The sequence below is a fragment of the Streptomyces griseochromogenes genome (assembly GCF_001542625.1).
Taxonomy (GTDB): domain Bacteria; phylum Actinomycetota; class Actinomycetes; order Streptomycetales; family Streptomycetaceae; genus Streptomyces; species Streptomyces griseochromogenes.
On record NZ_CP016279.1, the window covers coordinates 3195749 to 3250156 of the forward strand.

General features: G+C 71.1%; 59 protein-coding genes and 2 pseudogenes (2 of these 61 only partly in view). 31 read left to right on the plus strand and 30 right to left on the minus strand.

The window, feature by feature from the left end; genetic code table 11:
• Window positions 1-70, plus strand: a pseudogene (locus AVL59_RS13630) (NCS1 family nucleobase:cation symporter-1) (it extends 1468 nt beyond the left edge of the window).
• 40 nt (window positions 71-110) lie between these two features.
• Here the strand turns inward: AVL59_RS13630 and AVL59_RS13635 are convergent.
• A complete protein-coding gene (locus tag AVL59_RS13635) occupies window positions 111-587 on the minus strand; it encodes a DUF3515 family protein (protein ID WP_067303406.1) in 477 nt (158 codons plus the stop codon).
• 107 nt (window positions 588-694) lie between these two features.
• Between AVL59_RS13635 and AVL59_RS13640 the strand changes: the two genes are divergently transcribed.
• Window positions 695-1234 carry a TlpA family protein disulfide reductase gene (locus tag AVL59_RS13640; protein ID WP_079146685.1) on the plus strand — a complete coding sequence of 180 codons (540 nt, stop codon included), beginning with the start codon at window positions 695-697 and terminating at the stop codon, window positions 1232-1234.
• 20 nt (window positions 1235-1254) lie between these two features.
• Here AVL59_RS13640 and AVL59_RS13645 read toward each other — a convergent pair whose 3' ends face one another.
• From AVL59_RS13645 to AVL59_RS13675, 7 genes are all read right to left on the minus strand, one after another.
• A complete protein-coding gene (locus tag AVL59_RS13645; RefSeq protein WP_067303412.1) occupies window positions 1255-1920 on the minus strand; it encodes a hypothetical protein in 666 nt (221 codons plus the stop codon).
• A 205-nt stretch (window positions 1921-2125) separates the two neighbouring features.
• Window positions 2126-2662 (minus strand): hypothetical protein, encoded by a 537-nt coding sequence (locus AVL59_RS13650; protein ID WP_067303415.1) that lies wholly within the window; start codon window positions 2660-2662, stop codon window positions 2126-2128.
• Window positions 2640-3938 carry a WXG100 family type VII secretion target gene (locus AVL59_RS13655; protein ID WP_067303418.1) on the minus strand — a complete coding sequence of 433 codons (1299 nt, stop codon included), beginning with the start codon at window positions 3936-3938 and terminating at the stop codon, window positions 2640-2642. The genes AVL59_RS13650 and AVL59_RS13655 overlap by 23 nt, the downstream gene beginning before the upstream one ends.
• Before the next feature lie 6 nt (window positions 3939-3944).
• A complete protein-coding gene (locus AVL59_RS13660) occupies window positions 3945-4235 on the minus strand; it encodes a DUF6317 family protein (protein ID WP_067303421.1) in 291 nt (96 codons plus the stop codon).
• Window positions 4232-4732: an SAV_915 family protein gene (locus tag AVL59_RS54150; protein WP_237281500.1), complete on the minus strand. Its 501-nt coding sequence runs from the start codon at window positions 4730-4732 to the stop codon at window positions 4232-4234. Before AVL59_RS54150 ends, AVL59_RS13660 begins: the two co-directional genes overlap by 4 nt.
• A 178-nt stretch (window positions 4733-4910) precedes the next feature.
• A complete protein-coding gene (locus AVL59_RS13670) occupies window positions 4911-5975 on the minus strand; it encodes a lipoate--protein ligase family protein (protein ID WP_067303424.1) in 1065 nt (354 codons plus the stop codon).
• Window positions 5976-6078: 103 nt separating this feature from the next.
• Window positions 6079-6567 carry a hypothetical protein gene (locus tag AVL59_RS13675; RefSeq protein ID WP_208870370.1) on the minus strand — a complete coding sequence of 163 codons (489 nt, stop codon included), beginning with the start codon at window positions 6565-6567 and terminating at the stop codon, window positions 6079-6081.
• A 254-nt stretch (window positions 6568-6821) separates the two neighbouring features.
• On the opposite strand from AVL59_RS13675, the gene AVL59_RS13680 reads away from it, so the two are divergent.
• Window positions 6822-7157, plus strand: a complete 336-nt coding sequence (locus tag AVL59_RS13680) for a hypothetical protein (RefSeq protein WP_067303427.1) — start codon at window positions 6822-6824, stop codon at window positions 7155-7157.
• A 9-nt stretch (window positions 7158-7166) separates the two neighbouring features.
• Here AVL59_RS13680 and AVL59_RS13685 read toward each other — a convergent pair whose 3' ends face one another.
• Entirely contained in the window at window positions 7167-8159 is a 993-nt protein-coding gene (locus AVL59_RS13685) for a CorA family divalent cation transporter (protein ID WP_237281501.1), read from the minus strand.
• Window positions 8160-8525: 366 nt separating this feature from the next.
• Between AVL59_RS13685 and AVL59_RS13690 the strand changes: the two genes are divergently transcribed.
• The 7 genes from AVL59_RS13690 to AVL59_RS13720 all read left to right on the plus strand — a co-directional run bounded on the left by AVL59_RS13690 (window position 8526) and on the right by AVL59_RS13720 (window position 16518).
• Window positions 8526-10331: a gamma-glutamyltransferase family protein gene (locus AVL59_RS13690; RefSeq protein WP_067303429.1), complete on the plus strand. Its 1806-nt coding sequence runs from the start codon at window positions 8526-8528 to the stop codon at window positions 10329-10331.
• Window positions 10332-10904: 573 nt separating this feature from the next.
• Window positions 10905-11750: an inositol monophosphatase family protein gene (locus AVL59_RS13695; protein ID WP_067303431.1), complete on the plus strand. Its 846-nt coding sequence runs from the start codon at window positions 10905-10907 to the stop codon at window positions 11748-11750.
• 87 nt (window positions 11751-11837) lie between these two features.
• Entirely contained in the window at window positions 11838-13247 is a 1410-nt protein-coding gene (locus AVL59_RS13700; RefSeq protein WP_067303434.1) for a phytoene desaturase family protein, read from the plus strand.
• Window positions 13244-13753, plus strand: coding sequence for an O-acetyl-ADP-ribose deacetylase (locus AVL59_RS13705; protein WP_067303437.1), 510 nt, complete (start codon window positions 13244-13246; stop codon window positions 13751-13753). The genes AVL59_RS13700 and AVL59_RS13705 overlap by 4 nt, the downstream gene beginning before the upstream one ends.
• Window positions 13754-13918: 165 nt before the next feature.
• Window positions 13919-14278 carry a zinc ribbon domain-containing protein YjdM gene (locus AVL59_RS13710; RefSeq protein ID WP_067303440.1) on the plus strand — a complete coding sequence of 120 codons (360 nt, stop codon included), beginning with the start codon at window positions 13919-13921 and terminating at the stop codon, window positions 14276-14278.
• Between the two features lie 156 nt (window positions 14279-14434).
• On the plus strand, window positions 14435-14776 hold the full coding sequence (locus tag AVL59_RS13715; RefSeq protein ID WP_067303442.1) for an ArsR/SmtB family transcription factor: 342 nt from the start codon (window positions 14435-14437) through the stop codon (window positions 14774-14776).
• Window positions 14773-16518 (plus strand): SulP family inorganic anion transporter, encoded by a 1746-nt coding sequence (locus tag AVL59_RS13720; RefSeq protein ID WP_067303444.1) that lies wholly within the window; start codon window positions 14773-14775, stop codon window positions 16516-16518. The genes AVL59_RS13715 and AVL59_RS13720 overlap by 4 nt, the downstream gene beginning before the upstream one ends.
• A gap of 303 nt (window positions 16519-16821) precedes the next feature.
• On the opposite strand, the gene AVL59_RS13725 is transcribed toward AVL59_RS13720, so the two are convergent.
• Complete coding sequence (locus AVL59_RS13725) at window positions 16822-17025, minus strand: hypothetical protein (RefSeq protein WP_067303447.1); 204 nt, start codon at window positions 17023-17025, stop codon at window positions 16822-16824.
• A gap of 236 nt (window positions 17026-17261) precedes the next feature.
• On the opposite strand from AVL59_RS13725, the gene AVL59_RS13730 reads away from it, so the two are divergent.
• From AVL59_RS13730 to AVL59_RS13745, 4 genes are all read left to right on the plus strand, one after another.
• A complete protein-coding gene (locus tag AVL59_RS13730) occupies window positions 17262-17612 on the plus strand; it encodes an ArsR/SmtB family transcription factor (protein WP_067303449.1) in 351 nt (116 codons plus the stop codon).
• 29 nt (window positions 17613-17641) lie between these two features.
• The gene (locus tag AVL59_RS13735) at window positions 17642-17971 is read left to right on the plus strand and encodes a hypothetical protein (RefSeq protein ID WP_067303451.1); all 330 of its coding nucleotides are present in this window, start codon (window positions 17642-17644) and stop codon (window positions 17969-17971) included.
• A gap of 155 nt (window positions 17972-18126) precedes the next feature.
• On the plus strand, window positions 18127-18378 hold the full coding sequence (locus tag AVL59_RS13740; RefSeq protein WP_067303455.1) for a hypothetical protein: 252 nt from the start codon (window positions 18127-18129) through the stop codon (window positions 18376-18378).
• Window positions 18379-18460: 82 nt separating this feature from the next.
• A complete protein-coding gene (locus AVL59_RS13745; RefSeq protein WP_067303457.1) occupies window positions 18461-18694 on the plus strand; it encodes a hypothetical protein in 234 nt (77 codons plus the stop codon).
• Window positions 18695-18755: 61 nt separating this feature from the next.
• Here AVL59_RS13745 and AVL59_RS13750 read toward each other — a convergent pair whose 3' ends face one another.
• Together AVL59_RS13750 and AVL59_RS13755 are read right to left on the minus strand one after the other, a co-directional pair.
• On the minus strand, window positions 18756-19634 hold the full coding sequence (locus AVL59_RS13750; protein WP_237281502.1) for a hypothetical protein: 879 nt from the start codon (window positions 19632-19634) through the stop codon (window positions 18756-18758).
• 150 nt (window positions 19635-19784) lie between these two features.
• Window positions 19785-20234, minus strand: a complete 450-nt coding sequence (locus tag AVL59_RS13755; protein WP_067303461.1) for a hypothetical protein — start codon at window positions 20232-20234, stop codon at window positions 19785-19787.
• A 206-nt stretch (window positions 20235-20440) separates the two neighbouring features.
• Between AVL59_RS13755 and AVL59_RS13760 the strand changes: the two genes are divergently transcribed.
• The 5 genes from AVL59_RS13760 (at window position 20441) to AVL59_RS13780 (ending at window position 26665) form a co-directional block, all read left to right on the plus strand.
• A complete protein-coding gene (locus AVL59_RS13760) occupies window positions 20441-20860 on the plus strand; it encodes a CBS domain-containing protein (RefSeq protein ID WP_067303464.1) in 420 nt (139 codons plus the stop codon).
• 230 nt (window positions 20861-21090) lie between these two features.
• Entirely contained in the window at window positions 21091-21900 is an 810-nt protein-coding gene (locus tag AVL59_RS13765) for a methylenetetrahydrofolate reductase (RefSeq protein ID WP_067317243.1), read from the plus strand.
• Window positions 21901-22002: 102 nt separating this feature from the next.
• A complete protein-coding gene (locus AVL59_RS13770) occupies window positions 22003-23358 on the plus strand; it encodes a hypothetical protein (RefSeq protein WP_237281503.1) in 1356 nt (451 codons plus the stop codon).
• Between the two features lie 299 nt (window positions 23359-23657).
• Window positions 23658-26333: a winged helix-turn-helix domain-containing protein gene (locus AVL59_RS13775; protein WP_067303467.1), complete on the plus strand. Its 2676-nt coding sequence runs from the start codon at window positions 23658-23660 to the stop codon at window positions 26331-26333.
• 134 nt (window positions 26334-26467) lie between these two features.
• Window positions 26468-26665, plus strand: a complete 198-nt coding sequence (locus tag AVL59_RS13780; protein WP_067303468.1) for a hypothetical protein — start codon at window positions 26468-26470, stop codon at window positions 26663-26665.
• Between the two features lie 28 nt (window positions 26666-26693).
• Here the strand turns inward: AVL59_RS13780 and AVL59_RS13785 are convergent, their stop codons facing one another.
• A complete protein-coding gene (locus AVL59_RS13785) occupies window positions 26694-27365 on the minus strand; it encodes a potassium channel family protein (protein WP_308281838.1) in 672 nt (223 codons plus the stop codon).
• Window positions 27366-27705: 340 nt separating this feature from the next.
• Between AVL59_RS13785 and AVL59_RS13790 the strand changes: the two genes are divergently transcribed.
• The 9 genes from AVL59_RS13790 (at window position 27706) to AVL59_RS13830 (ending at window position 34638) form a co-directional block, all read left to right on the plus strand.
• Window positions 27706-28155, plus strand: coding sequence for an SHOCT domain-containing protein (locus tag AVL59_RS13790; protein ID WP_067303474.1), 450 nt, complete (start codon window positions 27706-27708; stop codon window positions 28153-28155).
• 33 nt (window positions 28156-28188) lie between these two features.
• Window positions 28189-28623: a DUF7144 family membrane protein gene (locus tag AVL59_RS13795; RefSeq protein WP_067303477.1), complete on the plus strand. Its 435-nt coding sequence runs from the start codon at window positions 28189-28191 to the stop codon at window positions 28621-28623.
• A gap of 164 nt (window positions 28624-28787) precedes the next feature.
• Window positions 28788-30263: an AlkA N-terminal domain-containing protein gene (locus AVL59_RS13800; RefSeq protein ID WP_067317247.1), complete on the plus strand. Its 1476-nt coding sequence runs from the start codon at window positions 28788-28790 to the stop codon at window positions 30261-30263.
• A gap of 11 nt (window positions 30264-30274) precedes the next feature.
• The gene (locus AVL59_RS13805) at window positions 30275-30787 is read left to right on the plus strand and encodes a methylated-DNA--[protein]-cysteine S-methyltransferase (RefSeq protein ID WP_067303480.1); all 513 of its coding nucleotides are present in this window, start codon (window positions 30275-30277) and stop codon (window positions 30785-30787) included.
• Window positions 30788-31375: 588 nt separating this feature from the next.
• Entirely contained in the window at window positions 31376-32098 is a 723-nt protein-coding gene (locus tag AVL59_RS13810; protein ID WP_067303481.1) for a hypothetical protein, read from the plus strand.
• A 156-nt stretch (window positions 32099-32254) separates the two neighbouring features.
• Complete coding sequence (locus AVL59_RS13815; protein ID WP_067303482.1) at window positions 32255-32461, plus strand: hypothetical protein; 207 nt, start codon at window positions 32255-32257, stop codon at window positions 32459-32461.
• 18 nt (window positions 32462-32479) lie between these two features.
• The gene (locus AVL59_RS13820) at window positions 32480-33121 is read left to right on the plus strand and encodes a nucleic acid/nucleotide deaminase domain-containing protein (RefSeq protein WP_067303485.1); all 642 of its coding nucleotides are present in this window, start codon (window positions 32480-32482) and stop codon (window positions 33119-33121) included.
• A gap of 31 nt (window positions 33122-33152) precedes the next feature.
• Complete coding sequence (locus AVL59_RS13825) at window positions 33153-33725, plus strand: SUKH-4 family immunity protein (RefSeq protein ID WP_067303488.1); 573 nt, start codon at window positions 33153-33155, stop codon at window positions 33723-33725.
• A gap of 154 nt (window positions 33726-33879) precedes the next feature.
• A complete protein-coding gene (locus AVL59_RS13830) occupies window positions 33880-34638 on the plus strand; it encodes a terminase large subunit domain-containing protein (protein WP_067303493.1) in 759 nt (252 codons plus the stop codon).
• On the opposite strand, the gene AVL59_RS47985 is transcribed toward AVL59_RS13830, so the two are convergent.
• The 4 genes from AVL59_RS47985 to AVL59_RS13850 form a co-directional block, all read right to left on the minus strand.
• Entirely contained in the window at window positions 34562-34873 is a 312-nt protein-coding gene (locus AVL59_RS47985; protein WP_079146688.1) for a hypothetical protein, read from the minus strand. The two genes, AVL59_RS13830 and AVL59_RS47985, sit on opposite strands and share 77 nt — an antisense overlap.
• A gap of 21 nt (window positions 34874-34894) precedes the next feature.
• Window positions 34895-35620, minus strand: coding sequence for an SIR2 family NAD-dependent protein deacylase (locus AVL59_RS13840; RefSeq protein WP_067303500.1), 726 nt, complete (start codon window positions 35618-35620; stop codon window positions 34895-34897).
• Window positions 35621-35698: 78 nt separating this feature from the next.
• Window positions 35699-36193: an NUDIX domain-containing protein gene (locus AVL59_RS13845; RefSeq protein WP_067303503.1), complete on the minus strand. Its 495-nt coding sequence runs from the start codon at window positions 36191-36193 to the stop codon at window positions 35699-35701.
• 28 nt (window positions 36194-36221) lie between these two features.
• Window positions 36222-37295: an ADP-ribosylglycohydrolase family protein gene (locus AVL59_RS13850; protein ID WP_067303505.1), complete on the minus strand. Its 1074-nt coding sequence runs from the start codon at window positions 37293-37295 to the stop codon at window positions 36222-36224.
• A gap of 173 nt (window positions 37296-37468) precedes the next feature.
• On the opposite strand from AVL59_RS13850, the gene AVL59_RS13855 reads away from it, so the two are divergent.
• Window positions 37469-38605, plus strand: a complete 1137-nt coding sequence (locus AVL59_RS13855) for a glycerate kinase (RefSeq protein WP_067303508.1) — start codon at window positions 37469-37471, stop codon at window positions 38603-38605.
• Window positions 38606-38676: 71 nt separating this feature from the next.
• Here AVL59_RS13855 and pssA read toward each other — a convergent pair whose 3' ends face one another.
• From pssA to ccrA, 7 genes are all read right to left on the minus strand, one after another.
• Window positions 38677-39492, minus strand: a complete 816-nt coding sequence (pssA, locus tag AVL59_RS13860; RefSeq protein WP_067303510.1) for a CDP-diacylglycerol--serine O-phosphatidyltransferase — start codon at window positions 39490-39492, stop codon at window positions 38677-38679.
• Between the two features lie 22 nt (window positions 39493-39514).
• Entirely contained in the window at window positions 39515-40171 is a 657-nt protein-coding gene (locus AVL59_RS13865) for a phosphatidylserine decarboxylase (protein ID WP_067303512.1), read from the minus strand.
• Window positions 40172-40341: 170 nt separating this feature from the next.
• Window positions 40342-41547, minus strand: coding sequence for an acyl-CoA dehydrogenase family protein (locus tag AVL59_RS13870; protein WP_067303514.1), 1206 nt, complete (start codon window positions 41545-41547; stop codon window positions 40342-40344).
• Window positions 41547-42074, minus strand: coding sequence for a MaoC family dehydratase (locus AVL59_RS13875; RefSeq protein WP_067303517.1), 528 nt, complete (start codon window positions 42072-42074; stop codon window positions 41547-41549). Before AVL59_RS13875 ends, AVL59_RS13870 begins: the two co-directional genes overlap by 1 nt.
• A gap of 5 nt (window positions 42075-42079) precedes the next feature.
• Window positions 42080-43045 carry an HpcH/HpaI aldolase/citrate lyase family protein gene (locus AVL59_RS13880; protein WP_067303519.1) on the minus strand — a complete coding sequence of 322 codons (966 nt, stop codon included), beginning with the start codon at window positions 43043-43045 and terminating at the stop codon, window positions 42080-42082.
• Window positions 43042-45069 (minus strand): protein meaA, encoded by a 2028-nt coding sequence (locus AVL59_RS13885; RefSeq protein ID WP_067303521.1) that lies wholly within the window; start codon window positions 45067-45069, stop codon window positions 43042-43044. Before AVL59_RS13885 ends, AVL59_RS13880 begins: the two co-directional genes overlap by 4 nt.
• A 10-nt stretch (window positions 45070-45079) precedes the next feature.
• A complete protein-coding gene (ccrA, locus tag AVL59_RS13890; protein WP_067317248.1) occupies window positions 45080-46417 on the minus strand; it encodes a crotonyl-CoA carboxylase/reductase in 1338 nt (445 codons plus the stop codon).
• Window positions 46418-46858: 441 nt separating this feature from the next.
• On the opposite strand from ccrA, the pseudogene AVL59_RS56365 reads away from it, so the two are divergent.
• A pseudogene (locus tag AVL59_RS56365) lies at window positions 46859-47350 on the plus strand (NAD(P)/FAD-dependent oxidoreductase); the annotation flags it as partial.
• Window positions 47351-47446: 96 nt separating this feature from the next.
• Here AVL59_RS56365 and AVL59_RS13895 read toward each other — a convergent pair.
• Both AVL59_RS13895 and AVL59_RS13900 read right to left on the minus strand, forming a co-directional pair.
• On the minus strand, window positions 47447-48262 hold the full coding sequence (locus tag AVL59_RS13895; RefSeq protein ID WP_237281504.1) for a TetR family transcriptional regulator: 816 nt from the start codon (window positions 48260-48262) through the stop codon (window positions 47447-47449).
• A gap of 145 nt (window positions 48263-48407) precedes the next feature.
• A complete protein-coding gene (locus AVL59_RS13900; RefSeq protein ID WP_067303525.1) occupies window positions 48408-50213 on the minus strand; it encodes a 3-hydroxyacyl-CoA dehydrogenase family protein in 1806 nt (601 codons plus the stop codon).
• Between the two features lie 379 nt (window positions 50214-50592).
• Between AVL59_RS13900 and AVL59_RS13905 the strand changes: the two genes are divergently transcribed.
• The gene (locus AVL59_RS13905) at window positions 50593-51174 is read left to right on the plus strand and encodes an adenylosuccinate lyase (RefSeq protein WP_067303528.1); all 582 of its coding nucleotides are present in this window, start codon (window positions 50593-50595) and stop codon (window positions 51172-51174) included.
• Between the two features lie 7 nt (window positions 51175-51181).
• Here the strand turns inward: AVL59_RS13905 and AVL59_RS13910 are convergent, their stop codons facing one another.
• From AVL59_RS13910 to AVL59_RS13925, 4 genes are all read right to left on the minus strand, one after another.
• Window positions 51182-51700 (minus strand): GNAT family N-acetyltransferase, encoded by a 519-nt coding sequence (locus tag AVL59_RS13910; RefSeq protein WP_067303531.1) that lies wholly within the window; start codon window positions 51698-51700, stop codon window positions 51182-51184.
• Between the two features lie 40 nt (window positions 51701-51740).
• A complete protein-coding gene (locus AVL59_RS13915) occupies window positions 51741-52139 on the minus strand; it encodes a RidA family protein (protein ID WP_067303535.1) in 399 nt (132 codons plus the stop codon).
• Window positions 52140-52194: 55 nt separating this feature from the next.
• Window positions 52195-53754 carry an alpha/beta hydrolase gene (locus AVL59_RS13920; protein WP_067303537.1) on the minus strand — a complete coding sequence of 520 codons (1560 nt, stop codon included), beginning with the start codon at window positions 53752-53754 and terminating at the stop codon, window positions 52195-52197.
• 136 nt (window positions 53755-53890) lie between these two features.
• Window positions 53891-54408, minus strand: partial view of an Rv2578c family radical SAM protein gene (locus AVL59_RS13925; RefSeq protein ID WP_067303540.1) — the end only. It continues 547 nt past the right edge of the window; 518 of the gene's 1065 nt are visible here — the last part of the coding sequence; the start codon falls outside the window, past its right edge; the stop codon is at window positions 53891-53893.

The following is a 54408-nucleotide window of genomic DNA, read 5'->3' on the forward strand; positions in this document are numbered from 1 at the left end:
ACTGGTGCTCTACCTGGCGCTGACGCTGCTGACCGGGCGGAGGGAGGACGCTACGGCGCGGGCCGCCTGAGCGAGGACCGCCCCGGCGGACGGCGGCCGCCGGGGTCCCGCTACACGCAGTGCGACCGCTGCGCCATGGGCGCGACGGCCTTCGACAGGTCGAGCAGCACGGTGTCGACGGCCCGCACCCCGGGCGAGACGGTCACTTCCACGGCGGGGCTGCGCCCGTAGGACACGAGGACCTTCCGGCCCGCCTGCCGAGAGCGGGCCTGTTCGAGCAGCCAGTCCACGCCGTTCACGCTCACGCACGGATCGGCCGACGGCCCCGGCGAGGTCACGCCGCACCGGGCGGTCACGGCGCCCGCGCCCCACGCCTCGGCGCCGGTCACGTCCACCCGTTCGCGCCGGTGGCCGTCGAGCCGCCCGGGCCAGCGCCCGGCCAGGCCCGTACACGCGGGGCCGGACGCGCGCTCGGCCGCTCGCAGCCCGTACCGCGGGTCGCTGTCGTGCCGGGCCCACCAGGCCCAGCCGGACGCCGCCACCATGACCGCCAGCGCTCCGGCCCCGACCGCGTACCGCACCCGCACAAAAGCCCCCGTGTCTCGTCGGTCCGGCGCCCGCCGGTGCCGTCCCGTCGGAACCTACAGCACCCCAAGATCCGTCCCTCACCCGGCTGTTGCGATACTCGTGAACCGTGAAGACGCGACCGTTGCTGTGGACCGCGGCCTGCCTGCTGCTGGCGTCCTGCCATGCGGGGACGGGCACCGCCGGCTCCGACGAGAAGAGCGGGCCCGTTCCCGCCGCGGAGCGCCGGGCCGCACCCGACCTCGCCGGCGACAGCCTGGACGGCAAGCCCCTGCGGCTGTCCGACTACCGCGGCAAGGTCGTCGTACTCAACGCGTGGGCCTCCTATTGCGGGCCCTGCCGGGCCGAGGTGCCCGAACTCGACGCGGCCCAGAAACACCTCGCCGCCAAGGGGGTCCGGTTCCTCGGGCTCGACGCCGACTCGGACACCGCCGGCGGCCGGGCCTTCCAGCGGGACCACCGGCTGGCCTACCCCAGCTTCAGCGACCCCTCCGGCCACCAGATGCTGAAGTTCCCCAGGGGCTCGGTTCCGCGGGGCGTGCCCTTCACGGTCGTCATCGACGCCCGGGGCAGGATGGCGCACGTCCACCCCGGCCCCGTCACGGAAGAGGAACTGCGCGATCTGGTGCTGCCGCTGACTCACGCCTGACGGGCCGTCAGCCAAAACCGTCAGCCGGATCCGCCGCCCTGCAAGGCGGCGACGGCGGCCTTGGCGGCCTGGATGGCCCCCTTGTTGATCTCGTCCGTGTCCGGGGCCTTCTTCGTGTCGAAGTCGCTGCCGTTGTAGGTGACGATCACCAGGGCGTTGGAGACGCGGGCCATCACCACGCCCTCGCGGGTCTGCTGCTTGTCCTCCGTCGTCAGGTTCACGACGGAGTAACCGGCGTCCCCGAGCCCCGGGACGGCCCCGCCGCCGCTCTTCTCGGCGACGTGCTGCTCGTACTCCTTCTTCGCCTGCTCGTCCGACTCGGAGATCTCGAAGGAGACGTCGAGCCAGCGGTAGGCGTAGCCCTTCAGGGCGTTCCAGGAGCAGGTGCGGCGCACCTTGGTGTCCGTGGAAGGTATCTCCTTGCCCGTCGCCTTGGCCCCGGGCACCAAGGACTTGAGTGTCGCCGCGGGCACGCTGGTGCAGGGGGCGGGCGCGGCGGCGTACGTCTTCGAGACCTGGGTGGAGGACGGTGCGGAGGCCGACTGCGTGGGGGTCTGGCGGGCCGTCCGGTGGCCGTCGGCGGGGGACGCGGCGGGGCCCGACGACAGCGCCCAGCCGGCGCAGGCGAGCACGGCGACGGGGGTCAGGCGTGCGGTGAGGGCGAGCGGCAGAGGAAGAGAACGCACGGCGCACTTCTCGTGGGGGAGGGGGTACGGAAGGGGTCCGCATGGTGGACGGGGACGACAGTGTCACATGACTGTCTGTGGGGCGGAAGGGCGAACTCGCTGCGTGCCCGGGCGGTCACGGCAACGCGTTCACGACGTATGGATCTGCCCCTTATGTAACTCCAGCCGGCGCTGGGAGGCGGGACGACGGGCGTATCGCTCGCGGTCATGTTCCGGTGGAGTGCGCCTCGAACCAGCGGCGGGCGCCGACTTCGCTGGGGTATTCACGGACGATGATCGCGGCGGCGAACCAGCCGACGCACCACGCGGCGAACGCCGGCATGACAGGAGCGGCGAGCAGCATGAGCCCGCGACCCAGGGCGATCAGGCCCGGGACACGCCCGGTGCGGTCGCGTCTGCCCCGGAGAGTCTGGCTGGGAGTGGGCGGATCGAGAAGCGCTTCGCGCAGGCCCTTGCGCTGCGACATCCAGCCCCACACCAAGGCCACGACGGACGCGGCCACCTGCACGCCGTCCCACACGACACGCGCGGTGGACGGCAGCAGGTCCCGGAACCCCGAGTAGAAGGCCAGCGCCATGAAGCACACGATGGCGGCGGCGATGAGCATGTTGACGGCCGTCAGCACGCGGCGGAGCCAGTAGCGTCGGCCGCGCGCGTACCAGGTGGTGCCGAGGCCCGGAAGCCGGGGGATGCCGACGGGCGCCGCGCCGGCCGGTGCTTCAGAAGATGCTCGTGACGCCATGCCAGACATCCTTCACCAGTCGCTTTCCGTCATCGACCGTCTCCGTGGCGACATGCCCGGCACCGGTCAGCACACCGCCGACCACCCCGTGGTCATGGATGTCCTCGCTCCAGTGCTCGTGGAGGGTGTGGTCGATCACGGAGGTCGAGACGATCACCGCGCCGACGCCGACCGCGGCCACGGCGCCCGCGGTCAGATCGATGGGCGCCGTGGCCACGAGGCCGGCCGTGATGGCCGCTCCCGCGGCCAGACCGCCGAGGTTCGCGCCCTCGTCGACGGCGACCGAGTGCTGCCAGGACCAGCCCTTGTCGTGGTCGTCGGAAGCCTCCAGGAAGCCGCAGGCGCCGGCCGCCACGACGTCCACAACGGGCAACTCCTTGAGGACGTCCGGCAGCGCCTCCAGCCCCTTGCCCAGACGCAGCGCGTCGGCGGCGTCGGCCAGCTTGACGTTCAGGGCACGGTCGTAGGGCAGCTTGGTGCTGCCGTTGTCGGCGCGCGCGATGTCCTCCTCCAGCGAGTCGACCTTGGTGACCGCGTCGCGGTAGGCGCTCTTGGCGGGCAGGTCGTCGGGCATCTTGCGGCCCTGCTGCTGGAACACCTTGCGCTCGGCGCGCAGTTGCTTCTTGGCGTCCTGCGCCTCCGCCTTGGCCGTGTCGATGTGCTTGCGGGCCTCGATGCCCCCTGCCCGGGCGTCCTCGGCGTCATACGCGTACAGCCCGCGCAGCGCGTCGTACAGGGTGATCTTGTCGCCCGGGGACACCGAATCGTCCTTCGACGTCACCTTGTCGTACAACCCCTGCAACTGCTGCGCCGCCACCAGCCGCGCGTGCTGGGCGGTGTGCAGGACCTCGTTGCGCGCGGTGTTGTACTCGTTCATCGCGGAGATGGTCTTCTGGTCGTCCGCGCTCGGCGGATCGGCCGTCATGACCGGCAGCGGGGCGCCCTTGGGGTCCGTCGCCACGCCCTTGCCGGCCGCGATGTGCTGCGCGTTCTGCAAGGAGGTGTTGCACGTGGACAGTGCGTTGGCCAGGGTCTCCAGGATCTCGCCCGCCGCGTGCACCAGTTCGGCGAAGCCGCCGGCGGCCAGCGCGTCCTCGCTCCACTTGGCGCGGAAGTTCTCGGCCGCTTCGCCCTGCCAGCCCGCGTCGCCGACCAGTTTGTCGACGGCGCCACTGAGCGGCTTGACCACGCCGTCGAGCTTGTCCTTGGCGTTCTTGTACGTCTCGGCCATCGTGCGCAGTCCGCCGATGTCACCGCCGACCCAGCTGTCACCCATCAGCTCTCACCCCATCAAGTCTTCGAAGACACCGTGGACGTCCACGTCGTGCCGGTGGAAGGAGTCCCGCGCGTACGCGACCTTGTCCCCGTGGTCGTCCAGCCGGTCGGCCATGCCGATGTGCAGGGCGATGATGAGGTCCGCGACCTCCTTGATGGCCGAGTCCAGCCCCGCGTCGCCGCCGCTGACCACGGGCGGTGCCACGTCGGGGCGCAGCTTGCGGTAGTCGCCGGCCTGATCGTGGAAGGTCTTCGCCATGGTGGAAAGGTCGTCGTAGACCACCTTGAAGTCGCTCATCGGCGCACCTCCCGCGCATAGGCCGCCAGGTCCTCCGGCCGCCAGTTGGGTTCTCCGGGCGTCACTCGTGGGTCGAGCAGCACGGTGAGGCCCTGCTCGGCCACGCCCTCCGCCATCGGGCCGATCGAGGCGGCGACCCACGGCTGCGCCTCGCCCAGCGCCTCCACCAGCTTCCGCGGCGTGCTGAACGCGAAGGCCACGGTGCCGTGAGCGGGATGCTCGAACAGTTCGAAGACGACGAAGGGCACGCGCGCGGGGCGGCCGTCCTTGCCCGTCGACGCGACGGACCTCGGATGTGCCGGTACGCACACCGGTGTGTGGTACGCGGGCACGCCCGGCTTGGGACGGGGCCGGTCGTCCGTGGCCAGGCCGGGCGGCGGGGCCGCCTCGACGAGGTCCTGCAGATGCGAACGACGTGGTCCCTGTTCCGGGACGTCATTTCCTGGCGGATCCTGCTCGACGAAGTCGAGCAGGCGTGAACGAATCGGCGCGCCCATCGCCGTCACCTCTCCCCGTGATTCGTGTGGCCGACCGGGCGCGACCACGGTAGCCATGGGGCGGCGAGGCAAATCCCCCTATGTCGGGGTGACGTCCGGGGCGGATGCGGAACCCATACGTCTGCTTGGCCGTCGGCGGGTCAGCTCTTGACCACCTGATGAACCGGGGACGCGGCGGCTACGGTACCCGGGCCGTCCACTCGGGTGACGTGAACTTGGTGCGGGCCAACTCCTGGGCGCGCGCCAGCTCCCGGTCCGTCACCTTGCCGTCCACGAGGCCGTACCGCCGCCGGAACGACTCGATCAGCCGGTCGATGACGGTCTCGCGCGGCAGCCCCGTCTGCCGGCGCAGCGGATCGACGCGCTTCTTCGCGCTCCTGGTGCCCTTGTCGGACAGCTTCTCCCGCCCGATCCTCAGCACCTCGACCATTTTGTCGGCGTCGATGTCGTAGGACATGGTCACGTGGTGCAGAACGGCGCCGGGCCCGCCGTCGTCGCCCACGATCCGCTTCTGCGCCGCGCCCGCGATCTTGCCCTGGTCGGTGGCGATGTCGTTCAGCGGCTGGTACCAGGCACGGATCCCCATCTCGCCGAGGGCGCCGAGCACCCAGTCGTCCAGGTAGGCGTAACTGTCCTGGAAGGACAGGCCCTGGACCAGCGCCTGGGGCACCGACAGCGAGTACGTGATCGTGTTGCCGGGCTCCACGAACATGGCGCCGCCGCCGGAGATCCGCCGCACCACCTGGATGCCGTGCCGGGCGGCGCCCTCCGGGTCCACCTCGTTGCGCAGCGACTGGAAGCTGCCGATGACCACGGCGGGCGCGCCCCACTCCCACACCCGCAGGGTGGGCGGGCGCCGGCCCGCGGCGACCTCGGCCGTGAGCACCTCGTCCAGGGCCATGTGCAGGGCGGGGGACTGCGGGCCCTCGTGGATCAGCTGCCAGTCGTAGTCGGTCCAGTCCGTGGCGTGCGCGAGCGCCCGGCGCACCGCGACCCCGACGCCCTCCGGCGTCAGGCCGTACATCACGGTCCCCGCGGGCAGCGCCGCCTCGATCCGGGCGGCCAGCCCGGCCGCGTCCGTGTCCGCCGGCGCGCCCTCCAGCGCGCGGTTCACCGCGTCGAGTGCCTCGTCGGGCTCCAGGAAGAAGTCGCCCGCGACGCGCGCGTGGCGCAGCACGCCGCCCTCGGCCTCGACGTCCACGACGATCAGCTTGCCGCCGGGCACCTTGTACTCACCGTGCACCGCCCGGGCCTCCTCTCCTGCCGCACAAGATCAACGCCGCAGGCGGCCGTGGTGTTCCCGGGCGGGATGTTCCCGGGCGACCCGGAGCGGTCCGAGGCGGGTGTCAGTAGCGCAGGGCCGTGCCGACGGCCGCCTTCACCTCACCGGTCAGGTCGCGGTTGCTGCCGGCGGTGCCCTCGCCGGAGGCACCGGCGGCCACGTCCTTGAGCGTCACCACGGTCACGTCCAGCAGATTGCCGCTCTTGTCAGTGAAGTTGACCTGGACGGCGAAGGACTTGGCGGAGCCCGCGGTGTTCTTGGCGGTGACCTTGACCGTGGCTTTGGCGCCGTTGCCGGTGGCCACGGTGCCGAGTGACACGTCGTCCTTCGCGTTCACCCCACCCTTGGCCTCGTCGAGCTTGCGCTTGGCCTCCGCCGAGGCCGAGGCCAGCGCGTCGGACCCCCGGGAGGCGAGGGACGCGGCGGCGGAGGAGGCCATCGAAGCCGCCTTGCTGGCGGTGCCGGACGGACTTCCGGAGTTGTCGGAGCATCCGGCCGCCGCGACCACCGCCAGCACCACACCCGCCGCGCCCAGTGTCCAGTGCCCTTTCATACCGCGCCTCCTGTGCCCTCGGGGCGTTCTGCCCCTCTCAGTGAAAGGGGCGCGGCCACGATGCGCACACCGGGGACAGCGAGGACCGGCGGCCGTCCGGCGGCGCGTGCTCCGTCGCCCGCGCACAACTCCGGGGCGGTGGCGCACCACGTTCCCGTCCGGCTCCGTTGCGCCGAGCGGCGGGTCAGCCGGTTCTGGCGGATAGTGGAGAGGGGACCTCGTCCCCCGGCAGCCCCCGTTCCTCAGGAGGCTCGATGCTCTCTTCACGGTCGCTCGCCGCGCTCATCGGCATCACGTTGTTCGGCATCGCGCTCACCGCGTGCCAGGACCAGGCGTCCGGTCAGATCATCGCGCGGAACGATGCCAGGATCGTGGAGACTCTCTCCAACCCGCCGATCCACGGATGTCACCGTTTCCCCGCGGGCGTGACGCACATCAACAACCAGACTCAGAGCAGCCTGCTGCTCTACTCGACACCCGACTGCACCGTGCCGCGGGGCGGGCAGAGCGACTACCTCGACATCGGGGCGTCGGATTACGCCGTCCGGACCACCGGCCTGTGGCAGAGCTTCTCCTTCGCCCCCGACTGAGCCGCGGGCTCAGACGTCCTCCAGGCCGTCGTCGTCACGGAGCCTTCTCCAGATGCGCGTGCGGTGCAGGATGTAGAGAGCGGCGAACAGGGAAACCACCTGCAGACCCACGGCGAGAAGCCAGAAGACGGCCTTGCTCTCCATCTCGTCGGTGAGGTAGCTGAAGTTCATGCCGAAGTATCCGGTCAGGAACGTCAGCGGCAGGAAGATCGTCGATACGATGGCCAGCCGGTTGATCACACCGTTCTGCTCGCCCGAAACGAGGGACGAGTAGGTGGCGAAGGCCCGCCGCGTGGCCTCCTGCAGGGACTGGATGTCCGTGAGCACGAGCCGGCCGGTGCTCTGGAACTCCCCGGCCATCCGTTGGCGCTCCCTGGGGAACGCGCGGTTCATCATCCTGCGTGTGAGGATCTCGTCCATCGCCTGGAGGTAGGGCAGCAGGGAGTGGTGCAGGCGCGCGGCACGCCGCCGTAGCCGGGCCAGACGGTAGACCTGCTCGGGGCGGCGTCGCTCGAACATCTCGTCCTCGAGGTCCTCCACGGCGAGGACATCCGCCACCGTGGCCCGTCGGAACGTGTCCAGAGCCCCCTGCAGCAGCAGGAACAGCAAGGCCGCCGTGTCGGCAGGACTCTCGTGCCCGAGCCGTGCCATGAGGCGCTCCAACGGCACGGCCGGTCCCCGGTGGAGCATCAGCAGGTGCCGCTCCGTCACGAGGACATGGATGTGGACGAAGTCTTCACCTTCGACGACGGGTACGACGAGACCGATCCTGTCGCCGAGAAACTCGGCCCGCGCCGGTTCACCCGCCCTGCCGAACCAGGGCGGACTCTCGGACGCCAGACCGAGCCCGGTGACGACCGGCGTTCCCTCGGCCGCCGGATCGTCGGGCAACTGGACGTCGACGAGCAGGAAATCGGATGCGGCGAGGCGCTCGCGCGCTTCCGCCAGGCCCGTACGAGCGATGGTCCCTCCGGGCATCGACACCACCGATACGATCATCATCCCTCACTGTTGTCGGAAGCCCGTGTCCCACGGTGCGTACACTCCGACGTCCCCGGTCGCGGAGACACGCAGGCGCATCGGCGGTTGCCCCGAACGGGTGAGCGCGTCTCCGTGCGGTCGCGGGGCCAGGGTTCCGATCGTCGGCGGAGGTGCTGCCGAGCGGCGGCTCACGTATGCGTCTTTCGTGCCGGAGGCGGGGATGGCGGGGCACCAGGTGATCGATAGTCTGCCGGGGGGACGGACGCAGGAGGAGCTCGGATCGACCTCCCCGGATTCGCTTCGAGAACCGCCCTGAGAGCCGCCCTGAGAACTGTCGCGAGGACCGACGGTCCGGCCGCCGAGCGAAACAGTGAGGTGAGAGGCAGCATGTTCACCACCCGGCCCACCCTCCAGGGCACCTTCGGCATGGTGTCCTCCACCCACTGGCTGGCTTCCCAGTCGGCGATGGCGGTCCTGGAGGACGGCGGCAACGCCTTCGACGCGGCCGTGGCGGGCGCCTTCGTGCTGCATGTGGTGGAGCCGCACCTGAACGGGCCCGCCGGTGAGGTGCCCATCCTGCTCGCCCCGGCCGACGGTACGGTGCGCGTGCTGTGCGGACAGGGCGTGGCCCCGGCGGGCGCCACGATCGCGCACTACAGGGGGCTCGGTCTGGATCTCGTACCCGGCACGGGACCGCTCGCGGCCGCCGTGCCCGGCGCCTTCGACGCCTGGCTGCTGCTCCTGCGCGACCACGGCACCAAGTCCCTCGACGACGTCCTGAAGTACGCCGTCGGGTACGCCGAGCACGGGCACGCGCCCGTGGAGAACGTCGGCGCGACCGTGCAGAGCGTCCGGGAGCTGTTCGAAACCGAGTGGACCTCCTCGGCGGAGGTGTACCTGCCCGGGGGCAGGACGCCCCGGCCCGGCGCGCTGCTGCGCAATCCCGCCCTCGCCGCCACCTGGAAGCGGCTGCTGGCCGAGACCGCCCGGGCCGGCGACCGGGAGGCCCGGATCGACGCCGCGCGCGAGGTGTGGCGCTCGGGCTTCATCGCCGAGGCCCTGGTACGGCAGTCCCGGCGGCCCACCCTGGACACCAGCGGCGAACGGCACGTCGGCACCCTCACCGAGGCCGACCTGGCCGGCTGGTCGGCGGCCTACGAGCCACCGGTGACGTACGACTGGAACGGCTGGACCGTGTGCAAGGCGGGCCCCTGGAGCCAGGGCCCCGCCTTCCTCCAGCAGCTCGCCCTGCTCCCGTCCGAGCTGCCCGCCTACGGCTCGGCCGACTACGTCCACCTGCTGATCGAGGGCTGCAAGCTCGCCATGGCCGACCGTGAGGCCTGGTACGGGGACGCGGCCGAGGTGCCGCTCGCCGAGCTGCTGTCGGACGGCTACAACGCCTCCCGGCGGGCCCTGGTCGGCGCCAAAGCCTCCTACGAGCTGCGCCCCGGCAGCCCCGGCGGACGCACCCCGCGCCTTCCCCGCCAGGCGCACGCGCGCGTGGAGGCCGGTCAGGACACCGGCTTCGACCCGCTGGGCGTGGGGGAGCCCACCGTGGCCGACCTCCGAGTCGCCGCCGACGGCGGCACCCGCGGCGACACCTGCCACCTGGACGTCGTCGACCGCTGGGGCAACATGATCGCGGCCACGCCCAGCGGCGGCTGGCTCCAGTCCAACCCGGTCGTACCCGAGCTGGGCTTCCCGCTCGGCACCCGGCTGCAGATGACCTGGCTGGAAGAGGGCCTGCCGAACTCCCTCACCCCGGGCCGCCGCCCCCGCACCACCCTCACTCCGTCCGTCGCGCTGCGCGACGGCGTCCCGGTGCTGGCGTTCGGCACGCCGGGCGGCGACCAGCAGGACCAGTGGCAGCTGCACTTCTTTCTCGCCGCCACCCTGCGGGCCCCGGTCCGTGGCGGCCTCGACCTGCAGGGCGCGATCGACGCCCCGAACTGGCACAACGACGGCTTCCCCAGCTCCTTCTTCCCGCGCGGGCACCGCCCCGGCAGCGTGACGGTGGAGTCCCGCATGGACACGGAAGTGGTCGAGGAGCTGCGTCGGCGCGGCCACGACATCACGGTCGGCCCCGGCTGGTCGGAAGGCCGCCTGTGCGCGGTGGCCCGTGACCCCGAGTCGGGAATTCTGTCGGCGGCCGCGAATCCTCGCGGGATGCAGGGATACGCGGTGGGCCGCTGAGCCGCTGAGCCGCTGAGCCGCTGAGCCGCTGAGCCGCTGAGCCGCTGGGCCGCTGAGGCCTGAGGGTGCTGACGCCGCGACCACTGCGGCTGCGGCTGCGGCGGGCGTCCGGCGGCTGGCCGACCTGTGACATCCGCCAGGCCGGTGGGCTCAGTGGCCTCGGGCGGTCAGCCCTCGCCGCGAGCCTTGGGGAGCGGCCCTTGCACGTCGGGCTTGGCGATGAGCGCTTGAACATGGGCCCCGGTGCCCGAGCCACGGCCACCAGTCTCGGCGTGCGACTCACGTGCACCCGCCTCGGTGCCCGGCCCACGTCCACCGACCTCGATGGCTGGTTCTCGCCCATGTGTGACTGTGGCGGTCTCTTGCCGGCGGGTTGCGGCGACCGGCCCTTGCCCCTCGCCCTCGGTGACCGCTTCCGGCCCACCGGCCTCGGTATTCAGTCGCTTCCCACGGGCCCCGGCAATCGGCCCGTGTCCACCGACCCGACCCGCTCGCACCCGTTCTTCATCCCGATTCCACCTCACGTCCATCACTCGGGCGGGGATTGTCAGTGGCGCGTGTTCTCATAAGGGCATGATCCAAGACACGGAAACCATCGACGAGTTTCTCGCCCGCTGCTCGGCCGACGTGGAGGAAGCGGTTCGCAAGGCGGCCGAGGCCGAGATCCTGCCCCGCTTCCGCAGCCTCGCCGAGCACGAGGTGGACCAGAAGAGCGGACCGCACGACCTGGTGACCGACGCCGACCGCCTCGCCGAGCGTCGGCTCACCGAAGACCTCGGCGCTCTGCTGCCCGGTTCGGTGGTCGTCGGCGAGGAGGCCGTGCACGCCGACCCGGCGTCGTACGACGCGATCCAGGGCGACGCGCCGGTCTGGATCATCGACCCGGTCGACGGCACACGCCAGTTCGTGCACGGCGACGAAGGCTTCTGCACCCTGATCGCGCTCGTCCACCGCGGCACCGTCCTGGCCTCCTGGACCTACGCCCCCGTGCGGGACCAGTTCGCCACGGCCGTCCGCGGCCGCGGCGCCTTCCTCGACGGCGAGCGACTGTTCGCGGGCCCGCCCGCACCCGGCCGTGACCTGCGTGTCGCCACCTCTCACCCGGACTACACCACCGACGAGCAGAAGCGCGCACTGCGCGTCCTGTGGACCGAGGGCATCGCCCCGCGACCCTGCGGCTCGGCGGGCCTCGAGTATCTCGCCATAGCCAGGGGCGAGTTGGATGCCGTGGCGTTCTCCTGGGAGGCCGCCTGGGACCACGCGGCGGGCCTGCTCCTGGTCGAGGAGGCGGGCGGTGCCCACCTGACCCGCGGCGGCGAGCCGTTCCGCGTGACCGGAGCGAACGCGTTGCCGTTCACCGCCGCGAGGGACGCCGCGACGGCACACCGGATCGCGGAGCTGCTGCGCACGCCCGCCTGAGGCACCCTGCCCGGGGAGTGTCAGTCCTCCGGCATATCCTGACCTTGAGTGGCCATCGGCTGACGAAGGGGTCCGAAGGTGCCGTCGATGCTCGATGCGGTTGTGGTGGGTGCGGGACCGAACGGTCTGACCGCGGCCGTGGAGCTGGCCCGCCGGGGCTTCTCCGTCGCCCTCTTCGAGGCGAAGTCCACCGTGGGCGGCGGTGCCCGCACCGAGGAGCTGACCCTGCCCGGCTTCCGGCACGACCCGTGCTCGGCAGCCCACCCCCTCGGTATCAACTCGCCCGCGTTCCGCGCGCTGCCCCTCGACCGCTACGGCCTTCAGTGGCTGCACGCCAAACTGCCCATGGCGCATCCGTTCACGGACGGCACCGCGGCCGTGCTGTCCCGGTCCGTCGCCGAGACGGCCGCCTCGTTCGGACCGCGCGACGCGGGCGCGTACCGCAGGCTGGTCGGGCCGTTCCTGCCCCATTGGGACACGCTCGCCCGGGACTTCATGTCCCTGCCCCTGACCTCGCTGCCCCGCGACCCGGTCACCCTCGCCCGCTTCGGCCTGGCCGGGCTGCCACCGTCCACCTGGCTGATGCGCCGCTTCCACGACGAGCGGTTCAAGGCCCTCTTCTCCGGCCTCGTCGCCCATGTCATCGCGCCGCTGGGCGGCCTGGCCACCGGCGCCGTCGGCCTCGTCTTCGCGCTGGCCGCGCACGCCCGCGGCTGGCCGGTCGCCCGAGGCGGCTCCCAGGCGATCTCCGACGCCCTCGCCGCCTACCTCAAGGACCTCGGCGGCCAGATTCACACGGACTACGAGGTCAAGCGTCTGGACGACCTGCCGCCCGCGCGCGCGTACGTCTTCGACACCTCGCCCACCGCCCTCGCCCGCATCGCCGGCTTCGGCGGCTACTACGACCGCTACCGCTACGGCGCCAGCGTCTTCAAGATCGACTATGCCCTGGACGGCCCCGTCCCCTGGACGGCTCCCGAGGCCCGCGTCGCCGGCACCGTGCAGATCGGCGCGAGCCGGGCCGAGATCGACACCGCCCTGCGCGCCGCGTCCACCGAGGGCCGGGCACCCGACAAGCCGTTCCTGATCACCGTGCAGCCCAGCGTGTCCGACCCCACCCGCGCCCCCGAGGGCAAGCACGTCTTCTGGGCGTACGGCCATGTCCCCAACGGCTGGCAGGGCGACCTCACGGACGCGATAGAACGCCAGCTTGAGCGCTTCGCGCCGGGCTTCCGCGACCGCGTCCTGGCCCGCGCCACCGCGGGCCCGGCCGAGCTGGCGACCCGTAACGCCAACTACGTGGGCGGCGACATCGCCTGCGGCGCCGCTTCCGGACTCCAGCTGATGCTGCGCCCCAAACTGTCCCTGTTCCCGTATCGCACCCCCCACCCGGCCGTCTTCATCTGTTCCTCGGCCACCCCGCCGGGACCCGGCGTGCACGGCATGTCGGGGCACAACGCGGCCAAGGCCGTGTGGAGGAGGCTGAGGCAGACATGACCACCATTACGTTCGTCCAGGGCGACATCACCCGGCAGAGCGCCGACGCGATCGTCAACGCGGCCAACTCCTCCCTGCTGGGCGGCGGAGGGGTCGACGGCGCGATCCACCGCCGTGGCGGCCCCGCGATCCTCGCGGACTGCCGCAAACTGCGTGCCTCCCACTACGGCAGGGGCCTGTCCACCGGCAAGGCCGTCGCCACCACGGCCGGCGATCTGGACGCCCGCTGGGTCATCCACACCGTCGGCCCGCGTTTCACCCGCGAGGAGGACCGGTCGGAGCTGCTGGCCTCCTGTTATCGGGAGTCGCTGCGGGTCGCGGATGAGCTCGGTGCTCGTACGGTCGCGTTTCCCGCCGTCTCCGCCGGTATCTACGGCTGGCCGATGGAGGACGCCGCCCGGATCGCGGTGGAGACGGTGCGAGCCACGGACACGGCGGTCGAGGAGGTCCGGTTCGTGCTCTTCGACGAGCGGGCGTACGAGGCGTTCGCCGCGCAGCTTCGCTGAGGCAACCACGGTTCGGTTTCCCGTTGTCGCCCGAGTCCCCGAGGCAATGGCGCCCGGCGTGACGAAGTCGTACCGGTTCTCGCCGGTCGTGACGAGACCGGTCGGGAGGCCGTCCGCACCCGGCTGAGGGATCGCCCGAGGTGCAAGGCCGGATACGCTGACAGCATGATCGAGAATCCTCCTCCCTGTCCGAAGTGCTCCTGTGAGTACACCTACGAGATGAACGCCCTGGTGGTGTGCCCCGAGTGCGGCCATGAATGGGCTCCCGCCGAGGCCGGTGCCGAGGGCGGTGCGGTCGCCGGGGAGCGCGTCGTCAAGGACTCCGTCGGCAACGTCCTGCGGGACGGCGACACCGTGGTGGTCGTGAAGGCGCTCAAGGTCAAGGGCAGCCCGTCGGGGATCAAGGCCGGCACCAAGGTGCGCAACATCCGACTGGTCGACGGTGTCGACGGCCACGACATCGACTGCAAGATCGAGGGTTTCGGGGCGATGCAGCTCAAGTCCGGCGTGGTCAAGAAGGCCTGAACCACCCGCTCCCCAAGGGGGCACTGGGCAGTAGCAGGATGCTGAATTGCAAAATTTCGCAATTGCTTAGATGCTATGTCTGCTGTGCCTGCAAGTAGCCGCGGGCACAGCCTTTCGCGTCCCCCGGCGGGGGCGCTGCAGGGAAGCCGAGGGGTCGTGTCCGTACCGCTGTACCAGGCCAAGGCCGAGTTCTTCCGGATGCTCGGGCATCCCGTACGGATACGCGTACTGGAGCTGTTGCAGGACGGGCCGATGCCGGTGCGGGAGCTGCTGGCCGCCATCGAGGTGGAGCCCTCCGGCTTGTCGCAGCAGCTGGCCGTCCTGCGCCGCTCGGGGATCGTGACCTCGACGCGGGACGGCTCCACCGTCGTGTACGAGCTGGCCGGCGGGGACGTCGCCGACCTGATGAAGGCGGCGCGGCGGATCCTGACCGAGATGCTCACCGGGAAGGGCGAGCTGCTGGCCGAATTGCAGGAAGCCGAGGTCGCCGGGCCATGACCTCTCCGTTCTCGTCGTTCCGTCAGCCGTGGGTCCGGATCGGCTCGCTGCTGCCCGGCCGCGCCGACCTGGACCAGGCACTGCGTCATCCACGGCGGGACCTGCTCGCCGGACTGACCGTGGCGATCGTGGCGCTCCCGCTGGCGCTCGGCTTCGGGGTCTCCTCCGGGCTCGGCGCGGAGGCGGGCCTGGCGACGGCCGTCGTCGCCGGTGCGCTCGCCGCGCTCTTCGGCGGATCGAACCTGCAGGTGTCCGGCCCGACCGGCGCCATGACCGTCGTACTCGTTCCCATCGTGGGGCGGTACGGGCCCACCGGGGTTTTCACCGTCGGTCTCATGGCGGGTGTCATGCTCGTCGCGCTGGCCGTGCTGCGGGCCGGGCGTTACATGCAGTACGTGCCCGCCCCGGTCGTGGAGGGCTTCACCCTCGGCATCGCCTGTGTGATCGCCCTTCAGCAGGTCCCGAACGCGCTCGGCGTGCCCAAGCCCGAGGGTGAGAGGGCCCTGGTGGTGACCTGGCGGGCGATCGAGGAGTTCGCGAAGTCGCCGAACTGGACGGCCGTCGCGTTCGCGGTCGCCGTGGCCGCGGTCATGCTGATCGGGGCTCGTCGGCGGCCGACCGTGCCGTTCTCCATCCTGGCCGTGATCGCGGCGACGATCGTGGCTCAGGCCGCCCACCTCCACGCGGCGAAGCCGATCGGCGACCTCCCGTCGGGACTGCCCGTACCGTCCTTGTCCTTCCTCGACCTCGGCTCGCTCGGCACTCTGCTGGCTCCCGCGGTCGCCGTTGCCGCGCTGGCCGCTCTGGAGTCCCTGCTGTCGGCCTCCGTCGCCGATGGCATGACGGTGGGCCAGAAGCACGACCCGGACCGGGAGCTGTTCGGCCAGGGTCTGGCCAATATCGCGGCACCGCTCTTCGGCGGCGTGCCCGCCACCGGGGCGATCGCCCGCACCGCCGTCAACGTGCGCACCGGCGCCCGGTCCCGGCTTGCCGCGCTGACCCACGCCGCTGTCCTCGCCGTGATCGTCTTCGCCGCGTCGCCGCTCGTCTCGAAGATCCCGCTGGCCGCACTCGCCGGTGTCCTGCTGGCCACCGCGATCCGCATGGTCGAGGTCGGCTCGCTGCGAGCGATGGCCAAGGCCACCCGCTCCGACGCGCTGATACTCGTGCTGACCGCCGTCGCCACCCTCGCCCTGGACCTCGTCCACGCCGTCATCATCGGCCTCGTCGTCGCGGGCGCCCTCGCGCTGCGTGCTGTGGCCAAGCAGGCTCGTTTCGGCCAGGTACCGCTCGACCGCGGCGACCACACGGACGAGGAACACGCCCTGCTGTCCGAGCACATCGTGGCCTATCGGATCGACGGTCCCCTGTTCTTCGCCGCCGCCCACCGCTTCCTGTCGGAGCTCACTGAAGTCGCTGACGTACGGGTCGTCATCTTGCGCATGTCACGGGTGTCGACGATGGACGCCACCGGGGCGCTCGTCCTCAAGGACGCCGTCGACAAGCTGAAGCGGCGCGGCATCCTCGTGCTGCTCTCCGGGATACGCCCGGGCCAGCGGCAGGTCCTCGACTCCGTCGGCGCGCTCGACTCGCTGCGGCACGCAGGCCGGGAGTACGCCACCACGCCGGAGGCGATCCGGGGAGCGCGCGATCATCTGAAGACGGCCGGTGTCCTGTCGTCCGTCCCGGCCCAGCCCGGCAAGGAGAGATGGGCACCGCGAGCGACACCGGATGGACGGTGACCGCAACCGGGCCCGCCGAGGTGGTCACCGACCCGACGAGGCCGCCCACTACCGGCGCACCCTGCCCGGGTGGGTGCACGGTCCGCACGACGTCTGGATCACTCTGCCCCTCTGATCGGACGACCGGCCGACAGACCCCGACCGGCCGACCCGCACAAGGAAGCACCACCTCATGACCATCGACTGGCGTTACACCGTCGAGGAGAACCTCGGCGTTCTCTGCAGGTGAAGGGGCGTCGCGAGTGGCGCACCGCGGGGTGGCAGGGCGACGGCCGGGCGAAAGAGTGACCGCTGCTCGCCGGACTACCGGGTGCAGGCTGCGGTGACCTTGTCGATGACCGCCGCGGGGCGGCGGCGGGCGGCTGGTGCCACCGGAAGGGAGGAACGTACGTCCCCTTCTCGCACGTCGAGCGCGACCAGGCGCACCACGTCTTTCAGGCGCGGTGCCCGCCTGGTGGGCCCATGCGAAGCGACCCAGGTGCCGGTCTGGAGAGCCCCGTCACTCATCGGCCCCCCTCCCGGTCCGCGTGTTTTCGAGCGAGGCTTAGCCGTGCTCCGAGTCCTGGCCGGCCGCGCCCGGGGCCCGCACCGCTGGATCAGGCGGCTCCCCTCCTCGGTCCGGATTCGGCCAGACCGGTGGCGCAGGCGAGGATGGGGCGCATGGTTGTGACGAGTGGGTGGATGCGCCGTACCGAAGTCCGGCAGGCGGGGCCGAGCTGGGGCAGCGTGGAAGGGACGGCCAGGTGAGTACGCCGCTGTACCGACTCAAGGCCGAGTTCTTCAAGACCCTCGGCCACCCGGCCCGCATCCGGGTTCTGGAACTGCTGAGCGCGCGTGAGCACGCGGTGGCGGAGATGCTGCCCGAGGTGGGCATCGAGCCCGCCCATCTCTCCCAGCAACTGGCGGTGCTGCGGCGGGCGAACCTGGTCAAGACCCGCAAGGAGGGCTCGACCGTGTACTACTCCCTGACCAGCCCGCAGGTGGCGGAGCTGCTGCGGGTGGCTCGGAGCATCCTGTCGGGGGTGCTGGCCGGACAGGCCGAGCTGCTCGCCGATCTGCAGGCCGCACAAGGGGAGGCGAAGCCGCCGTCCTGACGGGCGGTCCTTGACCGGCCGTCGGATTCGTGGGCCGCACCCGCTACGCGGTCGGCCAGACCTCCTCGGTCGCTCTCGACCACCAGATGTGGACGCGCGACGGCGAACTGCACTTCCGCTGGGACGTCGCCGAGGAACGGTTCCCGGCCGACCGGATCGAGCTGCTGTACGCGTACTTCGTGAACGAGCCGGAGAGCCTCGCCGACCTGTCACAGCGGGCCCCGAGCCCCCGGCGAAGGCTGCCTGGCCGTCCTCGGCTTCACCTGCGACGACCTCGACCCGGAGCGGCTCGCCGAGGCCTGGACTCGGCTGCTGGCCGCACACCCGGCGCTGCGGGCCACGGTGACCGCGACGGGTGACCTGGTCGTGCCCGAGTACGGTCCGGACCGCCGGCACATACCCGAACTCACCGCGGCGGCCCCGCGGGACACCGAGGACGCGCTGCGCGAACTGGCCGCCCGTCCCTTTCCGCTGGGCCGCGGCCCGCACGCCGAGATCGCGCAGCATCCACTGGGTGGCGGGCGAACTGTTCGGTTTCTACGCCGACGCGTCCGCCGGCGCCCGCCCGGCTCCGGCGCGGCAGGACGCCTCTCAGGACGGCGAAGTACTCGGTCCCGCCGAGGCGTTGGCGTACTGGAGCGAACGGCTCGACGGCCTGCCCCCGGACCGTTGCCGGAGCCCGCACCGGACCGCACTCGCACCCGCAGACAGGCCCGGCTCGCCGCATGGCCCAGCCTGCGCGTCCGGCTCGCCGAACGCGGACTGACCGTCGACGCCCTGCTGCTCGCCGCCTTCACCGAGGTGCTGTCCGAATGGTGCGCCGAACCCTTCGCCGTGACGGTCGTACGGTGGACGCGCGCGCTGCGGGCAGCGGGCCCCGGCGAGCGTACGGCACTGAGCTGGGTGGCCCACCGGGCGGCACCTTCCTCCCGGTCGCCCGTGCTCTCGGCAACACCGGCCACAACGGACTGATCCCGTGGTACGCGGCGGCCTGCGCGGCCCTCGGCATCGTGGGTGTCTTCCTGATCCGCCACGACGACCTGTACGACACGGAGCCCGACCCGTCTCCCGACCCCTCGTAGCGCTCCCTCGGGAGCCGACCGGCCCGCCGGCATACGCGCCCGCGGGCCGATCGAGGCGGGATCAGCCGACGCGCAGCGTCAGGGCCGCGGTGTGGAGTCTGCCGCCGGTCCGGAACTGCAGGAAGAGCCGCCAGTTGCCCGAGGAGGGCAGTTCGGCGTGGAACGACAGCTCCGGTCCGCCGTGATCGCCGTGGACCTCGGTGGTGGGGTGGAGGTGGGCGAACGCGGCGTCGCCTTCGTGGAAGGCGGTCAGGTGGGCGTAGGTGTCGAGGTAGGGCTGCAGATCGGTGACCGGCTTGCCGCCCTTGGTGATCCGGACGGTCAGCGGGTGCGCCATGCCGGCCATGAGCTCGCCCTTCACCGTGACCGTGTACCCGTCGGCCTCGGTGCTGGTGGTCGCGGCGGGCAGGGGCGTCCTGGTGACCGTGCCGGGGACGGTGACGGTCCGGCTGAGGACGAAGTCCTTGCCCTTGCCGCGGCCGCCGTCGGGCGTGAAGGCGGCGAACATCCGCCATGCGCCGGAGGCGAGGGGGGACAGGCCGGCGGTCCAGGTGCCGTCGGACGCCATCGTCGGGTGAACGTGCTGGAAGCCGGTCAGGTCGGAGCGGATGGCGTAGAAGTGCATCCGCTTGGTCTGGTCGAGCGTGAACGAGGTGACCGGCCTGCCGTCCGGCCCCGTGACCGTGAACCGGTAGGCGGTCCGCCTGCCCGCGGTCAGGGTGCTGTCGGGGCTGTCGAGGCGGTAGCCGTCCCTGGCGCCGGCCAGGCCGTTGCCGCCCGCCGCCTGGTGCATGCCGGGCATGTCGCCCATCGCGCCGGGGGCGGCAGAACGGGTCGCCTCGGGTGAGGCGTTGTGGCGCATGCCGGGCATGGCCGGGTCGTCGTCGGAGCCGCAGGCGGCCAGGGTCAGGGCGAGTACGGCCGCGGTGCCGGTCGCCACGAGGGCATGACGGCGAACGGGAAAACGGGTGAGAGCGAACATCGGTCGGATGTCTTTCCGGGTGGCGCACCACGCCGGGTGGCGCGCGGGGTGAGCAGGACGCTGCGGCCGTACGGGCCCGGTGCAGGGGCCGTTCCGGCACGGTTCCCGTCACGTCCGCGCGATGCAGACCCGCAGGAGAAGCTCACGTCCGCCCGGCGGCCCGCGCCGCCGGGTCCCATCGGAACCCCGGGCGCGATGCACGCCCCAGGCCGCCAGCGCGGCGAGGGCGAGGACGCAGACGAGAGGAGCCAGGGGCAGGGTGATCTGGCCTTGGGCGGGGGCGGCGACGCACACCGCCCCGTGCGCGGCCGTGCCGTTCATCGCCCGGGCCCGGAGGGCGTCGCCGCGGGGCTGCGCGGGCACGGCCTCGGTCCCCGCCATGGCGGAGGCACGGCCGTCGTCCATGGACGCGGCGGCCGTGGCCGTGCCCATCTCGCTGTGACAGCCGCCGCCGGCCGCGGTCGGCGAGCCGTGCATGAGGAACAGGCCGAGCAGGACCGCGCAGAGAGCGAACAGCCGGGGGATACCCGGGCCGGTCGCGCGGTCGGCACTCCTCATGGCCCGCCCTCCTTCCACCCGCTCGGATCGTCTTCCGTCGACGACGATACCGGGTAGGGGTACCGGTGCCGCATGCGGGGGTGCCGACGCGTCCCCCGCGCACCGTGATGCCCGGCGACCTCGCGCGAGGGAGCGGACATGCTCGTACGGTGAGAGAAGGACGCCCTTCTCACCCGTACGGGCGTGTGCGCAAGGAGGTTGAACCTATGACCACCGCCGCAGAGATCATGCATCGCGGGGCTCAGTGGATCCCGGCGACCGAGACCCTCGACCGGGCCGCGCAGCTGATGGCGCGCCTGAACGTGGGCGCGTTGCCCGTCAGCGACGCCAACGAGCGGCTGTGCGGCATCATCACGGACCGCGACATCGTCGTGAAGTGCGTGGCCAAGGGCCATGACCCGTCGAAGGTGACGTGCGCCGACCTGGCACAGGGCACGCCGCGCTGGATCGACGCGGACGCGAGTGTGGACCAGGTGCTGGACGAGATGGAGCGGAACCGGATACGCAGGCTGCCGGTCATCAAGAACAAGAAGCTCGTCGGCATCATCAGCGAGGCCGATCTCGCCACTCACCTGACGGACGCGCAGATCCACGGCTTTGTCGAGAAGGTCTACGCGACAGCCTGACAGCGGCGGTTCCGGTGGCTGTCGAAGCGGTGAGCGCGGTGATGCGGAGCGGGCCGCTCTGAGGGGCTCATGGCCCGCGTGGCATCATCGGGCGGCGTAGTCCCACGCCGTCGCACAAGGAGCACGATGAACCCCGCTCTCACCGCCCTGCCCGATGGGGGTGCCCCCGTCCGAACGGAGGGGAGAGCTTGAGGGAGGGCACCTCCCTGCTGGACGACTTCTCCCTGGAGATGACCGGCAAGGACGTCCCGAAGCTGGAGGAGGCGCGCGACAGCATCCCCCGGGGCACACGGATCAACGTCACCTTCCTGGCGGGCGAGGACCTCGGCATGCGGCTGGCGGCCGCCCGCGCGGTGAAGCGGCTCGGTTTCGTGCCCGTACCGCACATCTCCGCACGCCGCCTGCCCTCGCGGGTCCACCTGGAGGAGTTCCTGGCCGGTCTGGCGGCGGACGGCACCGCCGAGAACGTGTTCGTGGTCGGCGGCGACCCCGCCCGCCCGGAAGGCCCCTACGAGGACGCCCTGTCCGTCATCCGCACCGGGCTGCTCCAGCGGTACGGCGCACGGCACATCGGCATCAGCGGCTACCCGGAGGGCCACCCGGCGATCGCCGGTCCCACGCTGTGGTCGGCGCTCACCGACAAGACGGCGGCCCTCGGCACCGGGCGGCTCGACGGCGACGTCATCACCCAGTTCGGTTTCGACGTCGCCCCGGTCCTCAGCTGGCTGGAGGCCGCCCGCGCCCGCGGAGTGCACCTGCCGGTCCGCATCGGCGTCCCCGGCCCCGCGGGCGTGCGCCGGCTGCTCGGCTACGCGGCCCGGTTCGGCGTCGCCACCAGCGCCTCCGTCGCCCGCAAGTACGGCTTCTCGCTGACCAACCTGATGGGGACGACGGGCCCGGACCGCTTCCTGCACGCGCTGGCCAAGGAGTACGACCCCGCGCGGCACGGCGCGGTGAAGGTGCACTTCTACACCTTCGGCGGTCTGCGGGCGACCTCGGAGTGGATCGCCCGGTTCCGGCAGGCGGACCACCGCCGGTAGGAACGGCGCCGCTTCGCCCGGACGGCGCGCAGAAGATGCCCGACGGCGGGCGGGCTGAGGCAATGGGGATGTCCAGGAGTCCACCGTCCCGGAGGTCCCCCCATGACCGGTCCGCCAGCCGCCACTCCCGGTGGACCGGCCGGTGAGGAGCCGCCGCCCCGGAGCCCGGCCCGGTACGGCGCGGGACGTGCCTCCGGCGCCGCGGGGCGGGCGGCACGTGTCACGGCCTCGGCCGTACTCATCGTGCTGACCTGCGTCCTCGTTCCCGTCGCCCTGCTCGCCACCTGGGTGCACGACATCGCGCTCGACACCGACCGCTATGTGTCCACGGTCTCGCCGCTGGCGCGGGAACCCGCGATCCAGGACGCGGCCGTCCACCGGATCACCGAGGCGGTCGGCGCCAAGGTGAACGGCCCCCAGGCGGCCGCCGACATCGGCACCTGGCTTCAGTCCCACGGGCTGCCACCGCGCGCCGCGGACGCCGTCAAGGCACTGGGGCCGCAGATCGACTCCGCGGTGGAGCAGGCCGTCACCAGGGCCGCCACCCGGGTCGTGGACAGCAAGGCCTTCGAAACGGTGTGGACCACCGCCAACCGCGCCGCCCACCAGGCCGTGGTGCACGCCCTGACCGGCGAGGGCCGCGGCGCCTTCGAAGTGAAGGGCGGCACCGTCACCCTCGACATCGGCACCGCCGTGGAACGGGTCAAGAAGGACCTCGTCGACGCCGGCATCAGCCCGGCCGCGAAGATCCCGGACGTCAACAAGCAGTTGGTGCTCTTCCAGTCCGACCAGCTCGCCAAAGCCCGCAAGGGCGCACACCTGCTGGACGTGATCGGCAATTGGTTCCCCGTCCTCGTCGTCGTCCTCGGCACCGCCGGAGTCCTGCTCGCCCGGCACCGGCGGCGGGCGCTGGCCCGCACCGCGCTCGGCGCCGCCTTCGCCTGCCTGGTCGTGGCCATCGGTCTGGTCGTGGCCCGCCACTACTACCTGGACCACCTGCCACCCGAGGTGCAGTCCCGCGCGGCCGCCGCGGCCGTCTTCGACACCCTGCTGCGCTTCCTGAAGGTCAGCCTGCGCACGGCCGTCGTCCTCGGAGTCGTCGTCGCGCTCGGCGCCTACCTCATCGGGCCGGGACGGCTGCCCGTCGTCGTGCGCGGCGCCTGCGACCGCACCGCCGACTCGGCGGCCCAGTGGGCGGCGGGGTACCACATCACCACCGGACGGGCGGGCACCTGGACACAGGCCCACCGGCGCTCGCTCACCCTCGTCGCGCTGCTCGTCGTGGCCCTCGTCTTCACCCTGTGGAACCACCCGACGGTCCTGACGGTCCTCCTGCTGGTCCTCGTACTCCTCGGCGTTCTCGCGGTGCTGGCACTCCTGGCGGCGAGCGGACGAACCACCGGGCCCACGCCCCCACCCGCAACCGGTCCGCCGACGGGCGACGGCGGTGGTGCTTGAGTCCGTCGGCCGCTGGTCCGGCGATGGGTGATGGCGGTGGTGCTTGAGTCCGTCGGCCGCCGGTGCGGCGATGGGTGATGGCGGAGGCGGTTGAGTCCACTGGCCACCGGTCCGCCGACGGGCGACAGCGGAGGCGCCTGAGCCCGCCCGCCGACGACGGCCGACGTTGCGCACCGATCCCGCTGAGGTCCTTCGCCCGGGCCGATGCACCCTCCTCGATCTGTGCCGAAGCCGGAAGGCTGGGATCCTGGTGACACGGGAAGCGCTGCCCCTGATCCGACGGACAGGCGGTGAGAGCCATGGCGACGACGGACGACGACCGGCGCACAGGACAGGCCGCGTACGCCGATCCGCTGGGGGAGCCGTTCCTCCACACCCGCTTCGCGCCGCCGGCCCGGCCGGCCACCTTCCTGCGCCGCGACCGGCTGCTGGAGCACCTGGACCAGGCGGCGCGGACCCCGCTGACGATGGTCAACGGCTCGGCCGGGGCCGGCAAGACCCTGCTGGTCGCCGACTGGGCCGCCCGTCTGCACCGCCCGGTCGCCTGGATGACCACCGAGGCCGAGGACGACAGCTCCGGAGTGTTCTGGGCGCACCTGCTCCAGGCGCTGCGCGCCACCGGCGCACCGCTGCCCGACGCCATCGGCTGCCCGGCGGACGCCGACCGGGTGGACCACGGGCTGCTGGCGCGCCTGGCCGCGGCGCTGAGCGAAGCCGCCGGGCCGCTGCTGGTCGTGCTCGACGAGTTCGACCGTGTCACCGCCCCCCAGATCGCGGAGGAACTGGAGTTCGTCCTGCACCACGCCGCCGACGGCATGCGGCTGGTACTGGTCACCCGCACCGAGCCGTTGCTGCCGCTGCACCGCTACCGGGTGGCGGGCGCCATCACCGAGATCCGTGACGCCGAACTGGCCTTCACCCCCGAGGAAGCCTCGGCCCTCCTGGACCTGCACGGTCTGCACCTGCCGGCCGAGGCCACCCGCGCCCTGGTCACCCGCACCCGGGGCTGGGCCGCCGGGCTGCGGCTGTGCGCCCTGGCCGCGCGGGAGACCGAGGACCCGCAGACCTACCTGAAGGAGTTCGAGGCGGCCCGCAGCACGGTCGCCGACTACCTCCTGGCCGAGGTGCTCAAACGGCAGCCCGCACGGACCCAGGACCTGCTGCTCCGCGTCAGCGTCCTGGAGCGCTTCCGGCCCGAGCTGGCCGACGCGCTCACCGGTCGCGGCGGAAGCGAGCCCGTCCTCGCCGGGCTCCACCGTCAGAACGCTTTCGTCGAGGACCTGGGGCACCGGTGGTACCGGCTGCATCCGCTGTTCGCCGAGATCCTCCGCGCCCATCTGCGCGAACGCTCCCCCGAACTGGAGCCGGAGCTGCACCGGCGGGCCGCCGTGTGGCTGCGCGAAACGGGTTCCCTGTCCGAGACGCTGGCCCACGGGGCCGCGGCGGGCGACTGGGACCTGACCGCCGGTGCCCTCGTCGACGACCTGGCGATCGGGCAGCTCTTCACCGGGCTGCGCCGCGACGACCTGGACGGACTCTTCCGCTCGATGGGGCCCGAGGCCACCGGTGCGGCGGCGGACCTGGTACGGGCCGCGCGCGACCTGGCCCGCTGCGACCTCGACCACGGCCTCGCCCACCTGCGCCGCGCCGAGCGGACGCTGGCCGACGCGGCCGGGGACGGCTCGGCCGCGGCGGCCCGGCTGAGCTGCGCGCTGCTCGACGTCCTCGCGGCCCGGCTGAGCGGCTCGCCGGGCGCGGCGGAACTGGTCGCGCGGACGGCGGAGGACCTGCGCGGCGAGGTCCCCGAGCACCTGCTGCGCAAACACCCCGAACTCGCCGCCCTGCTCCTCACCCACCTGGGCTCGGCCCGTCTGTGGGCCGGACGCCTCGATGCGGCGCGCGCCGTCCTGTCCGCCGTGGCCGACGGACCGGGCACGGCCGCGACCACCCTGCCCCGTGAGGAGTCCCTGGGGCACCTGGCGCTCATCGACTACCTGAACGGCTGGCCGGGACGCGCGGAACGCAAGGCGCGGGCTGCGCTCGGCGACGCGGAGCGCCGTCTTGAGCCCCGGCCCTCCGGCACCGGTCTCGGCCACACCGTCCTGGCCGCCGTGGCCGTGGACCGCGACGAGCTGGCACAGGCGCGGGCGCTCCTCGACGAGGCCGCCGAGATCTGCCCCGCCGGACGCGACCCGGTGGCCACGGCGGGCCGGGCCCTCGCCTGCGCGCGCCTGCTGCTGGCCCGGGGCGACCCACAGGCTGCCGCCGCGGCCGCCGAGCTCTCGGTGGCGGCCGATGCGGCCTGCCCCTGGGCCCAGGCCCACACGGCCCTCATCGCCTCGGCCGCCCACCTCGCCGAAGGCAGGCCGGACAGCGCCTCGAAGGTGCTGGACGACATTCCCTGCGACGGGCGGCCGTACGCGGCCGAGCTGGCCTGGGCGCACCTGGCCGCCGGAAATCGCGACGCGGCCCTGCACACGCTCGACGCCCTGCACGGACACAACGGGACGGGCCCGGCGGTCGCCGTCCGCACGGCGCTGGTGCGCGCCCGGGCCGCACACGAGGCGGGCGACACCGACACCGCCCGCCGGCTGCTCGCCCGGGCCCTGCTGCAGGCGCGGCGGGACCGACTGCGGCGCCCCTTCCTGGACGCCGGACCGCAGGTGCGGCTGCTGCTGGAGACACCCCCGCTGGACGAGCTGGCCGCGGGCTGGCTGATCCTCCCGCCCGGCGGGAAGGACGCGCCCGGTGCCGCGGCGCCGCAGGTGTCCCCACTGGTCGTGGAGGAGCTGAGCGGACGCGAGCGGGACGTGCTGCTGCGGCTGTCCCGGATGATGTCCACGGAGGAGATCGCCGCCGACCTGACCCTGTCGGTGAACACGGTCAAGACGCATCTCAAGAGCGTCTACCGGAAGCTGGCCGTGAACCGCCGCAGCGACGCGGTACGCCGGGCGCGCGAGCTGCGCCTGCTCTGATCCGGCACGACCGCGCGCCATCCCTCGCCCCTGCGCGTGGCACCGGTATCACCTGCGCCGGGTGAGGCCCGGGGCCCTGGGGAGGCGGAGGATCGCGACCAAGGCGCAGTACGCCCGCGGCGGGAGAACAGGCCATGCGCTATGAGATCCGTGTCGACGGCCGCATGTCGGAGACGCTGTCCAAGGCCTTTCCGGAGCTGGAGCATGTCGTGACGTCCGAGCAGACGCTGCTGTTCGGACGCGTCGTGGACGAGGCTCATCTGTTCGGCCTGCTGGCCCGGTGCCGGTCCCTCGGGCTGCGGGTCCTGGAGATGCGCCAGCTGCCGGAGTGAGCGGTGCGTACGGCCCGCCGAGGCGGGGTCAGGGCTCGACGTCGCGCCCGGGTCCGCCGGAGTCGTCGGAGCTCTCGGAGCTCTCGGAGCCGTCGGATGCGCCGTCGTCCGTCCCGGCCGTCCGTCCCGGCTCCGCGGAGTGCTTGCGCAGCAGCCCCGCCGTGACCGCGCCCGTGAGCACGCGAAGGGCGATGCCGGCCAGGAGCAGCCCGCAGCTCATCTGGATCATGGTCACCAGTCGGGCCGCCTGCGAACGGGCGACGATGTCGCCGTAGCCGACGGTGCTGAACGTGCTGAGCGTGAAGTACAGGGCGTCCGTCCTGGTCAGCGGTTCGTTGAACGAGCCCGTGGTGGTGCTGTCCAGGATGTAGTAGGCGCAGGAGAAGAGCATCAGGAACAGCGCCAGCGTGGCGACCAGCGCCTCGACGGCCCGCAGCCGCGGATAGGGCGAGCGCATGATGGCCCGGATCTCCCAGGCGAACACCAGCCCCACCCCGAGCAGCCCGAGCGCCAGGATCACCGAGGCGGCGCCGGCGCCCCGGCTGTCGAGGGGCAGCAGGTAGTAGGCGGTGATCAAGCCCGCCGTGATGAGCAGCGGCCGGACCGCGGCCTGCACCGTCGCCCACATGCCCGGCCGGGGAACCGGGAGGCGCGGCCGGTCCCCCCGGCCGCCCCCGGGCTGCTCCGGGCGGGCAGTCACGGGTTCTCTCATCTCGGCTCTTTTCGCTCCGGTCGGCTCTCTTCGCCGCCTCCGGTCCGGTGCCCGCGGACCACCACAGCCCATCGCCACGGCGCCGCGCGGGGATCACCCGTCGTGGGTGACCGGGCCCTGGAGGGGTGCGGGTGAGACCCGTGGGACCGTGGCGCGCCGTTCCGCGGCGGTCCACGGACCGCGACCGGCCCGCGGTCTCCCGCGTCCGGCGGCGCCCGATGCGCCGGACGCTCACCCCTCCCGGGTGAGGCGCGCGCTCCTTGCCGTGCCCACGCTGAAAACGGCAGCGAAACGTCTGCCGGGCCCCAGCCCGGAACGGAGGAGTGCCATGACCGCCCAGACGTACCTCGCGTACGACTATCCGCTGCTGAGCGCCTTCTGGACCATGCTGGTCTTCTTCCTCTGGATCATGTGGTTCGTCCTGCTGTTCAGGATCATCTTCGACATCTTCCGCGACGACAGCATGAACGGCTGGGCCAAGGCCGGCTGGCTGCTGTTCGTGATCGTGGTGCCGTTCCTCGGCGTCCTCGTCTATGTGATCGCCCGCGGCAAGGACATGGGCCGCCGTGAGGTGGAACAGGCCCGGGCGCAGCAGAAGGCGTTCGACGCCTACATCCGCGAGACCGCCCAGGGCGGGACGAGCAGCGTCGACGAGCTGGCCAGGCTGTCCGAGATCAAGGCCCGCGGAGACATCTCCGAGGAGGAGTTCCGCAGGGCGAAGGAACTGGTCCTCAGCGGCCACGGTTCCGCCGGCGGAACGGGCTCCGCCCCTCGCTGAGCACATCCGACGAGATCGAAACGAGGAAACGGGATGTCCGCGACACACCGTACACAAACGCAAACGACCCGGCTGGCCTGGGCCAGTGGCCTGACGACCTTCGCCGCCGTGATGCTCATGATCACCGGGGTACTGGACCTCTTCAGAGGCATCATGGGGATCGCCCAGGACGACATCTTCGTCACCACGCCGAACTACGTCTTCAGGTTCGACCTCACCGGCTGGGGCTGGATCCATCTGGCCCTCGGCATACTCGCCATGATCGTCGGCCTCGGACTGCTCCAGCCGTCGACGTGGGCACGGGTCGCCGGTGTGACCATCGCCGGTCTGATCATCATCGCCAACTTCCTCTCCCTGCCGTACTCCCCGGTCTGGTCGGTGGTGATGATCGCGATCTCCGGCTTCGTCATCTGGGCCCTGTGCGTGGTCCGGAGCGACACCTCTCCGCAAGGGTCACAGGCCGCCTGACCGCCTGACGACCCCGGGGCGCGGCTGCTCCTGCTCTGCGGCGCCGCGCCCCGCATTCCTCTGCCCGTAGCATGGCGGCGGCGCAGGCCAACGGCACGTACGTGTCGGATTCCCGCCAGCGGCCGGTCCCGGGCGTGGACAATGCTGGACCCATGCAGACAGCGATGCACCTCGACAGGGAGCAGTGCGTACGCGCCGCGCAGTCCAAGGACGCGCGCTTCGACGGATGGTTCTTCACAGCCGTCCTGACCACCCGTATCTACTGCCGGCCCAGCTGCCCGGTCGTCCCGCCCAAGGCGGAGAACATGACGTTCTACCCGAGCGCCGCGGCCTGCCAGCAGGCCGGGTTCCGGGCCTGCAAGCGCTGCCGCCCCGACACCAGCCCCGGCTCCCCGGAGTGGAACCAGCGGGCCGACCTGGTGGCCCGGGCGATGCGGCTGATCGCCGACGGGATCGTGGACCGCGAGGGCGTGCCGGGCCTCGCCGCCCGACTCGGGTACAGCACCCGGCAGGTGGAGCGGCAACTGCTCGCAGAACTGGGCGCGGGCCCCCTCGCGCTGGCCCGCGCGCAGCGCGCCCAGACCGCGCGGCTGCTCGTCGAGACGACCACGCTGCCCATGGCGGAGATCGCCTTCGCGGCCGGCTTCTCCTCCATCCGCACCTTCAACGACACCGTGCGCGAGGTCTTCGCCCTGTCCCCGAGCGAACTGCGCGCCAGGGCGCCGAAGAACGCCGCCGGCACCGCGGGCACCCCCGGCACCTTCGTACTGCGGCTGCCGTTCCGTGCCCCGCTCAACCCCGACAACCTCTTCGGCCACCTGGCCGCCACGGCCGTACCCGGCGTGGAGGAGTGGCGGGACGGCGCATACCGGCGCACGCTGCGGCTGCCGTACGGACACGGGATCGTCGCGCTCACGCCCCGGCCCGACCACATCGCCTGCCGGCTCACCCTGAGCGATCTGCGCGATCTGACCGTGGCGATCAGCCGCTGCCGGCGGATGCTCGACCTGGACGCCGACCCGGTCGCCGTCGACGACCAGCTGCGCTCGGACCCGTTCCTCGCGCCCCTGGTCGAGAGGGCACCCGGCCGCCGGGTGCCGCGCACGGTCGACGAGGCCGAGTTCGCCGTCCGCGCCGTGCTCGGGCAGCAGGTCTCCACGGCCGCCGCCCGCACCCACGCGGCCCGCCTGGTCACCGCGCACGGCAAACCCCTGGACGACCCCGAAGGCGGCCTCACCCACCTCTTCCCGTCCCCCGAGGCGCTGGCCTCCGTGGACCCCGAGACCCTGGCCATGCCCCGCACCCGGCGCACCACCTTCACCACGCTCGTGCGTCAACTCGCCGACGGCGCCCTCCACCTGGGCGTGGATTCCGACTGGGCCGAGGCCCGCGCACGCCTGCTCGGCCTGCCCGGCTTCGGGCCCTGGACGGTCGACGTCATCGCCATGCGCGCCCTTGGTGACCCCGACGCCTTCCTCCCCACCGACCTCGGCATCCGGCGCGCCGCAGGGGAGCTGGGCCTGCCCGCCACCCCGGCCGCGCTGACCGCCCGCGCCGAGGCCTGGCGGCCCTGGCGGGCCTACGCGGTCCAGTACCTGTGGGCGACGGACAGCCACCCGATCAACTTCCTGCCCGTGTAAGGATCTCCGCGATGAAGCAGCACACCGTGATCGACAGCCCCTACGGCCCCCTCACCCTCGTCGCCGACGACGGCGTCCTGTGCGGCCTCTACATGACCGGTCAGCGTCACCGGCCGCCCGAGGAGACCTTCGGCATGGGTGTCCCCCCGCGCGAGCGAAGCCGGGCGTGGGGGAGCGAGGACACTCTCTTCGGCGAGGCCGAGGAGCAGCTCTCGGCCTACTTCGCGGGCGAGTTGAAGGAGTTCACCGTCGAACTGCGCCTGCACGGCACCACGTTCCAGCGCGCTGTCTGGGACCAGCTGACCCGCATCCCGTACGGCGAGACCCGCTCCTACGGCGAACTCGCCGATGCCCTCGGCAACCCCAAGGCGTCCCGCGCGGTCGGCCTCGCCAACGGCAAGAACCCGATCGGCATCATCGTGCCCTGCCACCGCGTCATCGGCGCGGGCGGCGACCTCACGGGCTACGGCGGCGGCCTCGACCGCAAGCGGCGGCTGCTGGACTTCGAGACCAGAACACGCTGATTCGAATCCAGCTGCCCCGCCCCCTCTCGCCTGCCGGGGCACCGAGATACACCAGGTCAGAGCCTTGCGTGAGGTGGCGAAGGCCCTCCGTGATCTTCACGGAGGGCCTTCGTTACGTCAGATGGGAACGCGCTGGGAACGTGCGGTCAGGCGGCCGTCTTGCCTAGGTCATCGCTGGGAACGTCGGGCGTGGCCTGGGGCTCCTGTTGCTTTCCGGCTCGCGGACGTTGCCAGCCTCGGTGAGGCCAACCTCGACTTCGCCAGCGTGCAGCTGATGTTCCTGCCTGATGAACTGGACGGGGCCGTGGCAGCGTTCGAAGCCGCACGCTCGACGGCCTTGGCGGATCAGCGGTGGGTGGCCGGGCTGAAGCAGTACGAGCCGGTTCTCAATGTGCCGCAACCTGGTTGTTGCTGGGCCAGGCCGGAGACTCCGGGCTGTGCCGGAAGCTATTGGGGGACAAGAGGGCGCGCTCGGCACTGGGACAGCAGTGCCGGAGTGATCTGAGCTGCTCAGAACTGGGCGCGGCCGCCAAGCGGGCCACCACGGGTACTTCGGCGGGGAAGCACTCCCTTCAGCAGGCACGCTCCATGCAGAACCTGTTGTTGGCCATGGATGACAAGGTCGGTACGGGCGCGCATGGAATGGACCCCGCCCTCGCCGTTCCCTTCGCCGAAGCACTGGCCGACTACGCGGACGACACGGACCAGATCCTCACCTCCGTGAACGTCGACTACATTCGCGCAGACACCCAGAACACCTCCCCGTGGCAGGATCGGGCCGGCGTGCACATGTCCGTCTCGGTGGATTCCCTGCTCCATGTCGTGCGCGGACTGTCGGACAGCCCTGGTGCGTACGCCACGATGCGCGAGGCTGCCACCCGGCACATCGCGGCCGACTTCGTGGCGACCCCCCGCACCGCAGACAAGGTCACGCTCGGCCTGCGCGCCAAACTGGCCGGTCGGATCCTCGGTTCCCTGGACGGTGTGGCCCAGAACGTCACGCAGGACAAACGGCAGACCGAGGGAGGGAAATGGGGTGCGGACGTCGTCGCGCGCCTCGCGGCGAACGCGGAGGCACCGCCCGCCTACCATCAGGATCCAGTTGGTCACCTGCTGTACTCATGGAAACGGGAACTGAAGGGCGCAGGCTCGAAGGACCCGCTCACACAGTTGGAAGCGCAGAGCAAGGACATGACCCGGTCGTGGGCTCGGGCGCTGGAGCTGGGGGCTGGTATGCGGGACTCACTGCCCGACGAGTCCCGCGACAGCGCGATCGGGGCCCGTGGCGAGGCCCTCGACACGCTGCGGTGATCTGAGGCGCTGGGCTCCGAACCGGGTGCACTGCTTCTCGGACATCGCCCCCCGCCGTCCCGGTCTGGCACTTCTTCATGGAAATCCATATCTGAAGCGCCCTTTTGCCGCCTACGGCGTCTTCGCATCGTCATCGCCGCCGTCGTCGCTTGTGCGATGGCGGCCGGTGGTGTCGCGGCATGGCTGCTTCTGGGCTCGGACGGGCACGCGGGAATGTGCGACGACTTGCTCGGTGACAAGCGTCTTCACTCGGCGCTGGGCGGCGGCTACCGGTCCGGGATGAGCTGTTCCGAACTCGGGGCGGTCGTAGAGAAGGCCACCGTGGACGCCGAGCCTCACCGGCACTCGCTCCAGCAGGCGTAGACGATCAAGACCGTTCTGGTGGCTGTCGGCGAGAGCCTGGCAAAGAACAGCCAGCGCGTTGACGCCACTCTCCGTATACCCCTCGCCGAATCCCTCGCGGACTACGCGCCGGACACCGCGTCGATCCTGGCACGCGTCACCTCGAACAAGACCCCTCCGGGTTCGACCGACCTCGCGCGCGCCACACAAATCGCCCGGTTCTACAACGCTCATGAACGTCCCGAGGTATACAAACGCGGCGGGGCGAACTATGCCTCAGTCCTCTTCGACGACGAGAAGGGGCGGCGGTTGATCCTGGTCGGCACCAGCGATCCCGTACACTCAGAGAGAATGCTCGGGTATCCGATCCTAAAGTCCGAGGAAAAAGCAAACGTCAGATCACTGTACACGGAACGTGAGCCATGCCAAGAAGGCAATATGTATTGTGACCAGTGGTTGGCGGAGCACTTCGACAAGGATATGGACGTCACACATAGCGCCAAGTACGATCAGGACGAAATGCGCCCCGACGGTACGGAACTCAGCAAGTACAGGCAAGATCGAGAGCACAGAGCGTACGTCAAGTGGCTGCACCAGCAGTGGAAGGATCACGGCGTGAGCGGAGGGACCAGCAACACTATGATCAACCTCGGCCAGTCCGAGAACAAATTCCTTCCCTGACCCTCGATAGCGGGAGAGCAACGAGGATTCCGTGCTGTTCGAACTTTCCCGAGAAGAGATGATCTCGTCTCTTGGCGAAGGAGCCATTTTCGTCGCGCCTGCCGGCTCCTTGGGAGACGCGCCGGACGACTCACCTTCGGCGCAGGTGCTGCTTTCGGTTGGAATTCCGACGGGCGCCTTCCAGCCGCAGAAGCGAATGGACTCCGGGCGCTTTCCTCTCGTCGACGACAAAATTGACCTCGCGGGGTACGAGGCTCCGCCCGGCTGCGAAGCATGGGTGGTGTTCGGCTGGATCCCGCAGACGCACCTGGCTCTCGATCCGAAGACCGGAAAGGTGCACGGATTCTCCGAGAACGGTGGTCTCGTTCAGGATCTCCACACGGATATCTCCTCTCTCGCCTACCTCGCCTTCGCATTGCATCGCCTGCTGAAGGAATTCGACTGGAGCGACGACGAGGAAAACGAAGAAGACGACTTCGAGCGGCTCGCAGAATCGTTGGACGGCATCCGCGCCTTTGTGGAGGAGCGTGACCCGCTCCCTTTCAGCGGGAACAGCGTCTGGCCGGCCGTCCTGGATGACATGGCAGCCGGCATGTGGTCCTGAACGATCTCGTCTCATCCATGGTCCGACCGAGCGGCTCGCCCCGAGAGGGGTGGGCCGCCTAAGCTGTCGACGATCAAGATTTTCCCCGCTAGGTGTGGTTTGAGCGTCATATAATTCCCCGTACCGAATTCTCCGGGGGCGGGCGAAGCGCCAGATGATCGAGAGCTTCACCGCCCCGTTGGTGATGAGCCTGGAGCAGCTGAAGGCCGAGGTTGCCGAGCTGCTGCGAGCCGATGAGCTGTCGGCACGACGCTGGGCGTGCGAGGTGCCGGGCTGTGACGGGCTGCCGTATGAGGGCTGGCGGCACCACCATGCTCGCGCGGCGCAGCGACAGCCGTCGTGGTTGTGGACGGTGTGGATGTTGCTGACCGGGCGCGGCTGGGGGAAGAGTCGTACGGCGGCAGAGACGGTCAGGGAGTGGGCGAAGACGCCCGGGTTGCAGATCGCTGTGGTCGCGAAGAACGCCACCCTGGTGCGCGACATCTGCTTCGACTCCCCGAAGTCCGGCCTGTTGTCGGTGATCCCGCCAGAGGACGTGGCCAAGTACAACTCGTCGCTGGGCGAGACGACGCTGCGGCTGAAGAACGGCACGCGGATACGCGGGTTCGGTGCGGAGACGCCGGACAACCTGCGTGGCTGGGCGTTCGACAAGGCCTGGTGCGACGAGTACGGGGCCTGGTCCCGGCACACCGCGCAGGAGGTGTACGACATGGTGTGGTTCTGCCTGCGCGAGGTGGACACCCTACAGGTCGCTATCTCCACGACGCCGAAGCCGCTGCGAAGCCCACGTGAGCCGCGACGATCCCAGGCCTCCCGGGACCGGGCGGGCACAGGGCCTAGCCGCCCATCACCCAGCGCACGGCCGCGACCGCTCCGAGCAACAGGGCCGGACCTGCCCACCACCACCCCATGATCCGGCGCACCGACGGCAGCGCCCACAACGCCGCCGCCGAAACAGCGGCTCCGATCGCGAAGACGCACGACAGGACGATGCCCCTGTACGCGTCGTCGTCCCACGGCCCGGACGGCCGAACGGTCAGTGCCGTCCAGCAGAAGAACGCGGCGACGAGGGTGAGAAGGGCGAGGGGCACGGCGAGCACCATGCGCAGGCAACCGCGGTCGTCGTCCGGGTGATGGGGGCGGGGCATCGGTGCGGTGCGTTCCTCGACTCAGCCGCTCAGGGTGCGCAGCAGCCTGGGCAGCGCGGTGCCGATGGGTTCCCGGACGATCTCGTCGGCGCGCTCGTCGTAGGGCGTCGGCTCGGCGTTGACGATGACGAGCCGTGCGCCGTGGTCGGCGGCGATCCCGGCGAGGCCGGCGGCGGGCTGCACCTGGAGGCTGGAGCCGACGGCGAGGAACAGGGTGCACGCCTTGCTGATCGCCACGGCCTCGCCGAGGACCACCGGGTCCAGCCGCTCCCCGAACATGACCGTCGCCGACTTCAGGACGCCGCCGCACTCCAGGCACGGCGGATCGTCCTCGCCGGCCTCGACCCGGGCGAGGGCGTCCTCCATCGGCCCGCGCGCGTGGCACTTGGTGCACACGACACTGCGCGCGCTGCCGTGCAGTTCGAGCACCTTGCGGGCGGGCGTCCCGGCGAGCTGGTGCAGACCGTCCACGTTCTGCGTGATCACCCGCACCGGTATGCCGGACCGCTCCAGCTCGGCGATGGCCACATGCGCGGCGTTGGGCTCGGCCCGCAGCGTGCGGTTCTTGCGGCGCATCTGCCACGACCGCCGGCGGATCTCCGGATCGCCCATGTAGTACTCGTACGTCACGAGCTTCTCGGCCTCGGGATCCTTCCGCCACAGCCCGTTCGGCCCGCGGTAGTCCGGGATGCCGGAGTCGGTGGAGATGCCGGCCCCGCTGAGCACGGCGACGAGGGGCTTGGTCATGCCGTCGAGGGTAGGCCGGGCCGGGCGGGCGCCGCGAACCTTTATCGCCCGGGCAACGGCTCCGGTGCCGCGGCGGCGTCAGGCCACCCGGTGTCCGTTCTCCAGCTCCGCCGTGCCCGTGTTCTGCGCCAGGACGTCCAGAGCGGTCAGGACGCGGCGGCCGAGGGCGCCCGGCAGATGGCCGGTGATCTCCTCGCGGGGCACCAGCCGCCAGGACAGCAGTTCCTCCTCCTGCAGACGGATGGCCTTGAACTCGGCGTCCGTGAGGACACCGCCGTCGTACAGGTACGCGACCAGCGGCGGCCGCCCCGTGCCGCGCACCCAGTCCACCGCCAGCAGCCGGCCCAGCTCCCGGTCGAGGCCGATCTCCTCCAGAGTCTCCCGGCGGGCGCCCTGGCGCGGCGTCTCGCCGTCGTCCGACTCGATCGTGCCGCCCGGAAGCGCCCAGCCCTCGCGGTAGTTGGGCTCGACGAGCAGCACGCGTCCCTCGGCGTCCCGGAAGAGCGCGGCGGCACCGGCGAGGACACGGGGCAGGCTCGCGATGTACGTGGCGAAGTCGTCAGTCGTGGTCATTCAGGAAGGGTAACCAGCTCGCGGACGGCTACGGCCCGGCCGTCGCCAGGCGCAGGGTGCGCTCGGCCAGCGCACTGATCCGTACGCCGTCGAAGCCGAACACCGCGCTCCGGACCGTGTCCTGCAAAGGGTCCTTCCAGCGGGCCGGGATCGCCGCCTCGCCGGTGAGCACGCCGGCCACCGAACCGGCCGTCGCGCCGTTGGAGTCGGTGTCCAGACCGCCGCGGACGGTGAGGGCGAGGGTTCGGGTGAAGTCGCCGTCGCCGTACAGCAGACCCGCCGTGAGGACCGCCGCGTTCGGGACGGTGTGGATCCAGCCCAGCCCGGCGGTCTCCTCGGACACCGTGGTCAGCGTCTCCTCCCAGGGCAGCCGGGTCTCGTGCAGGGACACCACCCGGCGCACGGTACGGGCCAGGCGGCTGCTCGCCGGGACCACCGTGAGCGCGGTCTCCAGCGCCTCCCGCACGGCCGGCGCCGTGAACGCCGCCGCGATCAGCGCGGCCGCGAACATCGCGCCGTAGACGCCGTTGCCGGTGTGGGACAGCACCGCGTCCCGGCGGGCCAGCGCGGCGGCGCGGCGCGGGTCGCCGGGGCAGGTCCAGCCGTAGACGTCGGCGCGGATCAGCGCGCCGATCCACTCCTGGTACGGGTTCTCGTACGTCGCCGTCAGCGGCGGCTTCAGACCGTTCGCCAGATTGCGGTAGGCCGCCCGCTCGGCGGTGAAGGTCTGCAGGTACGGCAGCCGGAGCAGCCACAGATCGCCGACCTGCTCGGTGCTGAAGCCGAAGCCGTGGGTCTCCAGCAGGTGCAGGCCGAGGATGGCGTAGTCGACGTCGTCGTCGCGGCAGCTGCCGTGGATCCCGCCGCGCACGCACTGGCGCCACTCCGGGCGCAGTACGGCGCCGTCGGCCGCGTCGGCGGGCTCGGGCAGGTAGTCGGTGAGCGGCAGGGCGGCGGCCTGCCGCAGATAGCGGTCGATGCGCTCACGCGTCCACACCTCGCCCTGCTCGACCGGTTTGCCGAGCATGTTGCCCGCGATCCGGCCGAGCCAGCCGCCGTGGATGCGGTCGGCGAGGTCCGGCCCGGTGCCGTGGTTGCCCATGGCTGGGGTGTACCCGTTTTCCGGAGCCGCCTCCCGGCGCGTTCCCAGGGTTCGGTCGGGGCATGACGGCGAGGGTGTCCTCCGGTTAAGGTCGCAACGGCGCGACTGGCCCTGACGTGCTCACACACGCGGGGCCCGGAGAGCAAGGGGAAAGCAAGGTGGCGGACGCTGCAGTGAACGAGACCCGTCGGGTGCTCATCGCCGCGGACAAGTTCAAGGGCTCGCTGACGGCCGTGCAGGTCGCCGAGCGGGTGACGGCCGGGCTGCGCCGGGTCGTGCCGGGCGTCGAGGTCGAGGCGCTGCCGGTGGCCGACGGCGGTGACGGAACCGTGGACGCGGCGGTCGCGGCCGGTTTCGAGCGCCGGGAGGTCCGGGTCGCCGGGCCGCTCGGCCAGGAGGTCACGGCCGCGTTCGCGCTGCGCGGCGGCACGGCGGTCGTGGAGATGGCCGAGGCGAGCGGACTGCAGCGGCTGCCGGCCGGTGTCTTCGCGCCGCTCACCGCTTCCACGTACGGATCCGGGGAGCTGCTGCGGGCCGCGCTGGACGCGGGCGCGCGGACGATCGTGTTCGGCGTCGGCGGAAGCGCCACGACGGACGGCGGCGCCGGGATGCTGTCGGCGCTGGGCGCCCGGTTCCTGGACGAGGACGGGGAGCCGGTGGCGCCGGGCGGCGGCGGCCTCGCCGAGCTGGCCCACGCGGACCTCTCGGGTCTGGACCCCCGTCTCTCCTCCGTCGAGCTGGTGCTCGCCAGCGATGTCGACAACCCCCTGACCGGCCCCAAGGGAGCGCCCGCGGTCTACGGCCCGCAGAAGGGGGCCTCACCGGACGACGTGGACATCCTGGACGCGGCTCTCGCGCACTACGCGAAGGTGCTGGAGGAGGCCGTGGGGCAGCGGGCCGCCGGGTACGCGCTGGCGCCGGGCGCGGGCGCCGCGGGCGGCATCGGTTACGGCGCGCTCCTCCTGGGCGCGCGCTTCCGCCCCGGCATCGAGGTCATGCTGGACGTCCTCGGCTTCGCACCGGCGCTGCAACGGGCCGATCTGGTGATCACCGGTGAGGGGTCGCTGGACGAGCAGACGCTGCACGGCAAGGCGCCGGCGGGAGTGGCCGCGGCGGCTCGGGCGGCCGGCAAGGAGGTCGTCGCGGTGTGCGGGCGGCTCGCTCTGCCGGAGGAGGCGTTGCTGCGGGCCGGTATCGGGCGGGCCTATCCGCTCACCTCGGTCGAGCCCGACGTCGCCAAGTGCATCGCGGACGCCGGACCGATCCTGGAGCGGCTCGCCACCCAGATCGCCGAGGCCTACTTGTCCTGAGCCACCAGCGGTGGGACGCATGGCGAAGGGCCCCGAATCCGTACTGGATTCGGGGCCCTCTCGGCGGAACCCTACGACTGCGCCGCCCGCGCCTCACGCCGGTTGTCACGGAAGTTGTTCACCCGGCGAGCCGTGGCGAACAGCGGAATCACCGCACCCATGACCAGCTGCAGAGCACATCCCGTCTGGAGCAGCAGCTGACCGCTCGGGGCGTCGAAGGCCCAGGCGGCCAGCAGCCCCATGGACAGCACGATCCAGGAGAGCATCGCGCCCGCGAGGCGGCCCCGCGGCTTCGGGTACTCCACGCGGCTCACCATCAGCCACGCGGTGCCCAGGATCGCCAGCAGGGTCGCCACGAAGGGCAGCTCCAGCAGCACGATCGAGACCACTGTCAGCGCGCCGAACGGCGAGGGCATGCCCTGGAACATGCCGTTCGTCGGCGTCACACACGAGAAGCGCGCCAGACGAAGGACGACGGCCAAGAGCACCACGATTGCCCCGAGCGCCGCCATTCGCTGGTGCGCGTCGTCCGCGACCATGCCGTAAACGAGGACGAAGTACGCGGGCGCCAGTCCGAAGCTGATCAGGTCGGAGAGGTTGTCCAGCTCCGCACCCATGGGCGAGGAGCGGAGCTTGCGCGCCACCAGTCCGTCGAACAGGTCGAACACCGCCGCACAGAGCATCAGGATGACCGCCGTGGCCGCGCTGTGGCGGGCCATGCCGGACTCCTGGCTGCCGGTGAGGTGCGGGATCAGAATGCCGGTGGTGGTGAAGTACACCGCCATGAAGCCGCACGTGGCGTTGCCCAGGGTGAGGGTGTCCGCTATTGAGAGGCGGAGAGAAAGAGGCATCTCCTCCTCTTCGTCCACCTCTTCGGCCTCGGGCACCCAGCCCGCCTGGGTCTCCGGATCAATCACGGTCAATGCGAGTCACCCCAGCCACGGTCTTCTGGCCGACCTCGACCGCGACCTCCACGCCCTCGGGCAGGTAGAGGTCGACACGCGAGCCGAAGCGGATCAGACCGATACGGTCACCCTGCTCGACCTTCGTGCCTTCCGGGATGTAGGGCACGATGCGGCGGGCCACCGCGCCGGCGATCTGGATCATCTCGATGTCGCCGAGTTCGGTGTCGAAATGCCAGACTACGCGCTCGTTGTTCTCGCTCTCCTTGTTGAAGGCGGGAACGAAGCCACCGGGGATGTGTTCGACGGACGTCACCGTGCCCGCGAGGGGCGCGCGGTTGACGTGGACGTTGAGCGGGCTCATGAAGATCGCGACGCGGGTACGTCCGTCCTTCCACGGCATGATGCTCTGCACCACACCGTCGGCGGGCGAGATGACCCTGCCCTGTGCGATCTCGCGCTCGGGGTCGCGGAAGAACCACAGCATGCCCGCCGCGAGCGCGGTGGCGGGTACGGCGACGGCCTTGGCGGTGCCGGAGCGGCGCGCGCGCAGAAGGCTGACGGCTGCGGTGGCGACGGTCGGGAGAAGCCACGGCGATGCTCCGCGAGCGAGGCGTACGCCGGCCAGGCTGTCTCGATGTGCAGAGGTTTGGCTGTGGGGCATGGATGACCTTCGTAGCGGATGATGCCGCGCTCTAACGGGGGACGGCGGCTTTCCCGGGATGGTACCGGTCGCGGGCCGCAACTGGGCAAGCCAGGAAGCCGAGTCGGCGACCGAAGACTGCCTACGGGGTGTGATCTTCTTCTCGAAGAAAACACCCCGTAACCGGACAATCAGCCCTGGAACCGATACTCTTCGAGCAGTCTGCGCCCGATGATCATTTTCTGGATCTCGGCGGTACCTTCACCGATCAGCAGCATCGGAGCCTCCCGGTAGAGGCGCTCGATCTCGTACTCCTTGGAGAAGCCGTAGCCGCCGTGGATCCGGAAGGCATCCTCCACGACCTCCTTGCAGTACTCGGAGGCGAGGTACTTCGCCATCCCGGCCTCAAGGTCGTTTCGTTCCCCGGAGTCCTTTTTGCGTGCCGCGTTGACCATCATGGCATGCGCGGCCTCGACCTTGGTGCCCATCTCGGCCAGCTTGAACTGGATGGCCTGGTGCTGCGCGATCGGCTTGCCGAAGGTGTGCCGCTGCTGGGCGTACTGGACGCCGAGCTCGAACGCGCGCTGAGCGACGCCGCAGCCGCGCGCCGCCACGTTGACGCGGCCGACCTCCACGCCGTCCATCATTTGGTAAAAACCCCGGCCGGTGACGCCGCCGAGCACCCGATCGGCCGGTACCCGCAGGCCGTCCATGATCAGCTCGGTGGTGTCGACGCCCTTGTAGCCCATCTTGTCGATCTTGCCCGGAATGGTCAGGCCGGGGCGGACCTCGCCGAAGCCGGGCTCCTTCTCGATCAGGAAGGTGGTCATCGACTTGTGGGGCGCCGTGCCCTCGGGGTGTCCTTCGTCACTTCGGACGAGAACGGCCACCAGGGACGAGGTGCCGCCGTTCGTCAGCCACATCTTCTGGCCGTTCAGGACGTACTCGTCGCCGTCCTTGACCGCCTTCGACGTGATCGCCGACACATCGGAGCCGAGGCCGGGCTCCGACATCGAGAACGCGCCCCGGATGTCGCCGGCCGCCATGCGCGGCAGGAAGTGGTCCTTCTGCTCCTGCGTGCCGTGCTGCTTGAGCATGTACGCGACGATGAAGTGGGTGTTGATGATGCCGGACACCGACATCCAGCCGCGGGCGATCTCCTCCACGCACAGCGCGTAGGTGAGGAGCGACTCGCCCAGGCCCCCGTACTCCTCGGGGATCATCAGACCGAAGAGGCCGAGTTCCTTCAGGCCGTCCACGATCTGCTGCGGGTACTCGTCGCGGTGCTCCAGCTCGGTCGCGACAGGAATGATCTCCTTGTCGACAAAGTCCCGAACCGTGGAGAGGATCTCCTGCTGGACGTCGGTCAGACCGGCGGTCTGGGCGAGGCGCGCCATCACTTCTCCGTGTTCTTTTCCGCAGGTGCGGTCAGCTCCGGGCGGCCGGGCTGCTCGCCGCCGCGCTCCTTGATGTACGTCTCGGTCGGCACCATGACCTTGCGGCGGAAGACGCACACGAGGGTGCCGTCCTGCTTGTAGCCCTTGGTCTCGACGTAGACGATGCCGCGGTCGTTCTTCGACTTGGACGGCCACTTGTCGAGCACGGTGGTCTCACCGTAGATCGTGTCGCCGTGGAAGGTCGGCGCCACGTGCTTGAGCGACTCGATCTCCAGGTTGGCGATCGCCTTGCCGGAGATGTCCGGGACGGACATGCCGAGCAGGAGCGAGTAGATGTAGTTGCCCACGACGACGTTCTTGCCGAAGTCCGTCGTCTTCTCCGCATAGTTCGTGTCCATGTGGAGCGGGTGGTGGTTCATCGTGAGGAGACAGAACAGGTGGTCGTCGTACTCCGTGACCGTCTTGCCCGGCCAGTGCTTGTACGTCGCCCCGACCTCGAACTCCTCGTACGTGCGTCCGAACTGCATCGCGCTCAGGCCTCCGGGATCTCGAACGTGCTGGTGCGCTGCATGCCGGCGGCGCGGCCCTTGCCGGAGATGACCAGGGCCATCTTGCGGCTGGCCTCGTCGATCATCTCGTCGCCGAGCATCGCGGAGCCCTTCTTGCCGCCCGCCTCGGACGTGTAGTAGTCGTACGCGTCCAGGATCAGCTCGGCGTGGTCGAAGTCCTCCTGGGAGGGCGAGAAGATCTCGTTGGCCGCCTCGACCTGGCCCGGGTGCAGCACCCACTTGCCGTCGAAGCCCAGGGCCGCGGCGCGCTGGGCGACGTCGCGGTACCCCTCGACGTTGCGGATCTGCAGGTAGGGGCCGTCGATCGCCTGGAGGTTGTTGGCGCGGGCGGCCATCAGGATCTTCATCAGGATGTAGTGGTAGGCGTCCGCCGGGTAGCCGGGCGGCTGCTCGCCCACGACCAGCGACTTCATGTTGATGGACGCCATGAAGTCCGCCGGGCCGAAGATGATCGTCTCGACTCGCGGGGAAGCCTGCGCGATCGCGTTGACGTTGTTCAGGCCCTGCGCGTTCTCGATCTGCGCCTCGATGCCGATCTTGCCGACCTCGAAGCCCATGGTCTTCTCGATCTGCGTCAGCAGCAGGTCCAGGGTGACGACCTGCTCGGCGGTCTGCACCTTCGGCAGCATGATGCAGTCGAGGTTCTGACCGGCGCCCTCGACGACCGTGACGACGTCCCGGTACGTCCACTCGGTCGTCCAGTCGTTGACCCGCACGACCCGCGTCTTGCCGGTCCAGTCGCCCTCGTTGAGGAACTTCACGATGGTGTGCCGCGCCTCGGGCTTGGCGAGCGGCGCGCACGCGTCCTCCAGGTCCAGGAAGACCTGGTCGGCGGGGAGGCCCTGAGCCTTCTCCAGGAAGCGCGGGTTCGAGCCCGGTACGGCCAGGCAGGAGCGCCGCGGGCGAAGGCGGTTGACAGGGGTGGTCATGCGGGGACCTCCAGGGGGTCGAGCTTGTTCGCTTTCCGGATCTCGTCGACGATGCGGCCGATGATTCCGGTGATGTCGAAGTCCTTCGGGGTGAACACCGCGGCCACTCCGGCGGCCCGCAGGTCCTCGGCGTCACCATTCGGGATGATGCCACCGGCGATCACCGGTATATCTGTGGCACCGGCCACACGCAGCCGCTCCAGCACGTCCGGCACCAGCTGGGCGTGCGAGCCGGAGAGGATGGACAGGCCGACCGCGTGCACGTCCTCGGCGAGCGCCGCGTCCACGATCTGCTCCGGGGTGAGCCGGATGCCCTGGTAGACCACCTCGAAACCGGCGTCACGGGCGCGGACCGCGATCTGCTCGGCGCCGTTGGAGTGGCCGTCCAGGCCCGGCTTGCCGACCAGGAAGCGCAGCTTGCCGACGCCCAGGTCGCGGGCGGTGGCATCCACCTTGGCGCGGACCTCGGCGAGCGCCGAGCCCTCCTCGACCGGGACGGCGATCGGCGCCGAGGAGACACCGGTCGGTGCCCGGAACTCCCCGAAGACCTCGCGCAGGGCCCCGGCCCACTCGCCGGTCGTGACGCCCGCGCGGGCGCACTCCAGGGTGGCCTCCATGAGGTTGCCGGTGCCCTTGGCGGCCTCCTTCAGCCGCTCCAGCGCCTTGCACGGACGCGGGTGGTTGAAGGGCGGCTGGTAGCGCGTGTCGCGCCAGCGCCCGATGGCCTCGACGACCTTCGCCTCGACTGCGGGGTCGACCGTCTGGATCGCGGTGTCCAGGTCGGCCGTGAGCGGGTTCGGCTCGGTCGTCTCGAAGATGTTGACGCCGACGATCTTCTCCTGGCCGGACTCGATCCGGCCCCGCCGCTCGGCGTGCGAGGAGACGAGCTGCGACTTGAGGTAGCCGGACTCGACGGCCGCCATCGCGCCGCCCATCTCCTGGATCCGGTCGATCTCCTTGAGGGAGTCCTCGACGAGCTGGGTGACCTTGGCCTCGATGACGTGCGAGCCCTCGAAGATGTCCTCGTACTCCAGCAGGTCGCTCTCGTGCGCGAGGACCTGCTGGATGCGCAGCGACCACTGCTGGTCCCAGGGCCGGGGCAGGCCCAGGGCCTCGTTCCAGGCGGGCAGCTGCACGGCACGCGCGCGGGCGTCCTTGGAGAGGGTGACCGCGAGCATCTCCAGCACGATCCGCTGGACGTTGTTCTCCGGCTGCGCCTCGGTCAGGCCGAGCGAGTTGACCTGGACGCCGTAGCGGAAGCGGCGCTGTTTGGGGTTCTCGATGCCGTACCGCTCGCGGGTGATCTTGTCCCAGATACGGCCGAACGCCCGCATCTTGCACATCTCCTCGACGAAGCGGACGCCCGCGTTCACGAAGAAGGAGATACGGGCCACCACGTCGCCCATGCGCTCCGCGGGCACCTGGCCGGAGTCGCGCACGGCGTCCAGGACGGCGATGGCGGTGGACATCGCGTACGCGATCTCCTGCACCGGCGTGGCCCCGGCCTCCTGCAGGTGGTAGCTGCAGATGTTGATCGGGTTCCACTTCGGTATGTGGGAGACCGTGTACGCGATCATGTCCGTCGTCAGGCGGAGCGAGGGTCCCGGCGGGAAGACGTGCGTCCCGCGGGAGAGGTACTCCTTGACGATGTCGTTCTGGGTCGTGCCCTGGAGCTTGGTGATGTCCGCGCCCTGCTCCTCGGCGACGACCTGGTAGAGCGCCAGCAGCCACATGGCGGTGGCATTGATCGTCATCGAGGTGTTCATCTGCTCCAGGGGGATGTCCTGGAAGAGACGGCGCATGTCACCAAGATGCGATACGGGCACACCGACCCGGCCGACCTCGCCGCGGGCGAGGATGTGGTCGGGGTCGTAGCCGGTCTGCGTCGGCAGGTCGAACGCCACCGACAGGCCGGTCTGGCCCTTGGCGAGGTTGCGCCGGTACAGCTCGTTGGACGCCTCGGCCGTCGAGTGGCCCGCGTACGTCCGCATGAGCCAGGGACGGTCCTTCTGACGCTCTGTCATCGATGACCCTTTAGACGTTCCGGAAGCGGTTGATGGCGTCGATGTGCTGGGCGCGCATCTCCTCGTCGCGCACGCCCAGGCCTTCCTCGGGCGCCAGGCACAGCACGCCGACCTTGCCCTGGTGCAGGTTGCGGTGGACGTCGTAGGCGGCCTGGCCGGTGTCCTCGAGGGAGTAGACCTTCGACAGGGTCGGGTGGATCTTGCCCTTGGCGATGAGGCGGTTGGCCTCCCAGGCCTCGCGGTAGTTGGCGAAGTGCGAGCCGATGATGCGCTTCAACGACATCCACAGGTAGCGGTTGTCGTACTCGTGGTGGTAGCCCGAGGTGGAGGCGCAGGTGACGATGGTGCCGCCCTTGCGGGTGACGTAGACCGAGGCGCCGAAGGTCTCGCGGCCGGGGTGCTCGAAGACGATGTCCACGTCCTCGCCGCCGGTCAGCTCACGGATGCGCTTGCCGAAGCGCTTCCACTCCTTCGGGTCCTGGGTGTGCTCGTCCTTCCAGAACTTGTAACCCTCGGCGTTGCGGTCGATGATCAGCTCGGCACCCATCTTCCGCGCGATCTCGGCCTTCTGGGGCGAGGAGACGACACAGATCGGGGTGGCGCCGCCGGCGAGGGCGAACTGGGTGGCGTACGAGCCGAGTCCGCCGCTCGCGCCCCAGATCAGAACGTTGTCGCCCTGCTTCATCTGGGCGCCGTTGCGGGAGACCAGCTGCCGGTAGGCGGTGGAGTTGACCAGGCCGGGGGCCGCGGCCTCCTCCCACGACAGATGCGCGGGCTTCGGCATCAGCTGGTTGGACTTGACGAGCGCGATCTCGGCGAGGCCGCCGAAGTTGGTCTCGAAGCCCCAGATCCGCTGCTCGGGGTCGAGCATCGTGTCGTTGTGGCCGTCGGAGGACTCCAGCTCGACGGACAGGCAGTGGGCGACCACCTCGTCACCGGGCTTCCAGGCGTTGACGCCCGGGCCGGTGCGCAGGACGACGCCCGCGAGGTCGGAGCCGATGATGTGGTACGGCAGGTCGTGCCGCTTGGTCAGTTCGCTGACCTTGCCGTAGCGCTCCAGGAACCCGAACGTGGACAGCGGCTCGAAGATCGAGGTCCACACCGAGTTGTAGTTGACCGAGGAGGCCATGACGGCCACCAGGGCCTCGCCCGGGCCCAGTTCGGGCACGGGAACCTCGTCCAGGTGGATCGACTTGCGCGGGTCCTTGTCGCGGGTCTCCAGGCCCGCGAACATCTCCGTCTCGTCCTTGTGCACGGTGATCGCGCGGTACGACTCGGGGAGCTGCAGGGCGGCGAAGTCGGCGGACGTGGCGTCCTTCGACTGGATCGCGTCCAGGATGTCCTTCACGGTCACGGTGTTGCCTCCGGCGGTGAGCGCCCTGAGGGAGGGGCGCTGGGGGTTCGTCGGTGCTGCTGGGAGTGCTGCTGAGGGTTTTGGTGGAACGTGCCGTCGGTTCGGCGGGTGGTGCTTCGGCAGCGCTTTGTGGCGCGGGAGGTTGCCTGTGACGCAGGCGTCCGGGCGCGCAGGCCGTCCGGCTTGCGGGGACAGCCGACGAGCGATCGGTCTCTGCTCGCCGGCCGCCCGGACTCCTTCAACGTATGACACCGCGTGTCAGCTGACAAGGCACTGAGTGCCAGAACTTCCCCTCAGATGAAATCTTTACGTAACAAATGAGCGATGATCGATCAAAGCTACTGTCGAGTAGGTGACAATGGGCGGTCTTGTGGGTGTCGGAGAAGATCCGCCGGGCATGCCGCCGGAGTCGTCGGATCAGGGGCGGTGTCGTCCATGACTGTTCCGGGCGGGGGTGGCGGTGCGTACGGCCGCCGGGACGTACACGCCGCCGACGCGGCGGTGGCGGTGGCCGGGGTGTGGTCCCGTGAGGTCTGTCGCTCGCCGAGGGTGCGGATCGACCTCGTACGCGGCAAGGGCGACAGCTTCTCGGTTCCGGCCCCGCCGCTGCCGCACCGGCTGGTCCACCTCGGGACGGCCGAGGCGGTCCTCACGCCGCTCGGCCAGGGGGTGCGGGTCGGGCCAGGATCATGGGAGTTCGACCGTGACCCGGACCGCTTCCGGCGGGGTCGCGTGGGCGTCCTCGTGGCAGCCGCACGGCCGACCCCGCCGGGCGCGGACCGGGAGCGGCGCGAGCGGGAGTGGATGGGGCCGCGCCCGATGGCCCAGGACGGGCTGCCGCTGGTCGGCCCGCTGCCGGGCCGGCCCCGAGTTCTGCTCGCGACCGGCCGCAACCTGCTCGGTCTGATGCCGGCCCCGGCGACCGGACGGCTGGTGGCCGGGCCGGCGGCAGGGGCGGCGGGCTCGCGCCGCGCCGCCCTCTTCGCGCCGGGACGCGGGACCGGGCCCGTCCGCGGGCAGCTCCTACGACCGTTCCTTGAGCGCCTGCTCGATCGTCCGCATCACCTCGTCGAGCGGAGCGTCGGTGCGGGCGACGGTCACCAGCACCTCGCCCTGCGGCAGCACGGAAGCCGCGGGGGCCGGCCGGGGGGAGGCCTGGCGGCCGGCGCCGATCCCCGTGCCGAAGGTCTTGCGCACGATCGCGAACGCGTGGTCGAGCTGGGCCTCCACATCGCCCTGGCCGCCGGCCCGCAGCCAGCGCCTGAGGACGTGGTTGTGGGCGGTGACGACGGCGGAGGCGGCGACCTCGGCGAGCAGCGGGTCGTCGTTGGCGTCGTCGGCGTGCGCGTGCTCGTCGAAGTGGCCGAGCAGATAGCGGGTGAACAGACGTTCGTAGCGGGCCACCGAGGCGATCTCGGCCTCGCGCAAGGTGGGCACCTCACGGGTCAGCTTGTAGCGGGCGACCGAGATCTCCGGCCGGGCCGCGTACATCCTCATGACTTCCTTGATGCCGCGGCACACCGTGTCGAGCGGGTGCTCGTGCGCCGGGGCCGCGTTGAGGACCGCCTCGGCACGGATCAGCGTGTCGTCGTGGTCCGGGAAGATCGCCTCTTCCTTGGAACGGAAGTGACGGAAGAAGGTGCGGCGGGCGACCCCGGCCGCGGCCGCGATCTCGTCGACGGTGGTCGCCTCGTACCCCTTGGTCGAGAACAGTTCCATCGCTGCGGCCGCCAGTTCTCGGCGCATTTTCAGCCGCTGGGCGGCGGCGCGACTGCCTGCGGCACTTTCCGGCGCGTCGGGCGTGGCTGGTGTACGTGAGGACTTGGCGGGCTGGGACATGACCCGAACGTACTGCATGTCCGCAGCTCGATGCGCAGGTCCGGGGTTTCCCCCGCCCATGAAGAGCGGGGGTCCTCCCACCGGATCGAGCAGTCCGCCCCAGTCCGCGCCCTCGGGGGCGCCGTCGAACCAGTCGCCGACGCCGTCAGCGGCGGGCATACTCGCGGAAGCCGCGGCCGGTCTTGCGGCCGAGGCAGCCCGCGGCCACCAGGTGCTCGAGGAGCGGCGCCGGAGCGAGACCGGGATCGCGGAACTCGCGGTGCAGCACCTTCTCGATCGCGAGGGAGACGTCCAGGCCGACGACGTCCAGCAGCTCGAAGGGGCCCATCGGGTAGCCGCCGCCGAGCCTCATCGCCGCGTCGATGTCGTCCAGGGACGCGTAGTGCTCCTCGACCATCTTGACCGCGTTGTTCAGGTACGGGAACAGCAGCGCGTTCACGATGAACCCGGCCCGGTCGCCGCAGTCCACCGCGTGCTTCCTGATCCTGGCGCAGACCTCGCGGACGGTCCCGTGGACGTCGTCTGCCGTCAGCACGGTCCGGACGACCTCGACCAGCTTCATCGCCGGGGCCGGGTTGAAGAAGTGCATGCCGATCACGTCCTGCGGGCGCGAGGTGGCGCGGGCGCAGGCGACCACGGGCAGCGAGGAGGTCGTCGTGGCGAGCACCGCGCCCGGCTTGCAGACCTTGTCCAGCGTCGCGAACAGCTGCTGCTTGATCTCCAGGTCCTCGGCGACCGCCTCGACGGCCAGGTCGACGTCGGCGAAGGCGTCGTAGGAGCCCGCCGGGGTGATCAGGTCCAGCGTCTGGGCGGCGGCCTCGGCGGTCATCCGGCCCTTGTCGACAGAGCGCGCAAGCGACTTGCCGATCCGCGCCTTGGCGGCCTGGGCCTTCTCCTCGCTGCGGGCGGCGAGGACGACCTCGTACCCGGCCTTGGCGAACACCTCGGCGATGCCGGAGGCCATGGTGCCGGAGCCGGCCACCCCGACGGAGCGGATGTCGCGGCCGGATGCCCCGGTCTCGCCGGCGGCCGGGGTCAGGGCGTCCGCCACGACCGTGGCGCTGCCGGGAGCCGCGTACGTGTAGAAGCCGCGCCCCGACTTGCGGCCGGTCAGGCCCGCCTCGCTGAGCTGCTTCAGGATCGGGGCGGGTGCGTGCAGCCGGTCACGGGACTCGGTGTACATGGCCTCCAGGACCGTGCGGGCGGTGTCGATGCCGATGAGGTCCAGCAGGGCGAGCGGGCCCATGGGCAGGCCGCAGCCGAGCCGCATCGCGGCGTCGATGTCCTCGCGGGAGGCGTACTTGGCCTCGTACATGGCGGCGGCCTGGTTGAGGTAACCGAACAGCAGTCCGTCCGCGACGAAGCCGGGGCGGTCGCCGACCGCGACCGGCTCCTTGCCCAGCTCGATCGCGAGGTCCGTGACCGCGCCGACGGCCTGCGGCGCGGTCAGCACCGAGGAGACGACCTCGACCAGCTTCATCGCCGGCGCCGGGTTGAAGAAGTGCAGGCCGAGCACGCGCTCCGGACGGGCCGAGTCGGCGGCGAGCCGGGTGACGGACAGGGCGTTGGTGCCGGTGGCGAGGATCGTCTCGGGGCGGACGATGCCGTCCAGCGCGCGGAAGATCTGGTGCTTGACCTCGTACGACTCCGGGGCCACCTCGATGACCAGGTCGGCGTCGGCCGCCGCGCCGAGGTCGGTGGAGGTGCGGACCCGGGCCAGGACGCCGGCGCGCTCCTGCTCGGTCAGCCGGCCGCGCTCGACGGCGCGGGCGGTGGCGGCCTCCAGGGCGGCGACGGACTTCGCGGCCTGGGCCTCGCTGATGTCGATGCCGATCACCTCGCGGCCGGCCTTCGCCAGGACTTCGGTGATACCGGTGCCCATGGTGCCGAGGCCGATGACGGCGATCGTCTTGAGCGGGGACAGAGAGGTGTCGGACAGGGGAGTGGCCATCGCGGGACTCCAGGAATGAGGGGTGACGACTGGGAACGCGCCGGGTGCGCCAGGAGGCGCACGCCGGAGCGGAAAGGAGTGCGGGTGTTGCCGGGCTGCGAGCGCACACGCCCGGTGCCGGTGCCACGGGCGTGCACACGCCCGGGGAGCGGCGGAATCCGACCGGCCCTGTCCCGGAGCCGGGTCGTACTGCGGTACCGATGTACCGAACCGACCAGCGCTCACGACGGCTGCGTCACCAAACCGTCGTCAGCGAAAGCGAGGGGGTGACCTCGCTCGTATGAGCTTAACCGGCGAGTAACGAGCGCGCCAGACCTGTGCCCGGCCGAGTTTGTGATGTAGCTCCCTCTGCGGCCGTGACCCGCCTACGCTGGTCTTCGTGGACGAAGAGTTGCGATCGCTCACGGAACGCTTACGGCAGGAGTCGCACGGCTCGGCGGCGTGCGAGCGGCTGCTGGCGACCGAGGACCACGACGAACTGGCGGAGGTGCTCACCGCGCCCGGACAGCCGCTGTGGGCCAGGGAGCTGGCCGCCTTCCGGCTGGGCCTCGCCGAGGACCCGAGGGCCTTCGAGTCCCTGGTGCTGCTGCTCAACCACCGCGACCCGCCGCGCTGTGCCTCCGCCGCCTACGCCCTCGCCCGCCTCGGCGACCCGCGCACCGCCCGCGCGGCCGCCGCCCTCGCCACCAACGAACTGCGCGTCGCCTACGCCCTGCACCCGGTACGGCTCCTGGTCGAGCTGCGCGCCCCCGAGTCCGTGCCCGCGCTGATCACCACGCTGGAACGGCGGCTGCGCCCGCACGACCCGTACCGGCGGGTGGCCCTCGCCTGTGTGGAGGGCCTGGGCGCGCTCGGCGACACGCGCGCCAAGCGGGTGCTGAGCGAGGCCCTGGCCCATCCCGCGCTCGCCGAGGCGGCGGTGCACGCGCTGGCGCGCCTCCCGAGGCAGAGGCAGGGCTGATGCCCGGTCAGCGGCCCCTGGCGTAGCGCATCTCGGGCACGGGCACGCCGTCCACGTCGAAGGGCTCCTCGGCGCCGTCCGGCCGGAAACCGGCCCGCTCGTAGAAGCGGCGGGCGCGCGCGTTCTCCTTCAGGACCCACAGGAGCATGCGCGGATACCGGGCGCACTGCCCGGCCGACTCGGCCAGCAGCGCACGCCCGATTCCGCCGCCGAAGTGCGCGGGGTCGACGTAGATCGCGTACAACTCGGCGTCCTCGGTGCGGACTTCGTCGTCCCGGTACGGGCCGTGCGCCGCCCAGCCGACGACCTCTCCGCCGAGCTCGGCGACCAGGTTCACCACCGCGCCGTCCCCCTGCCCGAACCGGGCCCGGCGCCGCTCGGCGTCCGCCGTGACGCTCAGCGCGTCGAGGTACGGCTGCGGCATGAGGCCGCGGTAGGCGTGCTGCCAGCCGCGGACGCGTATCTCCGAGACGCGGTCGCAGTCGGCGAGGGTCATCGGGCGGATGTGCGGGAGCCTGTCGTCCATGGCGGCACCCTAGAGAGCCGAATCCGTGGGCGCCCTCCGATTATTCGGCCACCACCGCGATCGCCTCGACCTCCATCAGGAACTCCGGCGCGACCAGCCCGGCCACCCGCACCGCGGAGGCCGCCGGCAACCGGTCGTCGGGTATGTGCGCGGCCCTGGCCGCCCGGATCGCCGGCATGTACGCCATGTCCGTGACGAAGTAGGTCATTTTGACGACGTCCTGGAAACCGGCCCCGGCGGCGGCCAGGCAGCGGCTCAGGTTCTCGAAGACCTGCCGTGCCTGGGCCGCCGGGTCGCCCACGCCGACCGGCTTGCCGTCCTCGTCCAGGGCGAGCTGGCCGGAGACGGCGACGAGCCGGCCGGTGGCCGTCACCACATGGCTGTACTGAGCGGCGGGGGCGACCCCGTCGGGGGCGGGGATCCGGATCGGTTCACTCATGCGTCCATGGTGGACCACGGGTGTGACAACGCCCCCGACGGACCGAGGCGGTTGCCTACCGGCGGAAGCCCAGCAGGCTGTGCAGGGTCAGGCCGCGGGACGACGCCGGGGCGGCCTTCGCCGCCGGCGGCTTGGGATCAGGGGACTTCTGGCAGACGGCGTCGGCCTCGCCGCTGCCGTGCGGGACGGTGCCGTCGGTCAGATAGGCGGCCAGGTACTTGTCCAGGCAGGCGTTGCCGCCCAGCGTGATGCCGTGGTTGCCGCCGCCCTGCTCGACCACCAGGCTGGAGTGGGCCAGCAGGCGGTGCGTCGCGACGCCGCCGGCGTAGGGCGTAGCCGCGTCCTCGGTCGCCTGGAACAGCAGTGCCGGCGGGAGTTTGTCGTTGGCGATGCTCCGCGGCGTCAGGGTGTCGCCCGGCCAGAACGCGCAGGGCGCGTTGTACCAGGCGTTGTTCCAGGCCATGAAGGGCGCCTTCGTGTACACCGCCCGGATGTCCTTCTGCCAGCGCTTCCAGTCGCGCGGCCAGGCGGCGTCCCGGCACTGCACCGCCGCGTAGACGCTGTACCCGTTGTCGCCCTCGGCGTCCACGGCGGCGAGGTTCCGGTACGCCGTCAGCAGCGGCTCGGTCTCCTTGTCGTGGACGTAGGCCGCGAACGCCTCGGCGAGGTAGGGCCAGTAGCCGTTGTAGTAGCCGCCGCGGATGAAGGTGTCCTCAAGCTCGGCGGCGCCGACCTCGCCGTCCGCCGGCTTCTTCGCCAGGGCGGCGCGCATCGCGTACCACTCGGCCTCGACCCGCTTGGGATCCGTGCCGAGCCGGTACGTCGAGTCGTACCGGGCGATCCAGGCCATCAGGGCGCGGTGGCGGTCGTTGAAGGCGTAGTCCTGGTCGATGTTGTCCTCGTACCAGACGCCGGTGGGGTTCACGATCGAGTCCAGCACCAGACGGCGCACCCGCTCGGGGAAGAGCTTCGCGTACATCGCGCCGAGGTAGGTGCCGTAGGAGTAGCCGAAGTAGCTGATCTTCGGGGCGTCCAGGGCCTGGCGGATGGAGTCCATGTCCTGGACGACGCCGACGGTGTTGATGTGGGGCAGCACGCTCGCGTACTTGGCGCGGCAGGCGTCGGCGAAGGACTGGGCGCGTTTCACGCCCGCCTCCTCCATCGCGGTCGTGGCGGGCACGGTGTCCGCCCGTACCGGCTTGAAGCGGCCGGTCGAGCAGTCCAGCGCCGGTGTGCTGCTGCCGACGCCGCGCGGATCGAAGCCGATGATGTCGTACTGGGCCGCCACGTCCTTGGGCAGCGCGGTGGCGACGAATCCGGCGAGGATCAGACCGCTGCCGCCGGGGCCGCCGGGGTTGACCAGCAGCGGCCCCTGGGAGGTCTTCGCGGTGTGCGGGACACGGGACAGGGCGAGGCTGATCTGCGGGCCGGACGGGTGGGCGTGGTCCAGCGGCACCTTCAGGGACGCGCACTGGAGCGTCGGATACTGGGGGATTCCGCATGTCTTCCAGGCGGGCTCCGCCGGAGCGGTGGGAGCCGCCTGGGCGGGCACGGCTGTGACCGAGCCCGCGACCATGGCGGCGGCTGCGCACAGCACGGCTGCGCGTGTTCTCATGGGTCCTCCCGGGACGGAGGGTGGCGCGAACCGCGCGGGTCACGGTTCTCGCCGGATCGTCCCGAGGACAGAGCCCGAAAGAACGTATTATCTCAATAGTTGACCCAATTGGGTCGAAGGATGCCCTCCAACGCTCTCAGATGAGAGTGAGTTGGGTTGGTTCGGACACGGCCGCGGGTTGGGCGGCCTGAGGGGCCTGGGCCGGCCCGATGCGCCGGGCCAGGCCCGTCCGGGTGGGTCCGATGCCGTACTCCTGGGCCAGTTCGTGCACCTGACGGGTGATCCGGCGCTGGTACCACTTCGGCGCGTAGGCGCCCTCCGCGTACAGCCGCTCGTAGCGGCGCACCAGGTGCGGGTGGTGCTGTCCGAGCCAGGCCGTGAACCACTCGTGGGCGCCCGGGCGCAGATGCAGCACGAGAGGGGTGACCGAGGTGGCCCCGGCGGCCGCGATCGACCGCACGGTCTCGCGCAGTTGGGCCGGATGGTCGCTCAGGAACGGGACGACCGGCGCCATCAGCACCCCGCAGCCGATGCCGTGCTCGCCGAGGGTGCGCACGACGTCCAGGCGGCGCTCGGGCGCCGGTGTGCCCGGCTCCACGGTGCGCCACAGGGCGGTGTCGGTGAAGCCCACGGAGACCGATATGCCGACGTCCG

Excerpts from the sequence above, each read along its gene's own strand:
- AVL59_RS13650 (WP_067303415.1), bottom strand. The coding sequence starts at position 2,662 with ATGGCGTCACGAGCATCTTCTGAAGCACCGGCCGGCGCGGCGCCCGTC.
- AVL59_RS13655 (WP_067303418.1), bottom strand. The coding sequence starts at position 3,938 with ATGGGTGACAGCTGGGTCGGCGGTGACATCGGCGGACTGCGCACGATG.
- AVL59_RS13660 (WP_067303421.1), bottom strand. The coding sequence starts at position 4,235 with ATGAGCGACTTCAAGGTGGTCTACGACGACCTTTCCACCATGGCGAAG.
- AVL59_RS54150 (WP_237281500.1), bottom strand. The coding sequence starts at position 4,732 with ATGGGCGCGCCGATTCGTTCACGCCTGCTCGACTTCGTCGAGCAGGAT.
- AVL59_RS13675 (WP_208870370.1), bottom strand. The coding sequence starts at position 6,567 with ATGAAAGGGCACTGGACACTGGGCGCGGCGGGTGTGGTGCTGGCGGTG.
- AVL59_RS13680 (WP_067303427.1), top strand. The coding sequence starts at position 6,822 with ATGCTCTCTTCACGGTCGCTCGCCGCGCTCATCGGCATCACGTTGTTC.
- AVL59_RS13685 (WP_237281501.1), bottom strand. The coding sequence starts at position 8,159 with ATGATGATCGTATCGGTGGTGTCGATGCCCGGAGGGACCATCGCTCGT.
- AVL59_RS13690 (WP_067303429.1), top strand. The coding sequence starts at position 8,526 with ATGTTCACCACCCGGCCCACCCTCCAGGGCACCTTCGGCATGGTGTCC.
- AVL59_RS13695 (WP_067303431.1), top strand. The coding sequence starts at position 10,905 with ATGATCCAAGACACGGAAACCATCGACGAGTTTCTCGCCCGCTGCTCG.
- AVL59_RS13700 (WP_067303434.1), top strand. The coding sequence starts at position 11,838 with ATGCTCGATGCGGTTGTGGTGGGTGCGGGACCGAACGGTCTGACCGCG.
- AVL59_RS13705 (WP_067303437.1), top strand. The coding sequence starts at position 13,244 with ATGACCACCATTACGTTCGTCCAGGGCGACATCACCCGGCAGAGCGCC.
- AVL59_RS13710 (WP_067303440.1), top strand. The coding sequence starts at position 13,919 with ATGATCGAGAATCCTCCTCCCTGTCCGAAGTGCTCCTGTGAGTACACC.
- AVL59_RS13720 (WP_067303444.1), top strand. The coding sequence starts at position 14,773 with ATGACCTCTCCGTTCTCGTCGTTCCGTCAGCCGTGGGTCCGGATCGGC.
- AVL59_RS13725 (WP_067303447.1), bottom strand. The coding sequence starts at position 17,025 with ATGAGTGACGGGGCTCTCCAGACCGGCACCTGGGTCGCTTCGCATGGG.
- AVL59_RS13755 (WP_067303461.1), bottom strand. The coding sequence starts at position 20,234 with ATGAGGAGTGCCGACCGCGCGACCGGCCCGGGTATCCCCCGGCTGTTC.
- AVL59_RS13760 (WP_067303464.1), top strand. The coding sequence starts at position 20,441 with ATGACCACCGCCGCAGAGATCATGCATCGCGGGGCTCAGTGGATCCCG.
- AVL59_RS13765 (WP_067317243.1), top strand. The coding sequence starts at position 21,091 with ATGACCGGCAAGGACGTCCCGAAGCTGGAGGAGGCGCGCGACAGCATC.
- AVL59_RS13770 (WP_237281503.1), top strand. The coding sequence starts at position 22,003 with ATGACCGGTCCGCCAGCCGCCACTCCCGGTGGACCGGCCGGTGAGGAG.
- AVL59_RS13775 (WP_067303467.1), top strand. The coding sequence starts at position 23,658 with ATGGCGACGACGGACGACGACCGGCGCACAGGACAGGCCGCGTACGCC.
- AVL59_RS13780 (WP_067303468.1), top strand. The coding sequence starts at position 26,468 with ATGCGCTATGAGATCCGTGTCGACGGCCGCATGTCGGAGACGCTGTCC.
- AVL59_RS13790 (WP_067303474.1), top strand. The coding sequence starts at position 27,706 with ATGACCGCCCAGACGTACCTCGCGTACGACTATCCGCTGCTGAGCGCC.
- AVL59_RS13795 (WP_067303477.1), top strand. The coding sequence starts at position 28,189 with ATGTCCGCGACACACCGTACACAAACGCAAACGACCCGGCTGGCCTGG.
- AVL59_RS13800 (WP_067317247.1), top strand. The coding sequence starts at position 28,788 with ATGCACCTCGACAGGGAGCAGTGCGTACGCGCCGCGCAGTCCAAGGAC.
- AVL59_RS13805 (WP_067303480.1), top strand. The coding sequence starts at position 30,275 with ATGAAGCAGCACACCGTGATCGACAGCCCCTACGGCCCCCTCACCCTC.
- AVL59_RS13810 (WP_067303481.1), top strand. The coding sequence starts at position 31,376 with ATGCAGAACCTGTTGTTGGCCATGGATGACAAGGTCGGTACGGGCGCG.
- AVL59_RS13815 (WP_067303482.1), top strand. The coding sequence starts at position 32,255 with ATGGCGGCCGGTGGTGTCGCGGCATGGCTGCTTCTGGGCTCGGACGGG.
- AVL59_RS13830 (WP_067303493.1), top strand. The coding sequence starts at position 33,880 with ATGATCGAGAGCTTCACCGCCCCGTTGGTGATGAGCCTGGAGCAGCTG.
- AVL59_RS47985 (WP_079146688.1), bottom strand. The coding sequence starts at position 34,873 with ATGCCCCGCCCCCATCACCCGGACGACGACCGCGGTTGCCTGCGCATG.
- AVL59_RS13840 (WP_067303500.1), bottom strand. The coding sequence starts at position 35,620 with ATGACCAAGCCCCTCGTCGCCGTGCTCAGCGGGGCCGGCATCTCCACC.
- AVL59_RS13845 (WP_067303503.1), bottom strand. The coding sequence starts at position 36,193 with ATGACCACGACTGACGACTTCGCCACGTACATCGCGAGCCTGCCCCGT.
- AVL59_RS13850 (WP_067303505.1), bottom strand. The coding sequence starts at position 37,295 with ATGGGCAACCACGGCACCGGGCCGGACCTCGCCGACCGCATCCACGGC.
- AVL59_RS13865 (WP_067303512.1), bottom strand. The coding sequence starts at position 40,171 with ATGCCCCACAGCCAAACCTCTGCACATCGAGACAGCCTGGCCGGCGTA.
- AVL59_RS13870 (WP_067303514.1), bottom strand. The coding sequence starts at position 41,547 with ATGGCGCGCCTCGCCCAGACCGCCGGTCTGACCGACGTCCAGCAGGAG.
- AVL59_RS13875 (WP_067303517.1), bottom strand. The coding sequence starts at position 42,074 with ATGCAGTTCGGACGCACGTACGAGGAGTTCGAGGTCGGGGCGACGTAC.
- AVL59_RS13880 (WP_067303519.1), bottom strand. The coding sequence starts at position 43,045 with ATGACCACCCCTGTCAACCGCCTTCGCCCGCGGCGCTCCTGCCTGGCC.
- AVL59_RS13885 (WP_067303521.1), bottom strand. The coding sequence starts at position 45,069 with ATGACAGAGCGTCAGAAGGACCGTCCCTGGCTCATGCGGACGTACGCG.
- AVL59_RS13895 (WP_237281504.1), bottom strand. The coding sequence starts at position 48,262 with ATGTCCCAGCCCGCCAAGTCCTCACGTACACCAGCCACGCCCGACGCG.
- AVL59_RS13900 (WP_067303525.1), bottom strand. The coding sequence starts at position 50,213 with ATGGCCACTCCCCTGTCCGACACCTCTCTGTCCCCGCTCAAGACGATC.
- AVL59_RS13910 (WP_067303531.1), bottom strand. The coding sequence starts at position 51,700 with ATGGACGACAGGCTCCCGCACATCCGCCCGATGACCCTCGCCGACTGC.
- AVL59_RS13915 (WP_067303535.1), bottom strand. The coding sequence starts at position 52,139 with ATGAGTGAACCGATCCGGATCCCCGCCCCCGACGGGGTCGCCCCCGCC.
- AVL59_RS13920 (WP_067303537.1), bottom strand. The coding sequence starts at position 53,754 with ATGAGAACACGCGCAGCCGTGCTGTGCGCAGCCGCCGCCATGGTCGCG.